At 48.2% G+C, this 57671-nt stretch carries 55 protein-coding genes, 1 pseudogene and 1 other annotated feature (1 of these 57 running past the window's edge); of the genes and pseudogenes, 42 read left to right on the top strand and 14 right to left on the bottom strand.

Annotation, left to right across the window (positions count from 1 at the left end; translation table 11 throughout):
- Positions 1 to 951: the 3' portion of a TRM11 family SAM-dependent methyltransferase gene (locus ACOZB4_RS24845; RefSeq protein ID WP_379407249.1), read on the top strand. Its footprint begins 30 nt before the window's first position; the window shows 951 of its 981 coding nt (coding positions 31-981); its start codon lies off the left edge, out of view; the stop codon is at positions 949 to 951.
- A gap of 13 nt (positions 952 to 964) precedes the next feature.
- Here ACOZB4_RS24845 and ACOZB4_RS24840 read toward each other — a convergent pair whose 3' ends face one another.
- Complete coding sequence (locus ACOZB4_RS24840) at positions 965 to 1276, bottom strand: MGMT family protein (RefSeq protein ID WP_379407248.1); 312 nt, start codon at positions 1274 to 1276, stop codon at positions 965 to 967.
- A gap of 181 nt (positions 1277 to 1457) precedes the next feature.
- Positions 1458 to 2411 carry a D-2-hydroxyacid dehydrogenase gene (locus ACOZB4_RS24835; RefSeq protein WP_379407247.1) on the bottom strand — a complete coding sequence of 318 codons (954 nt, stop codon included), beginning with the start codon at positions 2409 to 2411 and terminating at the stop codon, positions 1458 to 1460.
- 301 nt (positions 2412 to 2712) lie between these two features.
- Here ACOZB4_RS24835 and thpR point away from each other — a divergent pair, with 301 nt between their 5' ends.
- From thpR to ACOZB4_RS24820, 3 genes are all read left to right on the top strand, one after another.
- On the top strand, positions 2713 to 3294 hold the full coding sequence (thpR, locus tag ACOZB4_RS24830) for an RNA 2',3'-cyclic phosphodiesterase (RefSeq protein ID WP_379407246.1): 582 nt from the start codon (positions 2713 to 2715) through the stop codon (positions 3292 to 3294).
- A 97-nt stretch (positions 3295 to 3391) separates the two neighbouring features.
- Positions 3392 to 4291, top strand: a complete 900-nt coding sequence (locus ACOZB4_RS24825) for a cell wall hydrolase (protein ID WP_379407245.1) — start codon at positions 3392 to 3394, stop codon at positions 4289 to 4291.
- A 42-nt stretch (positions 4292 to 4333) separates the two neighbouring features.
- Positions 4334 to 5017, top strand: a complete 684-nt coding sequence (locus ACOZB4_RS24820; protein ID WP_379407244.1) for a metal-dependent hydrolase — start codon at positions 4334 to 4336, stop codon at positions 5015 to 5017.
- A gap of 100 nt (positions 5018 to 5117) precedes the next feature.
- Here the strand turns inward: ACOZB4_RS24820 and ACOZB4_RS24815 are convergent, their stop codons facing one another.
- Positions 5118 to 6293: an MGDG synthase family glycosyltransferase gene (locus tag ACOZB4_RS24815; protein ID WP_379407243.1), complete on the bottom strand. Its 1176-nt coding sequence runs from the start codon at positions 6291 to 6293 to the stop codon at positions 5118 to 5120.
- Positions 6294 to 6624: 331 nt separating this feature from the next.
- Here ACOZB4_RS24815 and ACOZB4_RS24810 point away from each other — a divergent pair, with 331 nt between their 5' ends.
- The 4 genes from ACOZB4_RS24810 (at position 6625) to ACOZB4_RS24795 (ending at position 15541) form a co-directional block, all read left to right on the top strand.
- Entirely contained in the window at positions 6625 to 7206 is a 582-nt protein-coding gene (locus ACOZB4_RS24810) for a TetR/AcrR family transcriptional regulator (protein ID WP_076324739.1), read from the top strand.
- 196 nt (positions 7207 to 7402) lie between these two features.
- Positions 7403 to 9670, top strand: a complete 2268-nt coding sequence (locus ACOZB4_RS24805; protein ID WP_379407242.1) for a YhgE/Pip family protein — start codon at positions 7403 to 7405, stop codon at positions 9668 to 9670.
- An 808-nt stretch (positions 9671 to 10478) separates the two neighbouring features.
- Positions 10479 to 15074, top strand: coding sequence for a glutamate synthase large subunit (gene gltB, locus ACOZB4_RS24800; protein ID WP_379407241.1), 4596 nt, complete (start codon positions 10479 to 10481; stop codon positions 15072 to 15074).
- Positions 15075 to 15394: 320 nt separating this feature from the next.
- The gene (locus ACOZB4_RS24795; RefSeq protein WP_179090689.1) at positions 15395 to 15541 is read left to right on the top strand and encodes a hypothetical protein; all 147 of its coding nucleotides are present in this window, start codon (positions 15395 to 15397) and stop codon (positions 15539 to 15541) included.
- 91 nt (positions 15542 to 15632) lie between these two features.
- Here the strand turns inward: ACOZB4_RS24795 and ACOZB4_RS24790 are convergent, their stop codons facing one another.
- Entirely contained in the window at positions 15633 to 16001 is a 369-nt protein-coding gene (locus ACOZB4_RS24790) for a helix-turn-helix domain-containing protein (RefSeq protein ID WP_076324736.1), read from the bottom strand.
- Positions 16002 to 16304: 303 nt separating this feature from the next.
- Between ACOZB4_RS24790 and ACOZB4_RS24785 the strand changes: the two genes are divergently transcribed.
- Both ACOZB4_RS24785 and ACOZB4_RS24780 read left to right on the top strand, forming a co-directional pair.
- Positions 16305 to 16622 (top strand): hypothetical protein, encoded by a 318-nt coding sequence (locus ACOZB4_RS24785; RefSeq protein WP_215157799.1) that lies wholly within the window; start codon positions 16305 to 16307, stop codon positions 16620 to 16622.
- Between the two features lie 387 nt (positions 16623 to 17009).
- Positions 17010 to 17936 (top strand): LCP family protein, encoded by a 927-nt coding sequence (locus tag ACOZB4_RS24780; protein WP_379407240.1) that lies wholly within the window; start codon positions 17010 to 17012, stop codon positions 17934 to 17936.
- Positions 17937 to 18047: 111 nt separating this feature from the next.
- Here ACOZB4_RS24780 and ACOZB4_RS24775 read toward each other — a convergent pair.
- Positions 18048 to 18239, bottom strand: a pseudogene (locus tag ACOZB4_RS24775) (helix-turn-helix domain-containing protein); the annotation flags it as partial.
- A 586-nt stretch (positions 18240 to 18825) separates the two neighbouring features.
- On the opposite strand from ACOZB4_RS24775, the gene ACOZB4_RS24770 reads away from it, so the two are divergent.
- Together ACOZB4_RS24770 and ACOZB4_RS24765 are read left to right on the top strand one after the other, a co-directional pair.
- A complete protein-coding gene (locus tag ACOZB4_RS24770) occupies positions 18826 to 19743 on the top strand; it encodes an ABC transporter ATP-binding protein (RefSeq protein ID WP_076324733.1) in 918 nt (305 codons plus the stop codon).
- Positions 19733 to 20509 (top strand): ABC transporter permease, encoded by a 777-nt coding sequence (locus tag ACOZB4_RS24765; protein ID WP_379407239.1) that lies wholly within the window; start codon positions 19733 to 19735, stop codon positions 20507 to 20509. Before ACOZB4_RS24770 ends, ACOZB4_RS24765 begins: the two co-directional genes overlap by 11 nt.
- 135 nt (positions 20510 to 20644) lie before the next feature.
- On the opposite strand, the gene ACOZB4_RS24760 is transcribed toward ACOZB4_RS24765, so the two are convergent.
- Both ACOZB4_RS24760 and ACOZB4_RS24755 read right to left on the bottom strand, forming a co-directional pair.
- Positions 20645 to 21064 carry a polymer-forming cytoskeletal protein gene (locus ACOZB4_RS24760; RefSeq protein WP_339267827.1) on the bottom strand — a complete coding sequence of 140 codons (420 nt, stop codon included), beginning with the start codon at positions 21062 to 21064 and terminating at the stop codon, positions 20645 to 20647.
- A gap of 33 nt (positions 21065 to 21097) precedes the next feature.
- Positions 21098 to 22069 (bottom strand): M23 family metallopeptidase, encoded by a 972-nt coding sequence (locus tag ACOZB4_RS24755; RefSeq protein WP_379407238.1) that lies wholly within the window; start codon positions 22067 to 22069, stop codon positions 21098 to 21100.
- Between the two features lie 238 nt (positions 22070 to 22307).
- Here ACOZB4_RS24755 and cls point away from each other — a divergent pair, with 238 nt between their 5' ends.
- On the top strand, positions 22308 to 23738 hold the full coding sequence (cls, locus tag ACOZB4_RS24750) for a cardiolipin synthase (RefSeq protein ID WP_379407237.1): 1431 nt from the start codon (positions 22308 to 22310) through the stop codon (positions 23736 to 23738).
- Positions 23739 to 23904: 166 nt separating this feature from the next.
- Positions 23905 to 24822 (top strand): YitT family protein, encoded by a 918-nt coding sequence (locus tag ACOZB4_RS24745; RefSeq protein WP_076324728.1) that lies wholly within the window; start codon positions 23905 to 23907, stop codon positions 24820 to 24822.
- 62 nt (positions 24823 to 24884) lie between these two features.
- On the opposite strand, the gene ACOZB4_RS24740 is transcribed toward ACOZB4_RS24745, so the two are convergent.
- Positions 24885 to 25955: a serine hydrolase domain-containing protein gene (locus ACOZB4_RS24740; protein ID WP_379407236.1), complete on the bottom strand. Its 1071-nt coding sequence runs from the start codon at positions 25953 to 25955 to the stop codon at positions 24885 to 24887.
- 49 nt (positions 25956 to 26004) lie between these two features.
- Entirely contained in the window at positions 26005 to 26580 is a 576-nt protein-coding gene (locus ACOZB4_RS24735; protein ID WP_379407235.1) for a TetR/AcrR family transcriptional regulator, read from the bottom strand.
- A 229-nt stretch (positions 26581 to 26809) separates the two neighbouring features.
- Here ACOZB4_RS24735 and ACOZB4_RS24730 point away from each other — a divergent pair, with 229 nt between their 5' ends.
- Positions 26810 to 27901, top strand: a complete 1092-nt coding sequence (locus ACOZB4_RS24730) for an SPL family radical SAM protein (protein ID WP_379407234.1) — start codon at positions 26810 to 26812, stop codon at positions 27899 to 27901.
- Here the strand turns inward: ACOZB4_RS24730 and ligD are convergent.
- From ligD to ACOZB4_RS24715, 3 genes are read right to left on the bottom strand one after another with little or no spacing between them, the layout of a single operon-like run.
- Complete coding sequence (gene ligD / locus ACOZB4_RS24725; protein WP_076324724.1) at positions 27884 to 28801, bottom strand: non-homologous end-joining DNA ligase; 918 nt, start codon at positions 28799 to 28801, stop codon at positions 27884 to 27886. The genes ACOZB4_RS24730 and ligD overlap by 18 nt on opposite strands.
- Before the next feature lie 5 nt (positions 28802 to 28806).
- Positions 28807 to 29712 (bottom strand): DNA ligase, encoded by a 906-nt coding sequence (locus ACOZB4_RS24720; RefSeq protein WP_379407233.1) that lies wholly within the window; start codon positions 29710 to 29712, stop codon positions 28807 to 28809.
- 5 nt (positions 29713 to 29717) lie between these two features.
- The gene (locus tag ACOZB4_RS24715) at positions 29718 to 30644 is read right to left on the bottom strand and encodes a Ku protein (protein ID WP_379407232.1); all 927 of its coding nucleotides are present in this window, start codon (positions 30642 to 30644) and stop codon (positions 29718 to 29720) included.
- A gap of 208 nt (positions 30645 to 30852) precedes the next feature.
- Here ACOZB4_RS24715 and ACOZB4_RS24710 point away from each other — a divergent pair, with 208 nt between their 5' ends.
- Both ACOZB4_RS24710 and ACOZB4_RS24705 read left to right on the top strand, forming a co-directional pair.
- A complete protein-coding gene (locus ACOZB4_RS24710; protein WP_215157765.1) occupies positions 30853 to 31140 on the top strand; it encodes a hypothetical protein in 288 nt (95 codons plus the stop codon).
- Positions 31141 to 31144: 4 nt separating this feature from the next.
- Complete coding sequence (locus ACOZB4_RS24705) at positions 31145 to 31327, top strand: H-type small acid-soluble spore protein (RefSeq protein WP_076324721.1); 183 nt, start codon at positions 31145 to 31147, stop codon at positions 31325 to 31327.
- Between the two features lie 116 nt (positions 31328 to 31443).
- On the opposite strand, the gene ACOZB4_RS24700 is transcribed toward ACOZB4_RS24705, so the two are convergent.
- Positions 31444 to 32625, bottom strand: a complete 1182-nt coding sequence (locus ACOZB4_RS24700) for an epoxide hydrolase family protein (RefSeq protein ID WP_379407231.1) — start codon at positions 32623 to 32625, stop codon at positions 31444 to 31446.
- Between the two features lie 260 nt (positions 32626 to 32885).
- On the opposite strand from ACOZB4_RS24700, the gene tsaE reads away from it, so the two are divergent.
- The 6 genes from tsaE (at position 32886) to ACOZB4_RS24670 (ending at position 38253) form a co-directional block, all read left to right on the top strand.
- Positions 32886 to 33356 (top strand): tRNA (adenosine(37)-N6)-threonylcarbamoyltransferase complex ATPase subunit type 1 TsaE, encoded by a 471-nt coding sequence (gene tsaE / locus ACOZB4_RS24695; RefSeq protein ID WP_379407230.1) that lies wholly within the window; start codon positions 32886 to 32888, stop codon positions 33354 to 33356.
- Complete coding sequence (gene tsaB / locus ACOZB4_RS24690) at positions 33343 to 34134, top strand: tRNA (adenosine(37)-N6)-threonylcarbamoyltransferase complex dimerization subunit type 1 TsaB (protein WP_379407229.1); 792 nt, start codon at positions 33343 to 33345, stop codon at positions 34132 to 34134. Before tsaE ends, tsaB begins: the two co-directional genes overlap by 14 nt.
- Before the next feature lie 19 nt (positions 34135 to 34153).
- Positions 34154 to 34678 carry a ribosomal protein S18-alanine N-acetyltransferase gene (gene rimI / locus ACOZB4_RS24685; protein ID WP_379407228.1) on the top strand — a complete coding sequence of 175 codons (525 nt, stop codon included), beginning with the start codon at positions 34154 to 34156 and terminating at the stop codon, positions 34676 to 34678.
- Positions 34675 to 35724, top strand: coding sequence for a tRNA (adenosine(37)-N6)-threonylcarbamoyltransferase complex transferase subunit TsaD (tsaD, locus tag ACOZB4_RS24680; protein ID WP_076324716.1), 1050 nt, complete (start codon positions 34675 to 34677; stop codon positions 35722 to 35724). The genes rimI and tsaD overlap by 4 nt, the downstream gene beginning before the upstream one ends.
- Before the next feature lie 515 nt (positions 35725 to 36239).
- Positions 36240 to 36576, top strand: a binding site (T-box leader).
- Positions 36540 to 36710, top strand: a complete 171-nt coding sequence (locus ACOZB4_RS24675; RefSeq protein WP_379407227.1) for a hypothetical protein — start codon at positions 36540 to 36542, stop codon at positions 36708 to 36710. It overlaps the preceding feature by 37 nt.
- Before the next feature lie 19 nt (positions 36711 to 36729).
- A complete protein-coding gene (locus ACOZB4_RS24670) occupies positions 36730 to 38253 on the top strand; it encodes a 2-isopropylmalate synthase (RefSeq protein ID WP_379407226.1) in 1524 nt (507 codons plus the stop codon).
- 480 nt (positions 38254 to 38733) lie between these two features.
- Here the strand turns inward: ACOZB4_RS24670 and ACOZB4_RS24665 are convergent, their stop codons facing one another.
- Positions 38734 to 40686 carry an ABC-F family ATP-binding cassette domain-containing protein gene (locus ACOZB4_RS24665; protein ID WP_379407345.1) on the bottom strand — a complete coding sequence of 651 codons (1953 nt, stop codon included), beginning with the start codon at positions 40684 to 40686 and terminating at the stop codon, positions 38734 to 38736.
- Between the two features lie 545 nt (positions 40687 to 41231).
- Here ACOZB4_RS24665 and ACOZB4_RS24660 point away from each other — a divergent pair.
- The 19 genes from ACOZB4_RS24660 to ACOZB4_RS24570 all read left to right on the top strand — a co-directional run.
- Positions 41232 to 41882 carry a 5-formyltetrahydrofolate cyclo-ligase gene (locus ACOZB4_RS24660; protein ID WP_256720729.1) on the top strand — a complete coding sequence of 217 codons (651 nt, stop codon included), beginning with the start codon at positions 41232 to 41234 and terminating at the stop codon, positions 41880 to 41882.
- 3 nt (positions 41883 to 41885) lie between these two features.
- Positions 41886 to 42362, top strand: a complete 477-nt coding sequence (gene moaC / locus ACOZB4_RS24655; protein ID WP_076324713.1) for a cyclic pyranopterin monophosphate synthase MoaC — start codon at positions 41886 to 41888, stop codon at positions 42360 to 42362.
- 49 nt (positions 42363 to 42411) lie between these two features.
- Positions 42412 to 42903, top strand: a complete 492-nt coding sequence (locus ACOZB4_RS24650; RefSeq protein ID WP_076324712.1) for a MogA/MoaB family molybdenum cofactor biosynthesis protein — start codon at positions 42412 to 42414, stop codon at positions 42901 to 42903.
- Between the two features lie 217 nt (positions 42904 to 43120).
- Positions 43121 to 43357: a twin-arginine translocase TatA/TatE family subunit gene (locus tag ACOZB4_RS24645; protein WP_076324711.1), complete on the top strand. Its 237-nt coding sequence runs from the start codon at positions 43121 to 43123 to the stop codon at positions 43355 to 43357.
- Positions 43358 to 43429: 72 nt separating this feature from the next.
- Entirely contained in the window at positions 43430 to 44203 is a 774-nt protein-coding gene (tatC, locus tag ACOZB4_RS24640) for a twin-arginine translocase subunit TatC (RefSeq protein WP_379407225.1), read from the top strand.
- Between the two features lie 300 nt (positions 44204 to 44503).
- Positions 44504 to 45322, top strand: coding sequence for a nucleotidyltransferase domain-containing protein (locus tag ACOZB4_RS24635; protein WP_379407224.1), 819 nt, complete (start codon positions 44504 to 44506; stop codon positions 45320 to 45322).
- Positions 45323 to 45599: 277 nt separating this feature from the next.
- A complete protein-coding gene (gene groES, locus ACOZB4_RS24630; RefSeq protein WP_006212454.1) occupies positions 45600 to 45881 on the top strand; it encodes a co-chaperone GroES in 282 nt (93 codons plus the stop codon).
- Between the two features lie 62 nt (positions 45882 to 45943).
- Positions 45944 to 47572 carry a chaperonin GroEL gene (gene groL / locus ACOZB4_RS24625; RefSeq protein ID WP_076324708.1) on the top strand — a complete coding sequence of 543 codons (1629 nt, stop codon included), beginning with the start codon at positions 45944 to 45946 and terminating at the stop codon, positions 47570 to 47572.
- A 228-nt stretch (positions 47573 to 47800) separates the two neighbouring features.
- Entirely contained in the window at positions 47801 to 48241 is a 441-nt protein-coding gene (locus ACOZB4_RS24620) for a NucA/NucB deoxyribonuclease domain-containing protein (protein WP_379407223.1), read from the top strand.
- Positions 48242 to 48736: 495 nt separating this feature from the next.
- Positions 48737 to 48847: a sporulation protein YjcZ gene (gene yjcZ, locus ACOZB4_RS24615; RefSeq protein ID WP_083659774.1), complete on the top strand. Its 111-nt coding sequence runs from the start codon at positions 48737 to 48739 to the stop codon at positions 48845 to 48847.
- A gap of 406 nt (positions 48848 to 49253) precedes the next feature.
- The gene (locus tag ACOZB4_RS24610) at positions 49254 to 49733 is read left to right on the top strand and encodes a DedA family protein (protein ID WP_379407222.1); all 480 of its coding nucleotides are present in this window, start codon (positions 49254 to 49256) and stop codon (positions 49731 to 49733) included.
- Positions 49734 to 49777: 44 nt separating this feature from the next.
- A complete protein-coding gene (locus ACOZB4_RS24605) occupies positions 49778 to 50344 on the top strand; it encodes a class I SAM-dependent methyltransferase (RefSeq protein ID WP_379407221.1) in 567 nt (188 codons plus the stop codon).
- A gap of 104 nt (positions 50345 to 50448) precedes the next feature.
- Positions 50449 to 51129 carry a response regulator gene (locus ACOZB4_RS24600; RefSeq protein WP_379407220.1) on the top strand — a complete coding sequence of 227 codons (681 nt, stop codon included), beginning with the start codon at positions 50449 to 50451 and terminating at the stop codon, positions 51127 to 51129.
- Positions 51122 to 52258 carry a sensor histidine kinase gene (locus ACOZB4_RS24595; protein ID WP_379407219.1) on the top strand — a complete coding sequence of 379 codons (1137 nt, stop codon included), beginning with the start codon at positions 51122 to 51124 and terminating at the stop codon, positions 52256 to 52258. The genes ACOZB4_RS24600 and ACOZB4_RS24595 overlap by 8 nt, the downstream gene beginning before the upstream one ends.
- Before the next feature lie 473 nt (positions 52259 to 52731).
- Positions 52732 to 53694 carry an ABC transporter permease gene (locus ACOZB4_RS24590; RefSeq protein ID WP_076324701.1) on the top strand — a complete coding sequence of 321 codons (963 nt, stop codon included), beginning with the start codon at positions 52732 to 52734 and terminating at the stop codon, positions 53692 to 53694.
- A 14-nt stretch (positions 53695 to 53708) separates the two neighbouring features.
- Complete coding sequence (locus ACOZB4_RS24585) at positions 53709 to 54596, top strand: carbohydrate ABC transporter permease (RefSeq protein ID WP_098748752.1); 888 nt, start codon at positions 53709 to 53711, stop codon at positions 54594 to 54596.
- A gap of 56 nt (positions 54597 to 54652) precedes the next feature.
- Entirely contained in the window at positions 54653 to 56239 is a 1587-nt protein-coding gene (locus ACOZB4_RS24580; RefSeq protein WP_379407218.1) for a hypothetical protein, read from the top strand.
- Between the two features lie 71 nt (positions 56240 to 56310).
- The gene (locus tag ACOZB4_RS24575; RefSeq protein WP_379407217.1) at positions 56311 to 57453 is read left to right on the top strand and encodes an ROK family transcriptional regulator; all 1143 of its coding nucleotides are present in this window, start codon (positions 56311 to 56313) and stop codon (positions 57451 to 57453) included.
- 3 nt (positions 57454 to 57456) lie between these two features.
- The coding region (locus ACOZB4_RS24570) for a hypothetical protein (protein ID WP_422759681.1) at positions 57457 to 57671 on the top strand (215 nt) is incomplete at its 3' end.

Here is a 57671-nt window from a genome sequence, read left to right as displayed (position 1 = left end):
TTTGCTCCGTCTTCCACAAGCGGTGAGCCATCGTTTTTTTACACTTATGCCTGTCATGAAACGGAGCGGGAGCTGTGCTTGATAGAGCTGACGGAGCTATTCGGTCATGAGCCTGACGGTGAGGAGTGGCTGGAAAGCGAGTTATGGGTTGATCCGGATCGGAGCCCGTTCTTATCGGCCTGCATCGATGTCAGGATAACTGGAGAATCCATCGAACGAATCGCCGAGCAAGGAGACAGCATACGCCTTAACAACTTGACCTTCAAAGTCGTCTGTCTCAAAGCGGGAGATCGGTTCAGTTATGAGCAATCACGCGGGTACGAACGGATGGTAGGCCGCCAAATAACAGGAACCGCACAGATGAAAGCTCCGGATGTCACGCTTGGTATGGTGTCCACAGGCGGCATCTGGAGATTGGGAATCCTTCATGAACCTGAACGCGGATGGCTGAATCATAAACAGAAGCCGCAAAATTACTCTACAGGCCTCAGCTCGCGGATCGCGAGGGTACTGGTTAACCTGGCAGTTCCTCGATTAAGTGAAGTGACGCTCCTGGATCCCTGCTGCGGCATGGGGAATGTATTGATCGAGGCGTTGTCGATGGGCATCGCGGCCGAGGGTCGTGACATCAATCCGCTTGCCATTCGGGGAGCGAGGGTGAATCTGAGGCACTACGGTTATGATGATAACAAAGTTGCCATTCAGGATATGAATACATTGCAAGGTCATTATGATGCCGCGATCCTGGACCTGCCGTATAATCTGTGTTCCGTTTTTCCGGAGGAAGAGAAATTGCAGATGCTGCATAGCTTACGTCGGTTGTCAGATCGAGCTGTCATCGTCAGCACAGAGCCATTACGCGAGCAGCTGATGAATACGGGCTGGAAGGTCCTGCGTCACTGCACGACCCGCAAGGGGAGTTTTGTAAGAGATATTTGGTTGTGCGAATAAACGGCTATCCGATTTATTCGGCAGGATCAAATCGATACTTTTCCAAATCAATGATGCCTTTGGGATTGACGACAACGCCTTCGTCCTGGAGATACAACTCCTGCATGAGCCTGGATTCATCGTCCTTGATGGCGATTTCTCCTTTAGCGTTGACGACGCGGTGCCAAGGCAGCTTGTGAATGTGACTGAGGGTGTGAAGTATTCTGACGACCTGACGGGCGCCGCTTGGGCTGCCAGCCAGTCTGGCCACTTGTCCATACGTCATGACATATCCTTCCGGAATGCTTCGGATCACTTCAATTACACGTTCCGTATACGGTTGCATCGATTCTCTCTCCCATTGCGTATAAAAGTAGTAAAAAATAAAAAGGGGCGTCCCGGAAGGTGTGAAAATGAAAACCTCGGGACGTTCCTTTTGTAGTATAGATCTTGTGGTCTTTGTTGCAAGATCCTAGCTCCTTTTGAGAGCAGGATTAAAGCTGTATTTAAGAACTTGTTACCTGGTCTTAGTATGACTTGCTATAGTCTATTACATTTCGGGACAGCGGCTTACCGCTTACATAGCTCTGTAAATTTTCCAGGAAAATATCCACGGCACGCTCGCCGTAGCGATCCGTATCGCCCGCCATATGAGGGGTCATGATGACGTTGTCCATGGTCCACAGTGGATGGTCTGACGGAAGCGGTTCTTCCTCGAACACATCCAGTCCCGCACCTGCCAAGGCTCTGGATTGAAGTGCCTGAATCATGTCATTCGTTACCACGGTCTGGCCGCGGCCTACGTTAACGAAGAAGGCGGAGTCCTTCATCGCCGAGAATCTTGCTTTATTGAACAGTCCACGGGTATCATCGGTGAGGGGAAGGATGTTCACGATATAATCGCCTTCCGCCAGCGCTTCATCAAGCTGATCGACCTTATACATCGCTTCCACATAAGGATCGGACTTGCCGGAATGACGGACCCCGACGGTCCGCATACCGAACGCTTGGGCCACGCGCGCCGTATGACTGCCGATCTGACCGACGCCGACGATGACGATGGTTTTGCCTGCCAATTCCGTGAACGTGCCGGACGTATCCCATTTGTTGTTCGATTGCTGTCGAATGGCGAGATGAAGGTTGCGCGTGAAGGCCAGAATCATCGCAAAAACATGCTCCGTGATTGGAACGCTATGTACGCCGCTGGCATTGGTAAGCTGAATGCCCTTTTCTTCGAGCTCTTTGAGCGGCATTTTATCCACACCGGCTGACCATGCTTGAATCCATTTCAGTTTGCTGTCGGCAGACAATATATCCTCCTGTATGGAGCGTGACCAGCCGATCATGATTTCGGCATCCTGAACGATGCTTGGCGTAAGCTCTTTCGCTTTTGTGACCAGCAGCTCGTAGTCAGGGGCTATATCCTTGATTTTTTGCTGTTGTTCGGTGGTTAAGTCGTGTATGGCAACGATTTTCGGCATGGTGCTACCTCCTAAGGAATGTGATATAAACCAGAATAAAAGCGTAACGCTCTTTGGGAACATATTATCAGAAATCATAACTTTGCGCATGAACGAACTATCGAGATTGGTAAATTTGTACATGAATTATTGTCCGTTTTATGGTAAATTGAAGCTTCATCATATTTTTAGGCGAATTTGATGTACCCTCATACTATTTTCAGGTAATATTGCTCAAACTATAAACGAACCGTGAAAACATGGTGCTTATAGCAGCCGGTGGCTGCTTAGGATAAAAGAGGATTGGAAGGAAGTGTCTTAGTTGAGCCATTCGGCTGAGGGAGCTATGGATCGTTTATTTGTTGCCGTACATCTGCCTTCCGAGGTGTCTACCCGGATTCAGGATTGGACGGAAACATTGAGGGAGCAAGTGAATTTCAAAAAATGGGTTCATCCGCAGGATTACCACATTACCTTACAGTTTCTAGGCGATACGCCGTCAAATCGCATAGCGGAGCTTACAGCGGCGCTGCAGGAAGTTGCCAAGGAGCATAAGCCCTTCAGGCTTGGCCTTTATGATGCCGGCGTGTTCGGGGCAAGCGCCTCGCCAAGAATTTTATGGGCGGGAGTCGGCGGGGATTTGAATGCTCTGTCTCAGCTTCAGCAATCGGTGGTATCGAGGATGGAGGCTTTCGGATTTGTGCCGGAGGAGCGACCGTTTCGTCCGCATATTACGATTGGCCGAAAATTTCAAGGGAATCAAAAATTTTCATTGGATGTTATCGGAACAGGACCCAAACCCATCCAGTGGGAAGTGCAGCAACTCGTTCTTTTTCGAACCAATTTGCATGCAAGTCCGATGTACGAAACAGTAGGTGTGGCGCGGCTTTCGACATTTTTCTGAAATTGAAAATAGAATGTTCATAAAATTACCATGTTTTCAACGCCTAAAAATGTGGTTACATAGTGTAGGAATGTGCCGACATCATAGGAGGAAAAATATGGTTATGAAAGTGATACGGCAAAATCGCTGGGTTGCGCTGCTCATCGGAGCGCTCTTTGTGAGTTTGTCTCTTATAAGTTTACTTGGAATGCAGACCGAAGCAACGGAAGGGGAAGAACAGCAGCTGGATATGCCGAAGTTTGTGACGGCTGCCCCGGCTCCTGTAAATGACCCTGATCTCTTCGTAAAAGACGCGAGTACCAGGCAGGATAGGGAACCTGTCAATATTTTGTCTTCAATTGTTTTCCAAGAGTGGAATAAGCCGGGGAGCAAGAGTCATGCTTTTTCAAGCGCAAAAGGCATAGTTTTGGCTGAAAACGGATATTGGAACTCGCAACAAGTATTGAAGACTGCAGATGAGAAAAAGAAACCATCGAAATCTCAGACTGCGGACGGGAAACCGGCAAAACAAAAGGGGACGCATGTCGTCAAATCTCAGACTGAAAGCTTATCACCCCCCACAACTTTATTCTTCACAAGAACAAATACGTTAACCCAGGATCAGAAAGCCAAAGCGACCTGGACCTATGATTTGTCAGCTGAAGAACTGCTTCTGCTCCAGAAGATTGTCATGGCAGAGGCGGAAGGCGAACCGTACGAAGGCAAAGTAGCAGTTGCTAACGTTGTCTTAAACCGGCTGCGGTCAGCTAATTTTCCCGATACCATTACCGATGTCATCTATCAAAAACACCAATTTAGTCCTGTAGCGAACGGGCGTCTTAAACGTGTCAAGCCGAACAAAGAGACGATTAAATCCGTGAATGCGGCACTTCATGGCCAAAAAGAGGTAAAGGACGATACGTACTTTTTCCTGTCTTTGAAGCTGGCTCAGGATCTGACGGTACACCATTCAAGAACGTTCGTTAAAAAAATAGGGAATCACTCTTTTTACAAGTAGTGCCCGTATGGGTAAACTAGTATGTAGGAGGTGTGTTTAAGCATGAATATTACGTATTACGGCCATTCTAGCATTTTGGTGGAAGAAGGCGGAGTTCGTGTGATCATCGACCCGCTGCTATCAGGGAATCCAGGCTCCGGGATCGAGCCCAAAGATGTAAAGGTGGATGCGGTTGTGTTGACGCATGGGCACTCCGATCATTTTGGCGATTGCATCGAGATTGCGAAGCAGAATGATTGCCCGATTATCGCAGTCTATGAACTCGCTGTGTATTGCGGCAGCCTGGGTGCCAAATCCCATGGGATGAACATCGGCGGAAGCGCGCAATTCGATGGCTTTAAGGTGAAGTTTACCCCAGCCTTTCATTCTTCATCCATTTCGGTAGGGGACACCTGGATCTATGCAGGGCAGCCTGGTGGCGTCATCCTGACGATGGGCGGCAAAACATTCTATCATGCAGGCGATACGAGTTTGTTTGGCGATATGCGCTTAATCGGAGAGATGAACCAAATTGATGCAGCTGCGCTGCCGATTGGGGATTTATTGACGATGGGGCCACAGGACGCCCTGTTGGCCGCACAGTGGATTCGTGCGAAGCATGTCATCCCAGTCCATTATGACACGTTCCCAGGCATTAAACAGGACGCTGGGGCCTTTTGCGGCGAACTAGCCAAAACAGGCATTCAGGGTCATCCATTGAAGGCTGGAGAAACGTTGGGAATATAGATGGATTGTTCATGGAAAAAGCTTCCCTGTCGCGAAGACAGGGAAGCTTTTTTTGGGGTAAAAGTTCAAAAGCGGGAATCATAGAATCATGCTATAGATATTAGGGCTGGTCCGCAAACAGTTTGACGGGATCTTCACGATTACCGGGCATATGTCCTTCGGTCAGCAATCCCATCACCTGGCTGGCACAGTGGTCGGGCTCCAGATGCGGTGTGCGACGCCGGCCTGCTCCGTTACGTGTCTTACTTACCTGATCATAATGATCGGACAGCAGGTTCAGCCATTTGTCGATCACGGCAGGAGAGTCCAGAATTTCCGCATAGCCTTCGCTGACAAAGAAATGGGAATTCACTTCTTCCTGTCCCGGAATAGGCTCATAGAACAGCATAGGAATTCCCTTGGCAGCTCCCTCTGTACACGTCATCCCGCCTGGCTTTGTAATGAGCAAATCGGATACTTCCATAAGTTTATGTATATCGTCACGATAACCGAGAACATGAATGTTGGGATGCTGAAAGATCGGGTCTTCGCGCATGCTGGCAACCAGCTTCTCGTTCTGTCCCATACAGAAGACCAGCTGGATATCGTCGGCCCTGCTGGCTAGTTTGCTGAGCAGCTCCTTGTTGAATACGAGACCCCAACCGCCCCCCATAATCAGCACGGTTGGCATGTTCTTCAGTTGAAGCTCGGCTTGAAGCGCTTCTCGATTACCCCTTTCCCAGAACTTGGGATGCACCGGAATACCGGTCACATGAATGTATTCGGGCTGAATGTCCCGCAGCAGCAGCAGCTGTTTCACATGAGGTGTTGATACGAGATATTCATCCACTTCCGGATTGACCCAGGTGCCATGGGCATCATAGTCGGTAATCAGCGTATAGAGCGGAACCTCAAGCCCCTGACGCTTCAGGCGGGAGACCACAGCGTTAGGAAAGGGGTGGGTACATATGATGAGATCCGGTTTCAGCTGCTCGATCACCTGCTGGGCCTGCGCATAGAATATCCGGTGGAGCGCGAGCCGCGTCAATCGGTTTAACGATTTCTTATATTGCGAACGGTACAGCATGCCGACAAGGCGCGGGCGGGTGCTGACGGTTTTTCGATAAGCGGATAAAATTAACGGCCCCACGGTTGGATTTAAAAAATTGCCGAGCTCAATGACACGGCAGTGGATGCCGGGATTCATCCGTTGTATACCTTCAGCCAGCGCATACGCTGCTTGCGTATGTCCTGTGCCGAAACCCTCGGAAAAGAGGAGCACTCTTGTATATCGCATGGTTTCACCTACTTCTTTCTCCCTCTATCTTACAAAACAGGAATCATTTTTTGAAGAGCGGCGCGAAAAAAAAGAGTATGCATCATAAGTATACGCGCGAAAGGGAAAAGCATTTCAATTATTTTACGGCTAGGAGTCAGAGTGTACCCTTACCTTAGACGTCATGGTCAGATTTGAACCCTGCATATAAAATATTAAAAAATTTAACGAAAAGATATTGCAATGAATCCGATTATCTGGTAAAGTGATTTTTGACCGAATGACCGAAAAAGTATTTTGGTCAGTTTTGGAATGAAGGCCAAATTTAAAAGATCAAGAAGGAGGGGTAAGCATGTCAGCTGTGGACCGTCGGAAGCAGGTGCTAGATGCTGCCTCCAAGTCGTTTGCTTTGTTCGGATATAAAGCGACGACGATGGAACAGGTGGCGAAGATTGCGAATGTAGGGAAAGGTACGATTTACACGTTTTTCACGAATAAGGATGAACTGTTTGACGAGATTTTGCTGTCGGCCATTATGGAGATGAAACGTATTGCCGAGCGCGAGATCCAGAAGGACAGAGATTTCTTCGACAATCTGTATCGGGTGCTGGATGCGCTGCTTGAATTCCGAAGCGAGCATGAGCTGTTCATTAAGCTATCGCAAGAAGTCCGGGATATCGGCACGCCGAAGGCACATGAAGGGTTGACGAAGGTGGAGAACGGAATCGTCGGGTATCTCGAGGGGATTGTGGAGCAGGCCATCTCAATCGGTGAGCTCAAGCCCCTGGATGCTCAAGTGGTATCCTTCGTGATGCTGAAGCTGTATGTTGCACTCACGACGGACTTTAATCAGCTTCACAAGCCGCTGAGCAAGGAACAGATTAAGGAATATATGATGGTGTTCCTGGCTAACGGGTTGAAGGCCACTTCATAAGAAGGATGCAAGAACCTCCTTCGTGATGAGGAAGGCGGACTCTCTAGGCTTGAGGGATCGTCTTCCTTGCCAGGGATCGTTTTTTTTGGCCCGAATTGACTAGATGAGGATATTGGTCATTATGTACTGGAATGTGATCTGCGAGAATGCAGATTCATGTCGGCTGGTTATCTAGAGAAAAAAGGAGAGAGACTGGATGAAGTCATTATCTGTATTTGGAAAAGATCTTGGCGCTGCCGTTCGGAATAAAAAAATACTGATTCCGATCATCGCGGTGCTGTTCATACCGGTCATGTATAGCGGTATGTTTCTCGGGGCCTTTTGGGACCCGTACGGAAAGATGGAGGATTTGCCCGTTGCGGTCGTCAATAATGACCAGGGCGCTGTTTTTGAAGAAAAGACGCTTCACGCTGGCGAGGATTTGGTTGCCGAGCTGAAGAAGGGAAAAGATTTTAATTGGCAATTCGTTGATCGGCAAGAAGCTGAGCAGGGCATGAAGGATAACAAATACTACATGACCATCAGCATTCCCGAGAATTTCTCACAGCAGGCGACAACTTTAATGGATGAACATCCGCAGCCTGCGCAAATCGTGTTTGAGCCGAATGAAGGGTACAACTTCCTGGCAGCTCAGATCGGTGGATCTGCGGTGAAGCAGATTCAGGCCAAGGTGTCCGCGAAAGTGACGGAAGCCTATACGGAAACCCTGTTCGATCAAGTAGCCAAAGTATCCGATGGCTTGAGCGAAGCGGGAGACGGCGCGACCAAGATATCCGAAGGTGCCGTGAAACTCGATGATGGCGCCGTGAAGCTGAAGGAAAACCTGGCTAAACTTGTCAGTGGCACACAGGAGCTTCAGGATGGAATCGCACCTTTGACCAAAGGCGTGCAGGAACTGAATAACGGTGCAGGCAAGTTGAATACAGGAGCGGGCACCCTCGCTTCCGGCTTGGATCAGCTCAAAGCGGGTCACAACAAGCTGCAAGCAGGAGCTGAGGAAGCGAGCAAGGGTGGTGCGAAGCTGCAAGCGGGGATTGAATCTGCCGCAGCGGGCAGTACCACTCTGAATAACGGCTTGCAAGCCAACCAGGCAGGGGCTTCGCAGCTTGCAGCAGGCGCGAAAAGCGCTCATGATGGCAGCAGCAGTCTGAAAGCCGGACTGAATCAATCGCTGGAGGCTACGGCTTCCTTGGAGCAAGGTGCCAAAGCCGTTGCAGACGGATTGAAGAAGCTTGCTGAGAGCAATCCGGAGCTGGCGCAAAGTCCGGAGGTTCAGCAGCTGCTGGCTGTGAGCCAATCCGTTGCCACTGGCACAAGCGGGTTGAATGCCGGCCAGAAACAGTTGGCACAAGGCGCAGCCGAGCTGAATCAAGGCACGCTGCAGCTGCAGGAAGGCGCTGGCAAGCTGAGCGTAGGAGCGAACCAACTGGCTGAAGGCGGCAAACAGCTCGCAGCTGGCGGTCAAGAGCTGCTGGCTGGTGCCAAACAGCTGAACGCTGGCCAAAAGCAATTGGCTGACAGCATGAAGCTGTTCGGCACGAAGCTGAGCGAAGCGGCAGCCGGCGGTAAACAGCTCGCAAGCGGCGCAGCGACCCTTTCGCAAGGGACGCAGCAGCTAGCTGGAGGAGCAGGCAAGCTCGGAAGTGGTGTTACAACGCTTGCCGACGGCTCGAAGAAGCTGGATTCCGGAGCTGGTGAGCTGGTAAACGGAATGAATGAATTGAAGGAAGGCAGCGGGGAGCTTGCAGGCAAGCTGAACGAGGCTGCCGACAAGACAGGCGATATCAAAACAACCGATGAAACGGTCACCATGTTTGCCGGTCCGGTACAGGTTGAAGAGCACAAAGTGAACGAAGTGCCGAACTACGGTACGGGATTCGCACCATACTTCCTGTCGCTCGGTTTGTTTGTCGGAGCCCTGCTCTGTACAATTATTATGCCAATCCGCAGTGCGTCGGTACCGAATGCATCGGGCTGGAACCGGTTTGTCAGCCGTACGCTCTCCTTTGCCGGTATGGGATTGATTCAAGCGCTGCTGGCAGCGGTCGTCATGCTGTACGGATTGAAGCTTGAGGTACAGAGCGTTCCGCTCTTCTATCTCTTCTCCATCATTACAAGCTTGTCGTTCATGTTCCTGGTGCAAATGTTCGTAACATGGCTGGATCAGCCTGGACGCTTCGTCGTCATCGTTATCCTGATCCTCCAATTGACAACAAGCGCAGGCACGTTCCCGGTAGAGCTGATTCCGAACTGGATGAAAGCATTGAATCCGCTTCTGCCGATGACTTACAGCGTAAAAGGATACAAGGACGTCATTTCCACAGGAAGCTTCGACGGCATGTGGGCCAATGTTGGTGTACTGGCCGGATTCGGTCTCGTATTCCTGGCACTGACCGCTGTGTACTTCCTGGCTACTCGAAACAGCAAGAAAGCAGCAGACACCGATACAGCGTTGACTGCATAAGTAAGATAGCTATTATATGAAGGAAGAGGACTTCCCCGAAGATCGATCAGATCTCGGGGAAGTCTTTTTTTTGAAGAGATGTTGGGAGCGGGAGGGTGTTTTAAAAGAAGAAAAGGCCCCTTTCGAATATGAAGGTGAAGTGTAAATCTGAGCGGATGGTTGTGTGGAAATGAGGGAAGGTGAACAAAACCGCCTGTTCGGAATGTTTTATTTGCATGTTTTTTTGCACTATTATACATAAGTTTTAACAGTGTATTGTGATAACTCTCATAAAAACAATTCTTATCAAATTCATAAAAACTTTGAATTGCCTGCACTGTATGACGGTGATAAAATATATAGAACTAATAAATCTTACGTGTTAGGTAAATGTTACCCCTTGCCGCTTTTGCACAATACTGCATCGCCTCGTGACAGTGTATTCACTGCAGGAGAGGATTGATGTCCAACCTTTAAGAGGTTGTTCAAAAAGTCCGCTTTTGATAAGAAAACCAATCGAGGCAAATTCAAGGCTGAGCGACCGCGATTCAGAAGTAGGTTTTCTTGCGATATAGAATTTCATCAGCTCCGCTGATAATTTATAAATTCTATATCTAACACGAAGTGAATCAGGAAGCCACTCGGCATCGAATCTTGAATTCAGCCGGGCCTTCCGGTGCTCACGTACCAAAAACGTACGCTCCACTCCTCAGTCCCTAGCTTCATCCAATCTTCTCGGTGCTGAAAACCGACCTTTTTGAACACGCACTTTATGTTTTCTGTTATTGATCAGCAGCATTTTATTCTATACAAAGAAAGGTTGCATCTTATGAAACATACTGATTTTCCCCAGAAACAGGGCCTCTATGATCCGCAGTTTGAAAAAGATGCTTGCGGTATGGGTTTTGTTGCCCATATCAAGGGTAAGCCATCCCATGAAATCGTTAGCAGCGCGCTGACCATGCTTGCTAATATGGAGCATCGCGGCGGTCAGGGCAGCGAGCCGAACTCCGGTGACGGTGCTGGGATTATGCTGCAAATTCCTCACTCTTTCTTCTCCTCCGAAGCAGCGAAACTGGGCTTTGAGCTTCCGGAAGCCGGGCATTATGGTGCCGGCATGCTGTTCCTATCCCATGATCCTGCTGTCCGTTTGGCCCATGAAGACCAGTTGGCTTCGATTATTGCTGAAGAAGGTCAGACCCTGCTTGGATTCCGTGATGTCCCAACCCATGATGAAATGCTGGGTAAATCAGCAAAAGCGGCAAAGCCGTATGTTCGCCAAGTGTTCATAGGACGAAGCGCCGACATTCAGGATGATCTCTCATTCGAGCGCAAGCTGTATATCATCCGCCGTCGGGCCGAGCTGGCAATCCGTTACAGCGGCAAGCCCGAAGGCGATAGCTTCTATGTGTCCAGCCTTTCCTGTCGGAAAATCGTATACAAAGGCATGTTAACGACGGAGCAGGTGGGGGAATTTTACTTGGACCTGCAGGAAGAAGGATTGGAATCCGCTATCGCGCTGATTCACTCCCGCTTCAGTACGAACACTTTCCCAAGCTGGGAACGTGCGCATCCGTACCGCTTCATGATTCACAACGGCGAGATCAACACGCTGCGCGGGAATGTCAACTGGATGCACGCCCGTCAATCACTGTTTGAGCACGAACTGTTCGGAAGCGATCTGGAGAAGGTTAAACCTGTCATCAATCCGGACGGATCCGATACCGGTATGTTCGATAATACATTTGAATTCCTGTATCTCAGCGGTCGTTCCCTGCCGCATGTGGCCATGATGATGGTCCCTGAGCCGTGGAGCAACCATGAGAGTATGGATAAGACCAAAAAAGCATTCTACGAATACCACAGCACCCTGATGGAGCCATGGGACGGCCCGGCCGCAATGGCGTTCACGGACGGTGTTCAGATCGGGGCTACCCTGGATCGGAACGGACTGCGTCCATCCCGTTACTATGTAACGAAGGATGATCTGATCATTCTGTCCTCCGAAGCGGGCGTACTGGATATTCCGCCGGAAAATGTGCTGTATAAGGACCGCTTGCGTCCTGGCCGGATGCTGCTCGTTGACACGCAGGAAGGCCGGATCATCTCCGATGAAGAAGTCAAAGCAAGTATCGCCGCTGATCTTCCGTACTCTGAATGGCTGGATGAGCATCTGGTAGAGCTTCATGATCTTCCTGAACCACCGGAACTGCCGGATCCAAAGCATGAAAATGTACGTCAGCTGCAACAAGCCTTCGGTTATACGTATGAGGAGCTGCGCAAAGTAATCGAGCCGATGGCGATCACGGGTGCGGAAGCTGTTGCATCCATGGGATATGATGCACCGCTCGCGGTGTTGTCCGATCGTCCGCAGCGGCTGTTCAACTACTTCAAGCAGATGTTCGCCCAGGTGACGAACCCGCCGATTGATGCGATTCGTGAAGAACTGGTCACTTCAACCGCAACAACGATCGGTCCGGAGCGTAACCTGCTGAAGCCTGAGCCCGAAAGCTGCCGTCACATCCGTCTGGATTCGCCGGTGCTCTCAAATGAAGACTTTGCGAAGCTGCGCCACATTCGTCGTCCCGGCTTCAAATCCATGACCATTCCGATTTTCTTCCCGGCAGCGGAAGGTGCAGAAGGGCTTCGCCAAGCAATCGAAACCCTTTGCGAGGCAGCGGACCGGGTCATTGCCAAGGGCCATAACATCTTGATCTTGTCGGACCGCGGCGTGGATAAAGACAATGCTGCAATTCCATCGCTGCTTGCCGTTTCATCTCTCCATCATCACCTGATCCGTCAGGGAACCCGGACCAAGGTGGCGATCCTGCTTGAATCCGGTGAGCCTCGCGAAGTGCATCATTATGCCCTGCTGCTGGGTTACGGCGTGAGCGCGGTCAATCCGTATCTGGCCTTCGAAACACTGGATGACATGATTGCGGAAGGCATGCTTCGCGGGATCTCGCATGAGAAAGCCGTGAAGAATTACATTAAAGCGGCAAACAAGAGCGTTGTCAAAGTGTTGTCGAAAATGGGGATCTCCACGATCCAATCTTATCGCGGGGCCCAAATCTTTGAGGCTGTCGGCCTCAAAGAAGATTTCGTAGAAAGCTATTTCACGCGGACGCCATCCCGTATCGGGGGCATTGGGCTGGAAGAAGTGGCCAAGGAAACTCTGGCCCATCACGAGCGTGCCTTTACCGATAAGGATGGGAACGATAAAGCGCTGGATTCAGCCGGCGAATATCAATGGAGAGCTGACGGGGAAGAGCATTTGTTCAACCCGAGAACCATCCATTTGCTGCAGCAGGCTGTCCGAACTAATGACTATGCAACTTATAAAAAATATGCAGAGCTTGTGAAAGGGGAGAATGAGCAGCATCTTACGCTGCGCTCACTGCTTGAAATCAAGCCAGCCGGCGAACCGGTACCCCTGGATGAGGTTGAATCCGTAGAATCCATTATGCGCCGATTCAAAACGGGCGCGATGTCATTCGGCTCGATCAGCAAGGAAGCGCATGAGAGTATTGCGATCGGGATGAACCGCATCGGAGGCAAGAGCAACACGGGTGAAGGCGGAGAGGATCCGGCACGTTTCATCCCGGAGGCCAATGGCGACTCCCGCCGCAGCGCCATCAAGCAGGTGGCCTCGGGACGTTTCGGCGTAACCTCCAACTACCTGGTGAATGCGGACGAAATCCAGATTAAGATGGCGCAGGGCGCGAAGCCGGGTGAAGGTGGACAGTTGCCGGGCCGTAAAGTGTATCCTTGGGTAGCCGAGGTTCGTGGTTCGACGCCAGGTGTTGGCCTGATTTCGCCGCCGCCGCATCATGATATCTACTCCATTGAAGATTTGGCGGAGCTTATTTACGACCTGAAGAACTCCAACCCGCGTGCGGATATCAACGTGAAGCTTGTATCCGAGGTGGGTGTGGGGACGATCGCTGCAGGTGTTGCGAAGGGCCGCGCTGACATTATTCTGGTCAGTGGTTACGATGGTGGAACGGGGGCTTCGCCGCAAGGCTCGATCCGACATGCGGGTATGCCTTGGGAGCTTGGCCTTGCCGAGACCCATCAGACACTCATCATGAACAATCTGCGTGACCGCGTTGTGCTTGAGACGGATGGCAAAATGCTGAACGGACGCGACTTGGTGGTAGCGGCTCTGCTTGGGGCCGAAGAGTATGGCTTCTCTACGGCACCATTGGTTGCCGTCGGATGTATCATGATGCGTGTCTGCCAAATGGATACCTGTCCGGTTGGCGTAGCCACGCAGAATCCAGAGCTGCGTAAGCACTTTACAGGAGATCCGGAGCATGTTGCCAACTTCATGCGCTTTGTCGCTCAAGACATGCGCGAGTTGATGGCAGAGCTTGGTTTCCGCACCATTAATGAGATGATTGGACGTACCGATTGCCTGGATGCCGTCAAAGCGGATCATCACTGGAAGAAGAAAGGCGTGGATATCTCCGCATTGCTGTATACGCCGGAGCTTCTGGCAGGCAGCACTCGCTATCGCAGTCAAAGACAGAATCATGGTCTGGAAGAAACGCTGGATATGCGTTCACTGCTCAGCAGCGCTGCGCCTGCATTGGAATCGGGTGCAGCGGTGGAAGGAACGTTCCCAATCACAAACGTGGATCGTGCAGTGGGTACCATACTGGGCAGTGAAGTCACGCGCAAATACGGCGCTGCCGGACTACCTGAAGACACGATTCAATTTAACTTCGTGGGTTCCGCAGGCCAGAGCTTTGGTGCCTTTGTGCCGAAAGGGATGACGCTGACGGTGGAAGGGGATGCGAATGACTATATCGGTAAAGGCCTTTCCGGCGGCAAGCTGATCGTGAAGCCTTCGCCAAAAGCAACCTTCAAAGCCGAGGAGAACATTATTGCCGGTAATACCGCGTTCTATGGTGCTACAGGCGGTGAAGCCTACGTAAGAGGCATTGCCGGTGAGCGCTTTGCCGTTCGCAACTCGGGTGCGAACATTGTGGTTGAAGGCGTTGGCGATCATGGCTGTGAATACATGACCGGCGGCCGGGTAGTCGTGCTCGGCGAAACCGGACGCAACTTCGCGGCCGGGATGTCTGGCGGTGTAGCCTACGTCTATGATCCTGAAGGAACTTTTGTGGATCGCTGCAATCTGGAGATGGTACTCCTTGAGCGTGTGGAGGAAACAGTAGAAGCGGAAGCACTCCATCATCTTATCCAGCAGCATGAGCAGTACACCGGCAGTGTGCCGGCACAGCAAATTCTAGGAGATTGGGATCAGGCGCTCAGCCGCTTTGTCCGTATTATTCCGAAAGATTACAAGCGCATGCTGCTGCATATCGAGAAGGCTCAAGACCAAGGCCTGGCGGGTGAAGCTGCACTCCTCGCCGCTTTTGAGGCGAATATGAAAGAATTGGCTCGTACAGGGAACTAACATCTGATGTTATGATATTAGAAACCATATTGTGTTCTTTAATGAATGCAATGTGGTTTTTTTTCATATATAAATAAGTTACGATGAGTCTTATTAAGAAAGTTGTATTTTCAACAAAATATTTCAAAAGAAAATTCGACAAAATTAGAACCGGAAGCATAGGACAAAGGCTCCATAAGACGACAGCATCATGTGGATTCGTTGGTTATAATATTGGTAAGTAAGTTGTTTAATAGGTTGTTGCTGTATACATGTAATTTCAACAAGTATGAGCAGCTGGGATGGAGAGGAAATTATAGATAAGCGAGGTAGTTGTGGAAATGAGTGTGGACAAGGAGAGAGGCTCCGGAAGCACCGAGCAGCGGCTTGACCAACAGAAAACGAACATCGACATCAATAAGCTCATGACTCAATTGGGAATCCATCCTGATAAATGGCTGCAAATGGAGGAATTACGAAAAGATTAGATAGGGTCTCATGGTGACGAGAAAATCCCCGACATGTTGTGATAGTAGTATCCTACACGTCGGGGATTTGTAGTTCTTGGGCGTAAAGCCGTTATTTCATGGCCCGTTCCATGCGAACAAATGCAATAAATCGCTTGGCTTCATCTTCAGTGAGCTTGCGGCCGTCCACTGTAAGGTTAAAGCGTTCCAATAAATCCTCATCGGATAGTTCAAGTCCGTCCACAAACGATCGAACCTCCGCATCAAGCACCGTCTTTTCCTGTGTCGTTCTCCCGATCAGATAATCTATGGATACGTCAAACAGATCTGCCAGGCGGGTCAATGTTTCGAAATCGGGCTTGCGCCGATTTTTTTCATAATGGGATAGTGCAGCACGTGTAATACCGACAGAGGTAGCGAGCTCTTCCTGAGTCCACCCATGCTGTTCACGTAATTCAGATATTCGTTCTCCGTAGTTCACGCATTGATCCCCCTTTCGAATGGCTTGTATCTATAGAAGTTAATTGAATAGATCTATAAGTTGAAATTGCCGGTTTATTATATACATAAAAAGACTACTTTTTATTGACTAGATACAATATGTATCGTATTATAAACATTAATAAGATACATATTGTATCTGCAATGTAAAGGTTTGGGTACAGTTAGTATCATTTTATCCAGTGCAGAAATGTCCCATACCAAAAAATTATAATAAGGAGCGGATGAGTTACCTCCAATGTTACGAGAACGGCAACACCAAATTACAGTAAGGATTAGAGTCATGCAGATCGGGGAATTAACCATTCATGGGAAAAGTCATTCCGTTACACCGCTTGAGTTGCTGCCAAGTGGTCTTGTATTCCTATGCCCTTGGGAAATACCGATTCATTCTAATGTTATATTGGGTTACGAAATTGATGATAATGTGGATCATATTCTGCTTTCAGGCCACATTGAATCAAGGGGACTCTTTTATGGACGCCAATTGTATCATACGGAATTCTATACAGATGGCGATAAAAAGACCCGTATTGTGGGTATGTTGAACCGAATGATGTTCGGTCACAGCGAATCGAATAAAATGAGTCTCTATAACTGAAACGTAATTCATGGATAGCCTGCAGCGAACAGGTATTCACGATGAATCATTATCATGGTTTATTGATATTCTACTATATTTATGTTGCTTGGTCATTAGTTCTTTTACCTTAAATCCTTGTGCATGATGTGGGATGGGGTTAGATTATCGTTGTTTTTCTCCTACTATAAATGAACTTGTTTATATGATTTCATATGTAGATTTATATTCAATCTTGAATTGGAGTTGTATATTTAGGTCATTGTAATCATGAAACCTCCTCGATACATATTTCTGCGAGTTCTTTATCCCCTGACCCTTGTTCACTATGAATTCAATGTATTTAATGATTCAACGTTGACCTTTAACGGAACAGGATAAGGTCAATGCAATGGAGGGCATCACTGGATGAAAATGAGAAGGAAATGGGTCCTGTGGCTTCTAGCTATTCTTATACTGCTGCCTTCTGCGTATCTTCTGTATACGTATCAATCCATTAAATCGACAGCGAATCGGATTTACGAAGAACGGGAGCCTTCGCCTGTAGTCCCAACCTTCGTACAGGATCGGACGACAATTCAGGTCGGCGATAAAAATATGAGGGACGCTGATCCATTTACTGTTCTGGTTTTGGGCGTAGACCAAAGGCCCTATGATCGTGGGCGATCCGACGTCATGATATTAATGGCAGTAAACCCTGCAAAGGGGTCAGTACTGATTTTTAATATCCCACGTGATACGAGGACTGATATTGTAGGACATGGAACGGTGGATAAAATCAATCATGCCTATGCCTTTGGAGGCGTTGAGATGTCGGTCAGCAGCGTCGAGAATTTTTTGCAATACCCTATCGATTACTACATTAAAGTAGACATGGAGGGCTTCTCCAGCATTGTAGATTCATTGGGTGGAGTCACCGTAAATAACAATATGGGGTTCGCATATGCTGGCTATGACTTTGATGAGGGGAAGTTGAACTTAAACGGTGATGAAGCACTGGCATTCTCGCGTATGCGCTTTGAAGATCCTAAGGGAGACTTAGGTAGAAATACAAGGCAACGAGAAGTTCTGAAAGGGATCTTAAATAAGTTAATAAGGATTTCGACTGTGTTTAAACTGGAATCACTTCTGGATGACATTGGGAGCAGTGTCAAAACGGACATTTCGTTTGAAGAGATGAAGATGTTTGTAACAGAGTACCGTCAAAAACTGAAAAAGGTTGAACAGGTTGAAATTGCTGGCCATGGTCAAAAAATGAATGGAATTTGGTATTATATCGTCGGTGATCAAGAAAGAGACAAGATAACGTCTACTTTAAGAGCGTATATGGAATGACTCGTAACACAAAACCCCCTTTTTGAGTAGAGGGGGTTTTGTGTGTGAAGGAGAATAACGAAGTTTTAGGTTATTTTGATTGTTTTTTGAGTAGGGGGATTGAACAGACTATCTTCCAATGATTTGATCAATCGTGGTTTGAAATACGTCCGCTAATCTTGTTAGCGTTTCCAGATTTGGTTCTCGGCGATCCTTTTCATAATGTGATAAAGAAGCCCGACTGATTCCAATACGCTCGGATAGCTCTTCTTGGGTCCAACCTTTTTGCTCCCGCAATTTTGCAATGCGAGATCCATATGACATTCATACTCACCTCTCTACAAGTTCCATTAATTTAGAGCAAACATACATTCATATAAAAACATCTAATATGATACAAAATGTATCTTAATTTCGGTCTATCGTCAATACATATTGTAGCAATTATTTAAAATTTAGAAAAAAATGTATCTTTAACCTTCTAATATAATGGATATTTCAGGTCCTATAGTCTTAACATGATTTGATTTATTTACGTTTGACAAAGAGTAACAATTTATATAGAATTTTTATTGTGGATACATTATGTATCATTCTGTGCATAGAATAGATGCATCAATCCCGAAAGAGGAGATGACGGGATGAAAGAAGTGATGATGTATTGCGTCAGTTGCTGTCGGATGCTTCCCATCACCCAATGCCACAACTTGTATAAAACCGGCTTCTATAAGCATAATGTTCCGGCGGGAGTCTGCAAGGAGTGTCAATCGGCTTTGTTGGTGCATTACAAGTAGACGGCTCCATTCCTATGCAGTGTAGGGGTCATGCATTTCAACAATTTTGTCCTTTGCCCTAGTATTGTATAATTGTGGAGATTGACATGATACAAGGGCAAAGGAGAATAGATTACATGAAGCAGGAACCGCTGGTAAGACTGCTCGGGGTTACAAAGAAAATCTCGTCCAAGGTTTTGGTAGATCATGTGACTTTAGATATCCCCCCTGGACAAATTTTCGGATTTCTTGGGCCGAACGGAGCAGGCAAGACAACGACCATTCGCATGATGGTCGGGCTGATGTCCATTACCCAAGGGGATATTACCATCGGGGGTTACAGCATACGGAAGAATTATGAACAGGCAGCCGCTCAGATTGGGGCGATTGTCGAGAACCCTGAGATGTATAAATTTTTGTCTGGTTATAACAATCTGAAGCATTTTGCGCGTATGATGCAGGGCATTACCAAAGAACGTATCGATGAGGTCGTGGAACTTGTCGGTCTCGGGAATCGGATTCATGAGAAAGTGCAGACCTATTCGCTGGGGATGCGCCAACGGCTTGGCGTGGCACAGGCACTGCTGCACCGGCCGAAGCTTCTGATCCTGGACGAGCCTACGAATGGCTTGGACCCGCAGGGCATTCGGGAGCTGCGTGATTATTTGCGCAGATTGACGCAGGAGGAAGGGACGACCGTATTCGTCTCCAGTCATTTGCTGTCTGAAATGGAACTGATGTGTGATACCGTCGGCATTATACGTCACGGTAAGTTGATTGATATCCGTCAGCTGCGGACGGCTGAGGGAGAGCGGGTGTTTGAAGAGACCGCATTTACCGTCAATGATGCGGATGCAGCGGCAGCGCTGCTCCAGGAATATCAAGCGTCAGCCCGCGATCACCGAATCATTGTTCGCGGCGACGAGAATATGATTGCGGATATCAACGCGGCATTGGTTGGGGCAGGCATACGCGTATATGCCATTCAGCCGGTGACCCGTTCGCTAGAGGATCAATTTTTGGAAATGACGGGAGGGGGATCCGTTGTTGAATAACTTTACCCGTCTTGTTGCCAATGAGAATATGAAAATTTACTATCGCGTAAGGACATGGGTCATGCTGGCGATTCTCCTCTTGTTTAATGCGGCCATGCCTATCATGCTGTACTATACGAATGCCCCGATGGATGTCTGGACCGTATTTACATGGACGGAGAGTTTCACCATCTACCTAAGTACGATATTTACGGTAATTATCGCTGCGGATATCGTGGCCGGGGAGTTTGCTGGAGGCACCATCAAATTGCTGCTGATCCGGCCGTGGAGCCGAGGGAAGATTCTGTTGTCCAAATTCACATCCCTGATTCTATTCGGTCTGCTCTGTGCGGGAATTACGGCCGTGGCAGGGATCGCTATGTCGCTGCTGTTGTTTTCCGGCAACACCGGATTATCGGACGGATTCGCAGGATCATCGATGAACAACTCGCTGCTTCTCCTGTTGACCGATACGATCCAGGCGCTGGTCATCTCGTTAATTGCGTTTATGCTCTCTACGGTGTTTCGTTCTGGCGGTCTGGCGATTGGATTATCGCTGATGCTCTTGTTTACCAAGGATATTTTCGGTTTTATCTTTAATCCGGAGCGGTTTGAATGGGCGAAGTATTTACTCTTTCTCCACATCGACCTAAGCGGCTATATCCAATCGCCTGTCGGACCGGGAGGAGTGGGGCTGGGTTTCTCCATCACGATTCTGGTTGTTTATTGCTTGTTGTTCATGCTTATCTCTTGGTTGGCCTTTACGAAGAGAGACGTTGCAGCTTAATTTATGGTTAAGAAAAGAGCTCCTTCTACCCCTGTGAATCACATGGATGGGAAGGGGCTCTTTGATTATGTCGGCTGAAAGACCGGGCCGATCGATATAAAACTGCCGGGTTCGGGTGGTCGTCCATACGCCAGGTTAACCTGCTTCCGAGCGCTGAAGCGGCAGTGTGGTGTCCGTTGACTCCGCAGCTTCTTGAGTCGAGGTTTGATGCTCCATTCGGCTTGCTCCATTGAGGAGTCCGCCTTCCATAACGATCAGGGAAGCGGCGTAAACATCCCCGTACATCTGTCCCGTAGGTGTGATGGTCAGTTTGTTTTCCGCCGTCACATCGCCATACACCTTGCCGGCCACGATAACTTCCCGAGCGGAGATATTGGAGCGGGCAATCGCTTCTTCGCCGATAGTTACACAGCCTTGGCTTTCGATGGAGCCGTTAAAGCGCCCGTCAATCCGCAGATTATCCTCGCATTGCAGCACGCCCTCAACTTCACTACCTGGTCCAATCAGCGTATCTGTTCGCTGGGCAGCCCGCTTGTTCTTGTTTTTCTTTTTCATATTACATTCCTCCTCATCATGAATGGATGGTGCTTACTGCAGATAAGGCAAAGGGTTAATCGTCTGGTTGTTTTTGACGACCTGAAAATGAAGATGGGGGCCTGTGCTTCGCCCGGAGGATCCCAGCTTGCCAATGGTTTCACCTTGATCGACGTGATCGCCTACCGATACGGCAAGACTGTCCAGATGCATGTACCAGGTCTCCAGACCATTCGGATGTTTGACCACGATATAAAGCCCCCGGGCTCCGCCGCGTTCCGCTGCCGTTACCTCACCGGCACCGGCGGCATAGATCGGATCACCGGTTTTACCGGCAATATCGATGCCGGCATGATAGGCCGAACGCCCGGTAAAAGGGTCGCCCCGATAACCGAAATTTGATGTCAGCCGTTTAGATGTGGTCGGCCATAGAGAGGGTGTGCCTTCACGTTTCTCTTGGGTTTCCTGGGCTTGATCCAGCGTACGCGGAATATGTTGCTCCATGCTAGAAATCAACTGCTGAATCTCCTCGAAATCATCATGGGTCTCTCTTGCGAGACTTAACATTTCATTCTCATGAACGGCAATGAATTCCCCTCCGACATGCTGCTTATCCTCAGCTGTGATGGAGGAGGTCTGTCCTGACAAGCTGCCGTGCTTCTGAATAAACTGCTGAAGCTCCTGCTCCAGCTGCTGAACGCGCTCCATCTGGACCTTCGTTTGCTCTGCTTCACCCGACAGCTGAATGATGGCTTTGTTTAAGCGTTCTATGGCTTCCTCCTTGTCGGTGACCGTCACTTCCATCTTTAAGGCCTCCAGGCTTCTGAGCATCAGCTGCTGTTCCAGCCCTGAGATCGTTTGGGCCGACTGGATCTGCAGGGAAACGATCAGTCCGGCGATGGACAAAATAGCGGCCGCGGGCACCGCTATCATTAGAGGCTTGGACAGATGGATCTGTTTGACTGAATGCTGGGCATCCCGAAGCACCAGCAGGGTTAAGCGTTGTTTACGGTGTGTGGTTTTCATGGCATCTCCCTTCCATACATCATTTATGAATCATGGTACCCGCTAGACTTGGCCAGCTCCTTATCTAGTATGTATTCTATTCTCTCGAAGAACATGTCAAAAATTATTAGATAAGAGAACTTATTCAGTACGGTGCGTCATTGGGTAATTGAATAAATACATATGGAATTGGTCAATGATGTAGTGTAGTTATTCGGTTCAAAATACGACTATTATTCATGCTGAGGAGGCTGTCGATATGGTATGGCTTCTGGTTGCACTTATTACTTTTATTTTGCAGATGGTTGCAGTGCTGTTGCTGGAGTTTCGGAATCCGTCCAAGGCCGTGGCCTGGCTGTTTATTTTATTTTGCCTCCCATTGATCGGGTTTGTACTCTATTTCTTTGTGGCGAGGGACTATCAGAAGCGGTTGAAGATTCGCAAGCGGGGCTCCAGACTGTTTCAGGAACTCAGGGGGCACCTATGGGATCGGGCCGCCGTTGTTCGGCACAAGGAAGATATGAACAATGCCGGATTTCATCACAATGATCGTTTGTTCAATCTGCTTAATCACTTGTCGGAGAGTCCGATTACAGGGTGTAATCAGAGCCGAGTGTTGACGGATGGGAAAGAGACTTACGCTGCCATGCTGAGCGCGATGGAGCAGGCCAAAGATCATATTCATGTGGAGTTCTATATCTTTCGTCATGACCGGATCGGCACGAAGTTTCAGGATGTCATGATTCGAAAGGCCCGGGAAGGCGTCAAGGTACGTCTGGTTTGTGACGGGCTTGGCAGTTACAAACTCAAGAAAGCGTTCATTCAGCGGTTTAAGGAATCGGGAGTGGAGTTCTATTTCTTCCTGCCCGCCATGGTTTCGATGTTCAGCCGCAGAATCAATTACCGGAATCACCGTAAAATCGTTGTAGTGGATGGCACGATCGGTTTTCTTGGCGGGATTAACGTCGGGGACGACTATCTGGGCGAATATCCGAAAATGGGCTACTGGCGCGATACGCATCTGGAAGTAAAGGGGGATGCAGTCTATTTCCTGCAAAATGTGTTTCTGCACGACTGGAAGCTTGCTTCCGGGGAGCGTATTGCGGATTTCGGTCTGTTCCCGGAGCATCAATGCACCGGGGATGAACAAATACAAATTTTGAGCAGCGGACCGGATCTGAGCTGGAATGCCATTCAGGAGATGTGCTTCGGGGCGATTTCCGTAGCCAAGGAACGGATATGGATCACAACGCCGTATTTCATTCCCGATGAAGGGATATATGAGGCGCTGAAGACGGCAGCGGTGAGCGGTGTGGATGTACGGATCATTATTCCGGATCGTGCCGATTCCCGTTTTGTGAAGATGGCAAGCTTGTCCTACGTAGAAGAGTTACTGGCAGCTGGAGTTACCTTCTACGAGTATGAAAAAGGATTCATCCATGCCAAGGTGCTCATTGTGGACGAACTTCTCGGTTCGGTCGGTACGGCGAATATGGATATGCGGAGTTTCTTCTGTAATTTTGAGCTGACAGCCGTACTGTTTGATCAACTGCCGATAGAACAGTTGGTTGCGGATTTTAAGGAGGATCTCAAACAGAGCAGGCAGATTGATGCGGAGAGGTTTCGTCAGCGCGGAAGATGGCAGAAAGCAGCCGAAATTTTATGCAGGATGCTGTCACCCTTACTATAAGTGTAATATCTTACATCAGATGTAAGAGTGTTGAAAGGGCAAGTGAAATTCAGGAAGAAACCTGAAAGTTCTATGTCCAGCATTTATTATATGATAGAATATTTATAAGAGTTTCACTTATAAATATAAATTAGCTTATTTTTCATAAGTTGAACGGGGGAGATTTATGTCAAGTGATGTGAAGATTCTTGCGCAAGTGAAAGCGGAGCAGCAGAAGCCGGAGAATCCCAAGGCAGGCTCAACCACCTTGAAGCTTCTCCGTCGTCTGGTGTTCTTAACTTTCGGTGCGGTATTGATGGCAGTAGGGCTGGAGATCTTTCTGGTACCCAACAGAATTATTGACGGAGGCATTACCGGTGTATCCATTATGGTTTCCCATATCACCAATGTCCCGCTAGGTGTATTCCTGACCTTGTTCAACCTTCCATTTTTATTTATGGGATATAAACAAATCGGGAAAACTTTTGCATTATCCACGTTGTTCGCCGTCGTGATCATGTCCATTGGAACTTATTTTCTACATCCCGTTGATCCGATCACCATTGATCCGCTGCTTGCGGCCGTGTTCGGCGGCGTTCTACTTGGAATCGGGGTTGGTCTTGTTATCCGGTCCGGCGGCTCCCTGGACGGAACGGAAATCGTGGCTATTCTGATCAACAAAAAGACACCGTTCTCTGTCGGTGAAATCGTGATGTTCATTAACGTATTTATTCTTGGCAGCGCAGGATTTATTTTCGGTTGGGATCATGCCATGTACTCGCTGATTGCTTATTACCTGGCGTTTAAACTGATTGATATTACAATTGAAGGCATTGATCAATCCAAATCGGTTTGGATTATCAGTGATAAGCATAAGGAGATCGGTGATGCGCTGACCCAACGTCTTGGGCGCGGTGTAACCTATCTTGAGGGAGAGGGCGCTTATTCCGGCGACAGCAAGAAAGTTATCTTTGTTGTCATTACCCGTCTGGAAGAAGCGAAGCTCAAATCCATCGTAGAAGATTGGGATTCCCAGGCTTTTGTTGCCATCGGGAATATCCATGATGTGAAGGGCGGCCGCTTTAAGAAGAAGGCCATTCATTAATGCACCAATATTTCGATGTTCCACCCATGTTGAGAGTTAACACGGGTGGAACATTTTTTTGTTTAAGGGACATCTGCGTGCAAGCGAAGTGCCTTTTTTTCCCGTCCATATTGACGAATGATTCTTGCCATCGCCTGCACAGCCGCAGATTGACCGATGGCCTGGTTAACGGTTCCGGTGAAATAAAGTCCTGATTCAGGGTGATGGAAGGCAAAGGCGCCGGATTGACCCCAGTGACCGATGAGTCCTCGTCTCAAGCCAAATGGAGAAAGCGGCTGTCTTGAAATGCCGGTGCCATAGAAAAAGGGGCCAGGTGCCCAGAGAAAAATCCATTCCCTTTGGAGTTCCTCCAAATCACCTATCGGAAACAACTCCCCATTAAAAAAGGCCCGCAGGAAAATCATCGTTTCCCTTGCCGTTGAGACGATGCCGCCTTCCGCTCCGATTGACGCCATATACTGCGGAAGGTCCAAACGCTTCTTCTTATAATAGAATGGAACAGGAGTCGTATCCTCCGGGTTATGATAGAAATACGTCTGTGTCAGTTTCAGCTTGTCGAAGATGTATTCCTTGAATACGCTCTGAATGGAGTCACCCTTGATATTCTCGATGATCAGCCCAAGCAGCCGATAGTTGGTGTCGGAATATTGGGCTTTTTTCTGCTGTCCCGGTATGAATTTAGGCTTTCGCCGTCTCGCTGCATTCAATGTTTTGTCCAGACTCCAAGCCTGATCATGCCCGGCGATGAGCTCCGAGAAGACGTCTCCGGAAAAATAGTCCGGGATGCCTGACTTATTGGACATTAACTGTTTGACGGTAATTTCTTCGGTGTAATCCCTGTTCTCCATCATATGGAGTCCCGCGATGATCTCTTTTGAAAGGTACTCGCTGATGGGATCATCGAGCCCAAGCCGCTGCTCCGCTCGTAACTTCAAGATTACGGCTGTCACATACAATTTAGTCACGCTGGCAATGAAATAGCGGTCCTCAGTCTGCATCTCCCCGCCGCTGCTGACAAGGGAGAGTGATTGCTTCTGGTCCTCGACGCACAAAACCGTGCTAAACACATTTCTTTTATTAGCGATCTGAGCCAACCATTTATCCAGAAGCGACTGCTCCAGGGCTCTTCCCATTCTCCATATACCTCCCATGGATCCTAATTTATCGATACCTTATGCAGATTCATGTCTCTTGCTGTTTCCGCAAACGAGCGGCACGAATGAAATCCTCAGCGGCTTCGTCCATCATATGGATCATCCTGTCGTCATCCACGCTCTCGGTGAACAAATCATTGGCTAGCATGACACAGAGACCTGTCTGAAAGGTTTGCATTTTCAAAAAAATCGATTGCAGTTCCTGATCAGAAAATCCCGCAAGCTCCGGGTCCAACTTCATTAACCCGATAACCTCACGGATTTGTTCCGGGGTATTCTTCATATGGAGATTGTTCTTCATGATCAAATCCCGGTAGAGTACAGGGTATTCCTTCGCAAATCGCAGACTTGCCATGCCGATATCCCGGAACGGCTGACCGGATTGCTGCTCTGCAATCAACCCTCTGGCCACCTGAAAGGCCTTTTCGACGACCTGTTGAACCAGTTCTTCAGCATCGTTGAAATTGACATAGATTGGCGCGATGGAGCTGCCCAGTCGTTCGGCTACTTTTCGAATCGTAATGGACTCGATTCCATCCGTCTGAGCAATGTCAAATGCGGCTAGCACGATATCTTGTTTGGTGAACTTCGTTTTTGGTGCCATTGCTGTCTGCAACTCCTTAGATTATTTATATGTGAAACAGTCGATACATATCACATGATATATATTAATTATAAATAACAATTGGACCGGGTTCAACCTTTTCGTATAAGGGGTTGCTGGAGGTTTATTTGTAAATCCAGTAAAATCCACTTATAATAAGAACATATGTTTGTTAAAATATGAAATAGTTCAACATACAGCAGTAAAGGATCAGAGGGGAGGAAGAGGAGTGGCTCGTACGTTATATGAACGGATAACTACCAAACAGACTTTAAACAGAGTGAAGGAAGAGAGGATGCCCTTCGATTGGTCCATCAATCCGTACCGCGGATGCGGGCATGGCTGCAGCTTTTGTTATGCCCGTGCGTTCCAATCCTTTATCGGCATGGGGGCGGAGGATGAGTTTCAGCACCATATCTTTATGAAGTCGAATGCAGCCGAAGCGCTGGAGAAGCAGTTATCGAGTGCAGCGAGGAAGTTTGATCATGATATTGAAGCGATGCGCAGATTTATTGGACAGGTTACGATCGGTACGGCAACCGATCCATACCAGCCGATCGAGAGCAAGGAGGGCATTACGCGGGAGTGTTTGAAGCTGCTTGCTAAATACCGCATCTCCACAAGCATTACAACGCGCTCTCCGCTCGTGCTCAGAGATATGGACATATTGACCCGAATGGAGAATGTGTCCGTTAACATAAGTCTCAACACGCTGAATGGGGACATCATCCGGAAGCTCGAGCTGGCATCGCCTCATCCGGAGGGCAGGCTCGATACGATTCACCGATTATCGGCTGCAGGCATAAGAACGGGCTTGTTTGTGGCGCCTGTGCTGCCCTTTTTGACGGATAAGGAGTCGGAACTGAAGGATCTCCTGTCGCAGGCGAAGGTAAGGGGCGTTTCCTTTGCCATGATCTCGTTACTGAGACTCTCGCGCGACGTGAAGAAATGGTATATCGAAACACTTAAACACCAGTTTCCCAAAGTGGTTCAGCCTTACCGCGAGTTATATGGACAGGGCGCATATGCCGAAGAGCATTACGTGCGTTCCTTCAAATCGATGGCAGCCAGGCTGCTGAATGAATATGAGCTGAATGGACTGACCTCGGAGGCATCGGCTGCTGCCGTGAGCAAGGCTGGGGCGATCGAAAGCGTGACTTCTCAACAGAACGGGACGCAGGTGGAAGGCGCTCGCGATCACCTTCTTTCAGTGGGGGACTTGGTTGCTCCTGCACAGCCAAGGAAGCTGCCACAACCGGCAGCGCCGGTCTCCGGGGAGGAGCTAATGCCGGATATTGAACAGCTATCCTTTCCTTTTTGAGGCTCCCTTACCTTGGGGCTTCAGATGTCGGATGACGTTCTCGATCGGTTGCGGAGGCAAGGTCTGAAGTAGGTCTCCCTTCTCTCTTAGCCGTTCTTCAATGTTCAGCAGATGAAAATCCGTGGGAGAAACATCCTGACGGACCTCATCCCAAGTGAGCGGCGTGGAGACGGTCCCCAGCCGTCGGGCCCGTGGGGTATACGGAGCGGCGAGCGTCCTTCCGCTGTAGTGTTGAAGATAATCGAAGTAGATTTTATCGCCGCGATTCTTCTTAAGTCGTTCGATGGTGAACAGCTTGGGGAACTTCTCGGTTACATACTGCCCCACGAATTGGCCGACCGTGCGAAGTTCATCGAACGTAATGCCTTCCGGAATCGGCACGATGATCTGCACCCCGGTTGCTCCTGAGGTTTTCGGGACGGAGGACAGGCCCAAGGAGCTCAGGACGTCCCCTACAATCGCAGTCGCCTCCATGATCCGCGGCTCCTCCGGCAGCGTTGGATCCAGATCAATCATCCATTCGCAGGGTAGATTGCTGCCTGCAAGGTGTAGTGAAGGGTGAAACTCAAGCGCTGCTAGGTTCCCCAGCCAGAGCAGCTCCGGCAGTCCGTTGAGCAGCACGTAGTTAATATTTTCGTGCACATAGGTCTGCACAAAAGGCGGCAGCGGCTCCGGCGCATTTTTCTGATAGAAGGATTCGCCCTCGGCCCCGTGTGGATACCGGATGGTCGTGAGCAGTCTGCCCCGGCAGTACCGGAGCAGGAACGGGGAGATGGCCGCAAGCTTTTGCAGATACATCGCTTTAGTAATGCCGACTTCCGGCCATAGCGGTTTGTCGGGATTCGTAATTTGAATCTCCTGTCCCTCGATCATTAGGGTCCCTTTGACGGTACGAGCCATATGGTTTACACCCCCTCAATCGATACGAGTTTGGGATGGCGCATCATGCCATCCTGACTCCATTCAAGAAATGTGACCTGAACGGAAAGCGGCTGGCTAAGCCAGGCCAGCTGTTCTTTCTTCAGGTCGGTATGGAGCGTACTCCATATCGCATCAGCACGATGGCTTTCGGCATATTGCAGCAGCCGCTTCTTCGTCTGCTCATTAAGCCCCAGGGAAGCCCGGCCAATATAGTTACCGTCGTCATCGGCAATGACGAGGCTGGCGACACGGCCTTCCCTGATAATCATGGCGACGGCGGAGGCTGTCATGTTCACGGCGATCTTTTTCTTGTACCAATCCCGATGTTTCTTGCCTTCACGATAAGGAGAAGAGAGGCGCTTCATCACAATGCCCTCCCATCCCCGTTCTTCGGCCCAACTCCATAAATGCTCGCCTTCAAGAAACAGATCCGCGGCCAGCAGGCCCGGTGTGTCGGAAACGATCTCCTTCAGGCGGTGGTGACGTTCAAGATAGGGCAGCTTACGCAAGTCTTGGTCGCCGTCCACCAGAATGTCGAAGAGAACATAAGTAAACAGAGGAGCGTTCGTGCTGATCGCACGCGAACGCTCCCGCTGAAGAACCTTCTGAAACACGGGACGACCCAGCTCCGGATGAAAATAGACAACCTCGCCATCCAAGAGAAGACGCCGATCCTGCAGGCCGGATAATGCCTGAACGACTTCGGGATACAGAGACGTTTTATCGAGCAGCTTGCGGGAATATAACGATACGCGGTTCTGGTCAAGTCCGGCCAGAATGCGCACGCCGTCCCATTTCAGCTGATAACCCCAATCCTCGCCTGTCGTGATTTGATCCGTCGAGATCGGTGCCATCGGCTCTTTGGGCAGCAGATTCTGCATTTGTCCCATACGGATCAGGATGTGGAGTCGGATTTCTTGGATTTGGTTTTGCGCTTCGGCTTCGGTGCGTCAAGCTCGCCTTCCCCGCCGCTGACCTTGGCAGCCGGTTCTTTGGCAGCTGTCTTCCGGGTTGGTTTACGCGGCTTCGGTTTGGTGCCTGGATCCGTTCCGATTGGCTTTACGGCTTCGATGCTTGCCTGGAGGGCAGCCATCAGATCGACAACGTTGGTCTCCTGACGAGCAGGGGCAATCTTGATCTCTTCACCGGACACTTTGCTGTTGATCAGATCCAGCAGACGTTCGCGATAATCATCCGTATATTTCTCAGGATCAAAGGGAGTTGACAGCTGGTCAATCAGCAGTTTGGCCATATCAAGTTCCTTGGAGTTGACCTCGGTTCTTTCAGGCAAATTCGGGACCTGGGAGATCGGCCGGATCTCATCCGGGTAGAAAATCGTCTCGATCGACAAGCATTCATCGAGCACCCGGATCGCGGCCAGACTGCTCTTCGAGCGAATAGCGATTTTGGCGATGCCGATTTTGCCTGACTGCTTCATCGCTTCCAGCAGGAGCCGGTATGCGTTTGCACCTGCTTGATCCGGCGAGAGATAGTACGTCTTTTGAAAATAAATCGGGTCAATTTCGGTCAGATCCACAAAGTCCAGAATGGTAATGTTTTTGCTGTTCTGTTCCGCGAGCTGCTCCAACTCTTCTTTCTCGAACAGTACAAATTTCCCCTTCTCATATTCGTACCCCTTCGTAATTTCCTCCCAGGCCACTTCCTCTTCACATACCGGACATTTGCGGATGTAAGAGAGCGGGCTGCCGCACTCCTTGTGAATGTAGCGCATCGAAATATCCTTATCTTCCGTAGCCGAGAACATCTTGACAGGCACGTGCACCAGACCAAAGCTGATCGCGCCCTTCCATACTGTATGCATTCTATGAAACCTCCTATCAAATTTTAATATGTTTGGGTATGACCGTGTAGTAAACGCAATAAACGACTGCTATAAATTTTTGTACTACCTCTATTAGTGTGCCCAAAAAAAGACTCTAGTATGAGTTATAGCTCAGGATTGCATAATTAGAACCCGATTGTGGCATATTGACGATGAACTCTGCCTGTATAAGGAGGTAATTTTCGTTATGATGGAGCCTAGAGAAACCGAAACGTCTGAAGAGATACAGAAGGACAGAGCCTCGGATCATTCCGCTGCAGAACCGGTGAACGGGGAGATGGTGGATTGGAACAGCCTAACTTCGGAGGAGAGCGAGATCTCTCGGGAATCTACGATGTTCGATATTGACCGGATGATCAACGAAGGCCTTGGCGGAGGCAATGTCACCCTGGATAACGGGCTGATCGGCCCTTCCACAACCGATACGATGGACGTCGTGGACGAATCGCCAAGAAATATGGAGAAGGAGGACTAAACGTATGGAGATACAGAGAGCCGTGGAGATTTTTAACTCCAAGGATACTTACAAGGTCAACCTGGGAGGGGAGTCCGTGTGGATCGAGCATGTGGATCAGCAGAACGGGATGGCCACCGTTCAGGTTGGCTCCCGTCCGACCAATACACTGACTGTGAACGTAGACCGACTGAAAGAAGGCGAATAGCTTATTGTAGGGGCTCTTTAGCTCCGTCTAATCGGTTAATAAACACGAAAAACACACCTTGTACGGGTCCCATAACGTTGGAAACCGGATAAGGTGTGTTTGTGTTGATTACGTCGTTAACGAATCCCTCTGAAAAATAATCGGATATCATCAGCCAACAAATCAGGAGCTTCCAATGCGGCGAAATGGCCGCCTCGGTCGAATTCTGACCAATGCAGGATGTTGTACTGGCGCTGAGCCATGCTCCGAATGGAAAGGTCCTTGGGGAAGACCGCCACGCCCGTGGGGACCGAGGAATAGGGTGCTGGCGCTCCCCAATTACTGGAGCTTTCTTTATAGATTCTTGCAGATGAGCCTGCTGTAGCCGTGAGCCAATAGATTGAGACATTTGTAAGAAGCAGATCGAGATCAACCGCATCCTCAGGGAGATCTGCCGTTGGATCTGTCCATGCCTTAAACTTCTCCACAATCCATGCAAGCTGACCAACCGGGGAATCTGTTAAGCCATAGGATAGTGTCTGCGGTCTGGTTGCTTGAAGGACGGCATATCCGGACCCGTCAAATCCGCCACCGGCTAATTCACCATAGCGCAGCTGCTCTGCAGCCGTAAGGTTTTCGGTTTCAGCAGGATCTCCGGTTGGGAACACCGACAAACCATTACAGTGAACGCCAATGATACGCTCTGCAGCGATCCGGCCAAGTTCAGCCGAAACCAAACACCCGGTATCTCCACCTTGAGCTCCATAGCGTTCATAGCCCAAGCGACGCATTAATTCATCCCACGCTCTAGCTACACGCTCGATGTTCCATCCCCGTTCCGTTGTATGCCCGGAGAAGCCGAAACCTGGAAGGGAGGGGATCACGAGATGAAATGCATCGGACGGATTTCCACCGTACTTGCCTGGGTTGGTGAGCGGTTCAATCATATGTATAAACTCTACAATCGATCCTGGCCAGCCATGGGTAACGATTAGAGGCAGTGCATCAGGCTCAGGGGAGCGAACATGCAGGAAGTGGATATTTTGTCCATCGATGGTGGTCGTGAATTGAGGAAATTCATTCAGTATGGCTTCATATTTACGCCAGTCATATGAATTCTTCCAATAGGTTGATAGCTTCTTTAGGTAAGACAGCGGCGTGCCATAATCCCAGTGGTTATCCTCCAGATCATCAGGCCAGCGAGTACGGGCCAAACGTTCCTTAAGATCAATCAGGTCCGAATCCGGAATTTCAATGTGAAAGGGAGTTATAGTTGTTTCGGAAAAAGGGGCTGTGTTCGGTATGTTTGTTATATTCATTGTCATCCTCCTCAAGGTTTTTATCATGGTTTATCTTTGTTCTGGTTTAACTATAAGGCTTGATCTTTGACTACATCGTGTCAGTGTTTGATACCTGGGTTGACGTTTCTTTTCTCATCCCAAACTTAAAAGCGAAACCCATGTTCTTGCAGCGGCTTGGGAGGACCGATATAATGAAGATCAAGTATTTTAAGATATGGGCAAACTAAGTAAAGGGTGGGTTATCAGTGAACAATGGCCGTACGGAGGGCCGGTTTAGAATGAGTTCAAGCAGTCTGGAAGAGACGGAGCAGCTTGCTGCTTGGCTGGCCGCTAGGGCCGAGCCAGGGACTGTCATCGGCCTGGACGGAGATCTTGGAGCAGGAAAAACGGCATTTTCCCAACAATTTGCACGGCACCTTGGTGTGAACGGGGTTGTGAATAGCCCGACATTTACGATTATTAAAGAATATGAGGGGCGTCTGCCGCTCTACCATATGGATGTGTACCGTTTGTCGATCGATGAAGCGGATGAGCTCGGGCTGGATGAGTACTTTTTTGGAGAGGGGGTTTGTCTCGTGGAGTGGAGCAGCCTGATCACCGAGCTTTTGCCGGAGCGTTATCTGCATATCCAGCTTGAAACGAAAGGCGAAACTAACCGGATCATCACACTTTCAAGCCAGGGCGAGCCCTATGGCGAGTGGTGCCGGGATTTGAATGAAAAATGGGGTAGCTGGAATGAACAACAATGACACGAAGCCGCAGCAGCGGTTTTTGGCGCTGGATACGTCTACGGCATCGCTGACGGTATCCGTGATGGAGCAGGACAAGCTGCTGTCGGAAGTGAACACGAATGCGGACCGCAACCACTCGGTGCATCTGCACCCGGTGATGGCACAGGCGCTTGCGGAAGCAGGCCTCGGCATGGACCAGATGGACGGCATTGCCGTAGGAGTAGGTCCGGGTTCTTATACGGGGATCCGGATTGCGGTAACGGCTGCCAAAACATTGGCATGGGCTAATCACATCCCGGTTGTCGGGGTATCCAGCCTGCATGCCTTGGCATGGGGGGGCTTGAACTCCGGATGGCATCAAGCCGAGCCGAAGAAGGGAGTTCATTGGGTCATTCCGCTGCTGGATGCAAGACGGGGACAAGTGTACACGGCATTATTCGCTGTCGATTCACAGAGCCAAGACGATGCGCCGATACGTATGGAGGCAGACGGTATTCGCCTGATGCAATCCTGGGTGGAGGCCATACAAGAACGGATCAGCAAGCTGCCTGAAGAGGAGCGCCCGGTTTGCCTTTGGTTTACTGGGGAAGTGGAGCTTCATGCCGAAACCGCTCGCGGGCTTGAGCCTGGGTTTGGAGACGGGCTGCATATTCATCCGTATTCGCTTGAAGGCCGCTGGATGGGGTACTTGGGAGCAGCCGGGTTGCTCGCTGGGGAAGCGGATGATGTGCATACACTGGTGCCCAATTATACACAGCTTTCCGAAGCGGAAGCGAACCTGCTGCGTAAGCGGTGAAGGGAGCGTAGGATTCGTCATGGATCAGCAGAAGAAGCCGGTAAATGGTGAAGACGGTTTGTCCTTTCGGTTGATGACCCTGGAGGATATTCCGGAGGTTCTCGTGGTGGAGCGTGAAGCGTTCACCGTGCCTTGGACCGAGGAAGCTTTTCACAATGAGCTGAAACTGAATCATTTTGCACGTTATATGATTATGGAGTACGAAGGCAAGACGGTTGGATATGCGGGCATGTGGACGATCGTTGACGAAGCACACGTTACGAATATTGCGCTGCTGGAGCAGTACCGCGGACGCAAGTGGGGCGATCGACTGCTTACGGAACTGATGAAGACCGCTGCCTATATGGGAATGGAGAAAATGACGCTGGAAGTTCGGGTATCCAATCAAGTTGCCCAGCACTTATATACCAAAAAAGGGTTTAAACCAGCCGGTGTCCGGAAGGGGTATTATTCCGATAACCAGGAAGACGCACTCATCATGTGGGCAGATCTGCCCCCTTATCGGGAGGACGATGGCGAGGAAGGAAGTCAAAGGTTATCATGAATGAAGAAAGAGTGGACCGGCAGCACAGCTGCATATTGGCGATAGAAACGAGCTGCGATGAAACCTCGGTTGCCGTAGTAAAGGATGGCTACGAGGTTTTGTCCAGCGTCATTGCCAGCCAGATTGAAACACATAAAGCTTTTGGCGGGGTGGTCCCCGAGGTGGCTTCCCGCAAGCATGTGGAGAGCATCACGCTAATTATTGAACAAGCCGTAGCTGAGGCCGGCATTGAAATGAAGGATTTGTCGGCGATCGCCGTAACGCAGGGGCCTGGTCTGGTCGGAGCGCTACTCGTTGGCGTTATGGCTGCTAAAAGCCTGGCGTTTGCGCTTGACAAGCCGCTAATCGGTACGCATCATATTGCGGGTCATATTTATGCCAACCGCTTTGTGGGCGATATCGCTTACCCTTGTATGGCACTGGTTGTTTCCGGCGGTCACACCGAGCTGGTCTACATGAAAGACGAAGGCAGCTTTGAGTTGATCGGCAGGACGCGCGATGATGCAGTTGGCGAAGCGTACGACAAAGTGGCCAGAGCGCTTGGCTTCCCGTATCCTGGGGGCCCGCATGTCGACCGTATGGCATTGGAGGCCGAAGAGGTTGTGGAGCTTCCCCGTGTATGGCTGGAGCCGGATTCCTACGACTTCAGCTTCAGCGGTCTGAAATCGGCTGTATTAAATGTCGTCAATCAGAGCAAAATGCGTGGAGAGGAAGTCCGGACGGAAGCGATAGCCCGGGGTTTCCAGGAATCGGTGGTTGAAGTGCTCGTGGAAAAGGCGGTTCGCGCGGTCAGAGCATATGATGCCAAGCAGCTGCTGCTGTGCGGTGGAGTTGCCGCTAATCGCGGGCTCCGTAAAACATTGGCTGAACGTTGCGAGCAGGAAGGGATTATGCTGACGATCCCGCCATTTCAGTATTGTACCGATAACGGAGCGATGATTGCTGCCGCGGCGCATCTGAAATGGAAGCAGGGGAACTTTACACCGCTCGATATGAAGGCCGACCCCCAAATGTCGCTGGAACTTTGGGCGCAGTCACTAAGCTAAAGCGTCTTGACACGTCTCTATATAGGACGTATAATCTTGATCAAATTCCAGAATGTTGAAACGCAAAGAACAGGACCAGTAAGGTGAACCTTGGATAAAGAGAGCTGCGGGACGGTGCAACGCAGACGAGAGGGGCCTGAACTCACCTGGGAGCGGAGCAGGGGAACCTTGCGCAATGAAGTGCGATCAGGCATGGATTGATTGCGGAGTTTGACCTTGTTACGGGATGGCCTCCGTGAGAACGGCTGCGCACAAATCATTTGTGATTTGGCGATGGAGGGGGCTTTAAGGTCCGGGAACAGCTTGAACCCGGGAGCTTAGAGTCAACAAGAGTGGTACCGCGATAGGTAAGCCTGTCGTCTCTTGAATAAGAGATGGCAGGCTTTTTTGCATACTTGGACTGCTGGATGCTTTGATCAAGCAGCTAGGCATATGACAACGAAACAGTACAAAAGAGGCAGGATACCCGGTGAAGTGAGCCGGATATCATGAGGTTCTGCATAACAGCATATCGTGTAAACGCGATGAACGGGAGCAGTAGAAAGGAGCTGTCTACAGAGAGCTGCGGGTTTGGTGTAACGCAGCGGCAGCAAGCTTTGAATCTCGCCCGGGAGCGGAAGAGGGGAACAGCACGCATCGGTTGATGGAGCAAGACAGACCAACGACCATGAATGCAGCTATACTCTCTTACGGAGTTTCCTCCGTCATCAGGATGTCCATTCTCTTCATGTCCGGCCGGTATGAGGAGATAATGGACGTGAGTGGACGTGTATATGTCGCGGCAGAACGGCTGTGAACGAGGCGCGTCAATTAGAGTGGTACCACGGAGGGTGTTAGCCCGTCGTCTCTTATATGAAGAGATGGCGGGCTTTTTTGCTGCCGGCAGCAGCAGGGTGGGATGCGGACGCAAGTCGACGTGCGGACGTAAAGCGAACATATCGAGCAGATGGGACAACAAGCCCGTAGGAAATCGGGTCATACCATAACCAAGGAGAGTATACAAAAATGAGTGAATCCATGAGAACCATCCAAATATTCGATACCACGTTACGGGACGGGGAACAGGCACCAGGAGCAAGCCTGCAGCCTGAACAGAAAATTGTGCTGGCCGGAAAGCTGGCGGAGTTGGGCGTTGATGTGATGGAGCCTGGGTTTCCGGTGTCCAGTCCCGGGGAGTTTGCCGCTGTGCAGGCTATCTCGAGACAGCTGCAGCAGGTGGAGATATGCGGATTCGCGCGTGCCGTGAAAGGGGATATAGATGCTGCCGTCAAGGCCACCCAGGACGCGGCCAGAAGGCGAATCCATCTGTTTATTTCGTCTTCCGACATCCATCTTCGCCACCAGCTGCGCATGAGCCGTCCAGATGTGGTCGCAAGGGCACGTGAGATGACGGCTTATGCGAAGCAGTTCAGCGACGTGGTGGAATTTACGGCGATGGATGCCTCGCGCACCAGCATTGACGACCTGATTGAGATGGTGGAGGCCGTCATTGAAGAGGGCGCAACGATTATCAATCTGCCCGATACGGTTGGATATGCGCTTCCGAACGAATATGGTCAGATGTTCCGACGCGTGCGGGAAGGCGCCCGTGGCGGAAAGACAGTCGCTTACAGCGCCCACTGCCACAATGATCTCGGTCTGGCTGTGGCCAACAGCCTAGCTGCGATCGAGAACGGCGCCAGCCAAATCGAGGTCACCGTGAATGGGGTGGGCGAACGTACAGGCAACTGCGCACTGGAGGAGCTCGTCATGGCTCTATCTACCCGGGGTGACATGCTGCGGGCGGAGACGGGCATTACGGCCGAGAAGCTGTATGAAGTATCCCGTCTCGTTAGCGGTGCTATGCATTTTCCAATTGCCTTCAATAAGCCTGTGGTCGGCCGGAACGCCTTCCAGCATGAATCCGGCATCCACCAGGACGGTCTGCTGAAGGATCGAAGCACCTACGAGATTATGGACCCGGAAAAGCTGGGGATTCCGCGGAGCATGATCGTGCTGGGCAAGCATTCCGGTCGTCATGCATTGAAGGATCGTCTTGCCAGGTACGGTGTCCAGCTCGAAGCATCCGAGATGGAGTCCTTGTACGATACCTTCAAGGAGACGGCTGACCGTCAGAAGGTGGTCAGCGATGATCAGCTGCTGCAGATGGTGAGCAGCACACTAGGCAAACCGGCCCAAGTATATGAGCTGACCGAGGCGCAGGTCATTTCAGGAACGGGCACCAGTCGGGTTGCGGCCGTCACGCTGCGCCATCTGGGCGAGCAAACGGAGGCCGCCTATTCCAGCGTGGCGGACGGTCCGGTGCAAGCCGTTATTTCGGCGATCAGTCAAGGAATTAGCAGCGCCATCCGCTTTGGCGATTTGGAACTTCATTCGTTAAGCAGCGGCGAAGATGCGCATGCCGAAGCGGCGGTCACGGTTGAGAAGGCCGGCAAGATCTTCCGCGGCACGGCCGTGCATCAGGATATCGTTATGTCCGCAGGTCTGGCATACGTTGCTGCATGCAACTCGGCGTTGATGTCGGTCTAGAGGCGAGGAAGCTGAACAGGGAACCTTAGCGTCTCCACTTCGATAATTGTTGGCACAAGCGACCTTCCGAACTGCACTGAGGAAGGTCGCTTTTTTCAAAATCTAGCTTAATATAACTGGCTAATAACAAGTGGTAAGTCTATATAGAAGGCTATTATATAAGACATGTAATTCTGTCAAGTTGTGAACAACGTTATCCACATATTCGCCGAAAAATGTGCATAAGCGAGAAAAATGTCGATAAATCGGTCTTTTGCAAGACGCTGAAAAGAGGGGACAGGATTTTCAATTTCTTCGGTGGAAACTGTGGATAATGTGAATAACTTAGTGGATAAAGTTGGATATAGGACCGAAGATGCGCGAATAACAACAAAAAAATGGCCATTTCGGCCATTTCCATGGTAAACTTATGCACCATTATTGGGGATAAGTTTGTGTATAAATGCAAAACTCCATTTGAAACACTTTTGTGAATTTTTTTTAAGTTTCCAGCAATGACTCCCATTCAGCAAAAATATGCTCAAGCCGACTCTTTTTCTCCTCTAACGACTGCTGGCGTTCTTGGAGTGCCATATAATCCTGATAGATCTCCGGCAGCGTCATCTCGGTCTCTAGCTCGGAGATGTCCGATTCCAAAGCATGAATTTGCTCTTCCAGACTTATGAGCTTGCGCTGACGGTTTCGTTCCTCCCGCTTTGCTTGCTTCTCGGCTTCAAAGGAAACGGCTCCCTGTTTCTCGACGGTAGCTTCGGCTTTCCCTTCCTGCTTCAGGGTGTGACGAGCAAACGGTTCGGAAGGTTCATCATTCATATCGAGAATTTCCTGCTTTTTCTCCGTATAGTCGTCATAATTACCCAGGAAATGTTGAATGCCGTCCGGATGAAGCTCGATGATGCGCTCGGCCATTTTGTTAAGGAAGTAACGGTCATGGGATATGAACAATAAAGTGCCTTCGTAATCCATTAGTGCCGATTCCAGAACCTCTTTTGCAAATAAGTCGAGATGGTTCGTCGGCTCGTCCAAGATGAGCATGTTGGCTTCCAGGAGCATCAGCTTGGCAAGCGAGACGCGTGCTTTTTCCCCGCCGCTTAAGGAACTGATCTTCTTGAGCACATCTTCGCCGCTGAAGAGGAAGTTGCCCAGAACGGTGCGGATACGGGCTTCCTCCATATGCGGATAGGTGCCCCATAGCTCTTCCAGAACGGTATTGCTCGGATTCAGCTCGGATTGCTCTTGATCGTAGTAGCCGATTTTTACTTTTGTTCCCCATTGCAGCGATCCCGCCGTTGGTTTCAATGTACCGATCAGGCATTTAAGGAGCGTCGATTTGCCAACCCCGTTGGGACCGATCAAAGCTACGGTTTCTCCGCGGCTGAGATCAAAGGAAACCTGCCGGAACAGTGGCTTGTCCTGCTCGAACGCAAGCGCCAGATCCCGCACATGAAGCACATCCTTGCCTGACATATACTCGGCTTCAAAAGAAAAATGTGCTTTCTTCAGATCCCCCAGCGGTTTGTCCATCCGTTCCATTTTATCCAGCGCTTTGCGACGGCTCTGCGCCCGCTTGGTCGTAGAGGCCCGGACCAGATTTCGCTGAATGAAGGTCTCCATGCGGGAGATCTCATCCTGCTGCTTCTCGTATTGCTTCAGCTGGGATTCGTATTCCGCTGCCTTCAGCTCAATATACCGGCTGTAGTTGCCCGTATATTTTTTGGAGTGACGGCGTTCGATTTCAACGATGGTCGTCACGAGACGATCCAGGAAATAGCGGTCGTGGGAAACGACAAGCAATGAACCGGAATAGCCTCGCAGATAATCCTCCAGCCAGGTGAGGGTCGCGATATCCAGATGGTTCGTCGGTTCATCCAGCATGAGCAGGTCGGGTGCCTGCAGCAATATTTTTGCAAGGGCCAGCCTTGTCTTCTGCCCGCCGCTTAATGTGGCAATGGAGGTATCCGGCGCAAAGCTGCCAAATCCCATGCCGTGGAGGACGCTGCGGATACGTGTTTCGATCTCATAACCGCCCTGATCCTTGAACCAGTCTGAACGGATCGCATAACGATCCAGAAGCTCCTGGTATTTCTTCGGATCCTCGCTCGACTTCGGGTCGGCAATTTGTTCCTCCATCTGACGCAGCTCACGCTCCATCTCCAGAAGGGGAGTGAATACATCCAGCATCTCGTTCCATATCGACGAATCGGACTGAAGCCCGCTGTTCTGGGCAAGATAACCGACGGTGGTTTCCTTAGCCTTGAAGATTTGTCCGCCATCATAAGACATCTCGCCTGCCAAAATTTTGAGCAGGGTCGATTTCCCGGCTCCATTGACTCCGACAAGGCCGATTCTTTCGCGTTCAAGCACCTGTAGACTGATCCCGTCCAGCACGGGCGTAACCCCATATAATTTCGTAATGCCATTGGCTTGCAGCAGCATGTTATGTGAAACCTCCATCATTCTATATGTTTGTTCGATTAATTCTTCATTATAAGAAAAACGTCTCCTGACGTACACTCTCAAAAGACAGACCGTTTTTAGATGCTATTTTTCTTGCGATATCAGGATGGTCATGCTTTGAAGTCTATACGTTCTGATATCTTAAAGTTAGTGTTCAAAAAGGTCGATTTTCAGTACCGAAGCTTATGCTTCCGATGTGCGTTTTTTCAAAACGCTTCAGTTGGATGAAGCTAGGGACGTCAGGAGCGGAGCGTACGTTTTGGGTACGTGAGCACCTGAAATGTTTCCGCAGGAAACATACTTCGGAAGCTTCTACTTAGGCCCGGCTGAATACAAGATTCGATGCCGAACTGCTTCCTGATTCGCTTCGAGATCAAAAGCGGACTTTTTGAACAACCTCTTAAAGTAAGTGTACATGAAAATGACCGAACAATCGACCATGATTGGCGACTTCCTGCATTCTTGGCTAAAGGAAGGAACAGTGGTAAACTAAACTTAATTATAAGCGTGAGAGGAAAGATCACGTGTTGAACCCTGAGGAAGAATTGAAGCGGGTATCCGCAAAAGATGCCCTGCGCAAATTGATGCTATCACGCAGGGATGAATTATCTGAGGAGGAGCGGGCGAAGCGATCACAGCAAGCCTGCGAGTTTGCTTCGGAGGTCATGAAGCGGCTCCGACTTCAGAGCATGATGATTTATGTCCCCTTTCGCTCCGAACTGGATTCCCGGCCGCTGGTTGAATGGGCATGGAAGCAAGGGATTCAGGTTATCGTTCCCCGGAGTTTGCCCCAAGACCGTTCGCTGGAATTGTATAAGCTTCAGGGATGGAATGAGCTGATTCCCGGAGCTTATGGTATTCTGGAGCCTGATCCGCAGCGATCACAGAAATGGATGGACCATAGGCCTGATATCATCTGGGTGCCTGGGCTTGCGTTTGACAGAAAGGGCGGAAGACTTGGATACGGAGGCGGTTATTATGACCGGCTGTCGGACAGGCTTAGTCAAGGAGCACAAGACACCTCTCGTCAGATCGGTGAGCCTTTGTGGGTGGGAATCGGCTACGAGGTTCAGGTCTTGGAGCATGTTCCCATGGAAGAGCATGATAAGGTATTGGACGGTTTGGTTACGGAACGGGGACATACTGTGAAGGCCAGACCTGCAGCGGAGGGATAAGAGATGGAATTGAGTCATTTTAATGGCCAAGGCAGAGCACGAATGGTGGATGTCAGCGATAAGGATGTAACGGCCCGGACAGCGGTAGCAAAGACTACGGTTCGTATGCACCCAGATACGCTGATTCGCATCCATGAGGGGAAGATCGGCAAGGGAGATGTGCTTGCTGTAGCACAGGTTGCGGCTATTATGGCGGCCAAGAACACGTCAAACTGGATTCCGATGTGTCATCCGCTGCCGTTGACCGGCGTGAATGTGGAGTTCAGCGATAATGCTAGAGATGAGTTATATATAGAAACGACCGTGAAGACCACAGGCAAAACCGGTGTTGAAATGGAAGCTTTAACAGCAGCTTCAGCGGCTGCGCTGACGGTCTATGACATGTGCAAAGCCTTGCAAAAAGACATGGTCATCGGCCCGACCTACCTGGTAAGCAAAACCGGTGGGAAGAGCGGGGATTACATACAAGAAACAACATAGCATTGCATAGAGACAGGAGATTCGAACGAGTGGAAGGGAGAGAGGGCAGATGGTGTGGAAAACGGCGATCCTAACGGCGAGCGATAAAGGTTCGCGGGGGGAACGCGAGGATACGAGCGCTCAAGTGATCCGGGAATTGGTGGAGGAAGAGCTGAGCGGAGAAATTATTGAATACCGGATCGTACCGGACGAGCCGGATGAAATTATCGCGGCATTGATCGAACTGACGGATTATTATCAAGTGGATCTCGTGCTCACGACAGGCGGAACGGAGCTGGCGGTCCGCGATGTTACCCCGGAGGCAACCAAGCGGGTCATCGAACGGGAAGTGCCAGGCATCGTAGAAGCGATGCGTGCTACCGTCATGCAGAAGAATCGGAGCGCGATGCTGTTCCGGGGCGTATGCGGCGTCCGCGGCCGTACCTTGATTGTCAATCTGCCGGGCTCGCCCAAAGGCGTGCACGAGAATCTGGCGGCGGTCATGGATCAGCTTCCGGAGGCACTGCTAATGGTAACGGGCCAGTATCGGGAGCAGCTCTAAAGGCCATCCTATTAGATAATTATGTAAATAATCTGTCACGATTCTAGACTGTATATGTGATTTACATTATGGTATGATGACGGTATATGAGCTTGTTTCAACTGCTGTAGTCGGATTATGGTCTTTAGTTAACACCTGTTGTAGTGCAAGGCGTGACGGATTTAGATCATCCTGAGGTCCTTTAAAGGCATTAAGCAGGACAAGGAGGAGAATAGATATGAGTACAATTGGAGTGCCGGGTATTATTTTGCTCGTCATTTTGGCGCTACTCTTGTTCGGACCGAACAAGCTTCCTGAACTGGGACGTGCGGTCGGAAGAACATTCCGTGAGTTTAAGGATGGTGCGCGCGAGATTATTGCTGACGATGCACCGGCGAAGAAGAAAGAAGAGGCTCCCCAGCAAGCCGTTGCCGCTGAGCCAACCAAGGTTGAGGATAAGCGTCTTCCGGAATAATGCAAGGTTTGAAGTCCCTTCCTTCGGGAGGGACTTTGTTTTGTCAGGGTCACATATAGGGTGGTGGTTAACATGTCGGAGCAAGTGAAAGATATGGCGCTTGTAGAGCATTTGGGCGAGCTTCGCAAACGAATTATAGTCGTGCTCGTGGTATTCGTAGCGGGGCTGATCGGTGGGCTTTTTGTTGCGGAGCCGATCTATCATTATTTGACGGCAGCGGAAGAAGCGAAGAACTTTGAACTGCACGCCTTCTCCTTCTGGGATGGCATCGGGATTTACATGAAAATCGCTGCCATTTTCTCGCTTGTCATTTCCGTTCCGCTGATCTTCTATCAGCTGTGGGCGTTTGTCAAGCCGGGACTTCGCAAAGAAGAGCAGAAAGCGGCCATTCGTTACGTACCGTATGCGTTTCTTCTGTTCATCGTGGGGATAACGTTCGGATATTACATCGTGTTTCCGATGACGTTGTCGTTCACTACAACGATTACACAGAGCATGGGGCTCCAGGAAACCTACGGAATTACCAATTACTTAAATTTCATGTTTAATCTCGTATTGCCGCTGGCCTTGCTGTTTGAGCTGCCGCTTGTGGTGATGTTCTTAACGAAAATCCGCATTCTGAATCCGCTGCGGCTTAAGAAAATGCGCAAAGTGTCTTATTTCGTGCTTGCATTCATTGCGGCTTTCATTACGCCGCCCGACTTCATATCGGATATCCTGGTTACGATTCCGCTGCTGTTGCTGTACGAATTCAGCTTATTTCTGTCTTCCGTAGTCTACCGCAAGCAATTAGAGGCGGACATGGAACAGGACAAGCGGTACTTACAGGTAGATGAAGAGGATTGATAGTGATGACAATTGTTTTGCAACATAGGAGCGCATGAGAATAAGAACAACCCGCCTAACCTCACTCAACGGGAGTATGGTTTGCGGGTTGTTTTTTTGTTCAAGAATCGAATGGTTAGGAATCAATTTCATAAGTGTATTAGCTCCCGGTCTCATGGGAATCAATTTCATAACATCCTAACTTTCATCTTGAGCATATCTCGCCAGCGCCTTACTTTCGCCCTGTTGAAATAGGAACGCTTGGAAGACAATAAGGATATTGGACATCACACGGCCAATACAGAAGGAGAGATTCCGGATATGAATATAACGGAAGAAATGAAATTGATGATACAGCAAGAACTTGAGCGGATTGAGCGGGAGGAAGGGATTCTTATCCTGTATGCATGCGAATCAGGCAGCAGGGCCTGGGGCTTCCCGTCGACAGACAGCGATTATGACGTAAGGTTTATCTATATCAGACCCGTGGAGTGGTATTTGTCCATCTTCGACAAGCGAGATGTGATTGAGCGGCCGATCAGCGACAGGCTGGATATGAGCGGTTGGGATTTGAAAAAAGCACTGGGGCTTTTTCGCAAGTCGAATCCACCCCTGCTCGAGTGGTTGGAGTCCCCTATCAAGTATAAGGAGACGCTTGGCATCGCCCAGCAAATCCGCAGCATATCTCCGCTAGCCTTCTCGCCTAAATCTTGCATGCACCACTACCTGAACATGGCCAAAGGCAATTACCGGATGTATTTGCAAGGGGGAGACGTAAAGATCAAAAAGTATTTCTATGTACTGCGTCCGATCCTGGCATGCGACTGGATTCAGACCTACAACGAGATGCCTCCCATGGAATTCGAGCTGCTTACGGATCGCCTATTAGATCAGGGAAGTGCACTGAAACAGGAGATCAATCAGCTGCTTCTCCGCAAACGTTCGGGTGAAGAGATGGATGTTGAACCGAAGCTTCCCGTCATCAATGCATTTATAGAAGAGAAATTGAACGAATATGAACAGCTAGCCAAGGATAAGAAGCACCAAGACACGGATCTGGATCAAAGGCTGGATGCTTTGTTTCGGAACGCGCTGGTTGAAGGATGGGGAACCGGCGGACCGCAGTCATTCACAGTTTGACGAAAGGGGAGCGTCATTTGGTATTCAGCCGTACAGTGTTCCTTAAGACTCAGGCATATTTTGGCTGGTCATGGATACAATGGAGTAGGGGGTTTAGGGACAACCCCGATCAGAGTCTCAATTGCAAAAAAATGATCAAAAAATCATGCAAAGGACTTGAAATTTTAAGACAACTTGAGTATCATAAAATTGGTTGTTAGCACTGAGGGTTGTCGAGTGCTAATACATAAAGCTTTGAAAAAAGCATCACAACATATTTAAAGGAGGCTATTTTTTCATGATCAGACCTTTAGGTGAACGCGTATTGGTAGAACCGATCGAACAAGAAGAAACTACGGCATTCGGGATTGTACTTCCTGACTCTGCTAAAGAAAAGCCGCAAGAAGGTAAAGTTATTGCTGTAGGCAGTGGCTCCCTGAAAGACGGCGCACGTGTACCTTTGGAAGTTAAAGAAGGCGACCGCGTCATTTTCTCCAAATACGCTGGAACAGAAATCAAATACGAAGGTAAAGAATATTTGATTATGAAAGAAAGCGACATCCACGCGATTTTAGGCTAATGAACGCCTGAATATATCTTTGTTTCACGATTTCATAATCCACTAGGGAGGTATGTAATACCATGGCAAAAGACATTAAGTTCAGTGAAGACGCCCGTCGCGCAATGCTTCGCGGTGTAGACGCTTTGGCAAATGCAGTTAAAGTAACACTCGGACCGAAAGGCCGTAACGTGGTTCTTGAGAAGAAATTCGGAAGCCCGCTCATCACGAATGACGGTGTAACCATCGCTAAAGAAATCGAGCTGGAAGATGCATTCGAGAACATGGGTGCTCAGCTTGTTAAAGAAGTAGCTACCAAAACCAACGATGTTGCCGGTGACGGTACAACAACGGCAACGGTTCTGGCTCAAGCTATGATCCGTGAAGGTCTGAAGAACGTAACAGCTGGTGCAAACCCAATGATCATCCGTAAGGGTATCGACAAAGCGGTTAGAGCAGCTGTGGCTGAACTTCAAAACATCGCGAAAGAAGTTAAAAACCACCAGGAAATCGCTCAAGTCGCTTCCGTATCTGCAGCTGACGAAGAAGTAGGTCAACTAATTGCAGAAGCTATGGATAAAGTGGGCAAAGACGGCGTCATCACCGTTGAAGAATCCCGCGGCTTCCTGACGGAGCTGGAAGTTGTAGAAGGTATGCAATTCGACCGCGGCTACATCTCTCCATACATGATTACTGATACGGATAAAATGGAAGCTGTTCTTGAGAATCCATACATCCTGATCACCGATAAAAAAGTAACCAACACGCAAGAGATCCTGCCGATCCTTGAAAAAATCGTGCAGCAAGGCAAACCGCTCGTTCTGATCGCGGAAGACATCGAAGGCGAAGCGCAAGCGATGCTGATCGTGAACAAACTGCGCGGTACGTTTAACGCTGTTGCTGTTAAAGCTCCTGGCTTCGGTGACCGTCGTAAAGCCATGCTGCAAGATATCGCTGCATTGACTGGCGGCCAAGTGATTACGGAAGAGCTCGGTCTTGACCTGAAAACAGCTTCCATCGATCAATTGGGTACTGCTCGTCAAGTGCGAGTAACCAAAGAGAACACCATTATCGTGGATGGCGCTGGCAACAAAGAAGACATCGATGCTCGCGTGAAGCAAATCCGCAACCAATTGGAAGAAACCACTTCCGATTTCGACAAAGAAAAATTGCAAGAGCGTCTGGCTAAATTGGCTGGTGGCGTAGCTGTGGTCAAAGTCGGTGCGGCTACTGAAACAGAACTGAAAGAACGCAAACTGCGCATCGAAGATGCCCTCAACGCAACCCGCGCTGCGGTTGAAGAAGGTATGGTATCCGGTGGTGGTACAGCGCTCGTTAACGTATACAACGCTGTTGCTGCTGTTCAAGTAGAAGGCGACGAGAAAACAGGCGTGAACATCGTTCTGCGCGCTCTGGAAGAGCCAATCCGCACGATTGCAGCAAACGCTGGTAAAGAAGGTTCTGTTATCGTTGAGCGTCTGAAAAAAGAAGAGATCGGTATCGGCTACAACGCTGCTACAGACACTTGGGTGAACATGTTCGAAGCAGGTATCGTTGACCCTGCAAAAGTAACGCGTTCCGCTCTTCAAAACGCAGCTTCCGTTGCGGCTATGTTCCTGACAACCGAAGCAGTTATCGCTGACAAGCCAGAACCAGAAAAACCAGCTATGCCTGATATGGGCGGCATGGGTGGAATGGGCGGCATGATGTAACAAAAGGCCCCAAAAGCCTGTCATATCAATGAAAAAGAGACCTCTCGGGGTCTCTTTTCTTGTATAAGCTTCACAAATGTATGACAGCGACAATTACAGAGAAGTGATTTACAAATATATGCCAACTTGATTATACTTAAAAAAGTAAACTGAAGGCATCGGTAAGAAAATCCCTGCCAGCCCAGGCCAGCAGGGATTTTTTTGTTTGTATTGAGGGGAGCAATTCGCATGAAAAAGTTATTCTTGAAGTTTGGAACAGCGGTCTTATCCTTGTTAGTGGTTTGGTTGGTCCTTAATTATTTTCCGGAGCTAGATGACATTGATGTAAACCAACCAATACCGGGTACCGTTGTCGAATTGGAGTTTCCAGCGGATAGATATCCTGAGACAGCAGATCACATACAAAAGGCCATTGAATCCGGCCATTCCGAAGTTTGTACCATTGATCGAACTGGTGCAGATGATAACAGAAGTTCTTCGCTAAAAGGAATCCCTACAAAAAAAGGATTTGATCGGGATGAGTGGCCGATGGCCATGTGTGCCGAAGGCGGGGACGGTGCAAGTGTCGAATACATAGATCCATCTGACAATCGAGGAGCGGGAAGCTGGGTAGGTAACTATTTGGAGGGATACCCGGACGGGACCCAAGTACATTTCATTTTTAGATAGCAAAAAGAACCTACTAGCTATATGCCAGTAGGTTCTTTTTTGCGTCTAGTCGTATCAATCGACTCACATGCTTTATTTCCTCTAATGGTACCCAGACTGGCCCATAAGCACTCCGCATCTCTAAGCGATCTGTACAAGCATCAGGTATGCCTTGGAGTACTGCGCCATCAATAAGGTATATCGTCACATTTTGCTTCTTTTGTATAGCCATTTTCAGTTCTTTATCCCACATTTGATTAATCACGCACCCATGACGAAAGTAATAATGTCAGTATATCAAAGGTGGGTAGAATTTACTATAAGTCATTTGAACAGAAGTAGATGTTGTCTGAAAAAATACTTCGCATTATAGATAATACTCCGATATCATCGGTAAGAGACCAGACCTCACTGGCTTAGGCTGGTGAGGTTCTTTTTTGTTAAAGCATATTGGCCCTGGCATTGTATGAGATTTTGAATACTTTGTATTGAGATCGTAGAAAAGGAGGAGACCTCATGGGTGAAGTTGGTTACGAAAGTGTTGGAGGATACGGCGGTAAAAACTCAGTCGCGGCGATTCTTGTTCTCTTTATATTGTTGGTAATCATTACTAGTGCCTTTGTATAATATTCCCTGCATGACAAAGACCCTACTGGCTAATGCTGGCAGGGTCTATTTCTTACTAATTTCAGAATACATCAAGATCGTTATTTTACAAGAAGACCAATAATTCTCATTATGTGATTTATATTCGTATTCTGAAGGTAAATAATGCCAGCGAAATCCTAGCCAATCTTTACATAAAGAAAATAATATGTCATATCGAAAAGCACCGATTAGGGTGCTTTTTGTTTTGAATTCGAATAACCGGAGGGGAGTAATGTGGCAACGAATTTCTGCTCGTGAGATGGAAAAGTCGAAGGCAAATTTGCATTCAGCGAAATCTTCAGATTTTCTTTAGATATTTCCTCGTAAAATCCTTAGATTTTTTCGTTATTATTTTCATGTCGAAAACATAATGAGGAGCTAATTTATGATTAGTAATATCATCATACAACTGGTTGAGCAATACGGCTATCTGGCGTTTTTCTTAGCCTTCTCCCTAGGTCCATTTGGAATTCCAGTTCCAAATGAAGTAACGATATTAACTGGCGGGATACTAAGCAACACGGGTGTGTTAGATCCCTGGATAACATATTTCTACATCTCCGTTGGCCTGTTAACAGCATACACAATAGCTTATTTTGCTGGCAGAATTTTAGGCGGAAACATAAGCATAAGATTTCAAAATAATCGCTACTTTCAGAATGCAGATAAGCTTTTTAAGCAACGAGGAGATCTGGCAATGTGTTTTGGAGTATTCATTCCTCTTATTCGGTATATTCTACCTTTCATTGTTGGATTAAGCGGGGTTACATTCAAAAAATTCGCCTTGGTATCATATGTTAGTGTTTTGTTTTGGACGGTGACGTTTTTTACTGCTGGCAGATATTTGGGCGGGATTGTATTTTAGATTCACCAAGTTGACTCGGGGAATTATATAATGGGGGAGAACAGATGAATATCAATGAATCATTACTTTTTTTGCAAGGATTTTTCAAAAATCCACAACGAGTAGGAAGCATCATACCAAGTTCTCGATTTCTAGCAGCTAAAATGATTCAGTCTGTACCATGGAATGAGGTAAAGGCAGTCGCTGAGCTCGGGTCAGGTACAGGTGCTATCACACGTTTGATGAAGGCGCAGCTAAACGAATCAACCAAAGTACTATTATTTGAAAGGGATAAGAAAATGAGAAATAATTTAAAAACAGAATACCCGGATTTCGTCTGTCATGCCAATGCATGCCAATTAGTTAAAAAAATGAGTCAAGATGGGATAGGTCAGCTTGACTGTATTATAAGCGGACTACCATTTTTTAATTTCACGAGTGAAATGCGGGAAACTTTATTAAATCAGATTATTGAGGCATTAAAACCAGGAGGGATCTTTGTCGCTTTTCAATATTCCCTTCAAATGAGAAAAAAATTTGCTGAAGAATTGATAATTGAAAAAATAGAGTTCGTGCCATTCAATTTCCCTCCAGCCTTCGTATATACCTGTCGTAAAAGGGAGACGATTTGAACATGAAACTACAATTCACTTGATAGGTTGACTGAATCTACATCCGGGCTGCATTTATTTAGCGATCGTAGTAGTTTCAATCTCTGAAAAAGGAGGAACATTTAATGAATACAGTACTTGTCGTTGATGACGATTCCGAAATTAGAGATGTCATTCACGTATATTTGCGAAATGAAGGATACCGTGTAATTGAAGCTGCAGATGGTCTGGAAGCGCTGGATATAATAAAAACAACCTCGGTCCAGTTGGTCATCCTGGATGTTATGATGCCTCGAATGGATGGTATTAGTGCCTGCATTAAAATTAGGGGAATATCGGACGCTCCTATTATCATGTTATCAGCTAAAGAAGAAGATATTGATAAAATTACAGGTCTCACTACCGGAGCGGACGATTATATGACAAAGCCCTTTAATCCCTTGGAATTGGTCGCCCGAGTAAAAGCTCAATTGCGGCGACAATCATTAATAGGAAAAGAAGAGCTTAATTCACTAATCCTCATCAAAGATCTTGTTATTGATAAGGCTAAACATACCGTTACATTGAAAGGAAGCAACATTTCGCTAACCCCGCTGGAGTTTTCAATTTTAGAATTGCTTGCAAGCCGTCCAGGGCAAGTATTTAGCTCTAACAAGATTTATGAAAGCGTATGGAGAGAGCCGTACGGAAATTCAGATAATACGGTAATGGTTCATATTCGGAATTTACGAGAAAAAATAGAAGCATCTCCAAGAGAGCCCCAATATATTAAAACGGTTTGGGGAGTGGGCTATAAAATTGACTGAACATGGACAAAAGCCAAAAAGAAAAAAAATCCAGGTCAACATCTTAATCAGAATGGTGCTAAGTTTAATAATCGCAATGGCTATAAATGATTTGCTCATTTTATTTTTCTCAAAGGTCGGTAATGAAATGGAATGGAAGTGGCTTCTCAATTTCCTTCCCTATCTTGTTACACCTATGTATATGGCTATCTTTATTATTACTTTTTTAGTTTTAACACGAAGAATTGTTAAAGATCTTATTCATTTGGAACGTGGACTTCAAATTATTTCTGAGGGTGATTTAAATTATCGGGTATCTGTTGATCGACAAGATGAACTCGGGCGGGTCGCATTTAACATTAATCGAATGACTGAACGGCTGCAACGGCAGATTGTTAAGGAGCGTGAAACGGAGAAATCCAAGATGGATATGATCACAGGCATTTCACATGACTTGCGCACACCTCTTACAAGTATTATCGGCTATATTGAGCTTTTAAGAACAGACTCATTTCAAGATAAAGAAGAATATACACGATTTGTTCAAAACACCTATAACAAAGCGATTCACTTGAAGAAATTGCTTGATGATTTGTTTGAATATACCAGACTCACCTCGGCCGACATCCACTTGGATATAAAGGAAATTGATTTATTTCAACTGCTGGATCAATTACTATTTGAATTTGAACCGATTGCCCAAGAGAAGGGGATTGCTATCGTGAAAGAGATAGGGAACTCTCCGATTGTAACCTTCATTGACAGCGAGAAAATTGCGAGAGCGATGGATAATCTATTAATGAATGCTCTTAAGTACTCTGTAAAGCCAGGAACCGTTCGTGTTTTAATGAAATCGGATCATCAGCAAATTAAAATTGAGGTTGAAAATAAAGGGAACCCCCTTACGCAAGAACAAGAGAATAAACTCTTCGAACGTTTTTATAAAGTCGATCATTCACGTAGTAGCGAAGGCATTCAAACAGGAGCCGGTCTTGGTCTTTCAATTGCAAGAAACATTATTGAATTGCACGGAGGAATCTTAACTCTCAATCATATAAATAACATATTTAAATTTACGCTTACTTTACCTTCCGAAGGCAGTTTGGCTAACCGTAAGGAGTCTGGAGTAGTGAACAACCATGATATTTAAATTAATAAAAGTTGCATAGGAACAACACATGGTTTCTGAATTAATGAAAATTAGCATGTCATTGCGAGTATGAAAAGGCTCCCGAGAGGGAGCTTTTTTATATAACATTCACATTCTCGCAAAAATTCTTGCATCATTCTTCATTGATAGATGAACAACCCCAATCTATTAAAGGAGTAGCTTTTAGTCGAATTATTTTTTAATAAATAATTAATAAAGACACTGTACAAATTAATCGAATCAGTTATAATGTGATAAAAGCTTGATAAAAAATGGCTGATAAATGGGGTTGAAATATCATTTTATCGATGGATTTGAAAGCGCTTAATGAATGCGATTTCAAATCAGGAAGTGATATAAAACTCGTGGAAGGGGTTGTTTAATAAGCGATTCATGGAATTTGGAGTACATGGATGGATCCAACAAAGGGGCCTTTGGCAGCAAAGAATGAGTGCGTTGAAAGGAGTTTAAACATGGCTGGTTTAGAACCGATAATTCAGATCGATATGAAAAAGAAGAAGGGCTCCAAACTTCAGTTAATGGCTAAGGAGCTTGTATACAACAAATGGCTTTACATTATGTTTCTACCTGTTTTTATATGGTATTTCATATTTGCCTATTGGCCGATGCATGGCTTGTTAATGGCATTTCAGAAGTACAACGTGGTCAAAGGGATATCCGGAAGCAGCTGGGTCGGGTTCAAATATTTCCAACAATTTTTGGATGACCCCCATTTTTTTAGACTGATCAAAAACACGCTGCTCCTTAATATTTACAGCTTGATTTTCGGATTCCCTGTGCCGATTGTTTTAGCTCTTTGCTTCAATGAAATACGGAATCTCCTGTTCAAAAAAATTGCACAGACGATTAGCTATTTACCGTATTTTATTTCTACGGTTGTTGTATGCGGGATGGCTCTTACCTTCCTTTCGCCGAGTACGGGGATCGTCAATATCCTTTTAAATAAATTTGGGATTGAGAGTATTTTCTTCTTTCAAGATCCGGATTACTTCAGAACGATTTATGTGCTGCTGGGAATTTGGCAGGGAGCTGGGTTTTCCGCCATTATTTATATCGCCGCTCTTTCGGGCATTAGTCCAGATCTGTACGAAGCAGCCAAGATCGATGGGGCGGGCCGGTGGAGTCAGCTCCGCTACATTACATTCCCAAGTCTGGTCCCGACCATTATTATTATGCTGCTGTTAAACCTGGGCACGATTTTAACGGCCGATTTTGGCAAAATCCTGCTGTTGTACAATCCAACGATTTATGACACCGCGGATGTCCTGAATACTTACGTGTACAGAAAAGGACTCATCGACAATAACTACAGCTATGCCACAGCGGTTGGCCTATTCCAGGCTGTAATTGGTTTCATTCTGGTATACGGGGCCAATTACTTGAGCAAAAAAGCAAACCAGACTTCGCTTTGGTAAAAGGGGGAGAGAACATGTTTAAGACCAAAAAAAGAGTGGACGCCAGTGACGCCATTTATTTTGTATTCATCTATCTGTTTATTATCGTCACTTGTATCGTGATGCTCTACCCATTCATTTATATTCTATCCGTTTCTATCAGCGATACGGACAGTGTGATGCGAAATGAAGTGCTTCTCTGGCCAAAAGGAATCAATTTGTCGGCTTATGAGACAGTTTTGAATTACAAGGGAATGATCGTGGCCTATGGAAATACGATTTACTACACGGTGGTAGGAACATTTCTCAGTTTACTGCTGACGACGCTGGCGGCCTATCCACTGTCACGGAAAAATTGGAAGCTGCGCAATTTTGCCGCCATTTTTTTGGCGATTCCATTATGGTTCGGTGGCGGAATGATTCCCTTTTATATGGTCATGAGAGATCTTCATTTACTTAATTCCCGAATGGGTATCTTGCTTTACGCAGCTATTTCTACGTTCTATATCATCATTGTACGCACCTATTTTGAGAGTCTTCCCAAAGAGATCGAGGAATCGGCCAAAATCGACGGTGCCAGCGATATCAGAATATTCCTACAAATGGCGCTACCTCTGTCCAAACCGGTTCTTGCAGCCATCGGCTTGTATTATGCGGTCGGCAAATGGAACTCCTTTTTCTGGGAATTGATATTACTCAGCAAGGAGCAATTTATGCCGGTTCAGGTGTTATTGGTCCGAATAATCCGCGACAGCTCATTCGATAAGGAAATGGAGAAGGCGCTGGTGCAAAGTTCCGGAGTTCTGCCGATCACCATTCAATATGCGGCTATCGTGATTACGGCTCTGCCGATTATTATGGCCTATCCGTTTCTGCAAAAGTATTTTGTGAAAGGGGTGATGATCGGCGCCGTTAAGAGTTAGTAGATTTGAAATAGAGATGTGATTAAAATAAATAATCCAAAGTGGAGGTCGTAAGAATGAACAGACAATGGAGAAAGAATGGGATATCCTTATTGATCATTGTAATCATTATGGCTCTTCTGACATCGGCATGCGGAGGCGGAGCGTCAAAGGGAGAATCGTCGTCGTCAGATAATACGAGCGGTGATGATCAACCGGTGAAATTATCGATCTTTATTGCGAGCCGGGCAACGGATGAAATGTACACCAACGAAACACTGGTATGGAAGGAAATCGGCAAAAAATTCAACGTGGAATTTGACTTTATTACAGGTGATGCCAAAACGATGCGTGACAAATTTCCGCTTATGATTTCTTCCAATGAGTATCCGGATATCGTCGCGGATGCACCTAGCAACTTTAACAAGTACGGTCCACAGGGCGTGTTCATCCCGCTGAACGATCTGATTAAAGATAAGCCCAATCTGCAAAAATATTTAGTAGACGACAAAATTGCCAAATCCCAGATTGTTAATGCAGATGGCAATATTTACGGAGTTCCGATGTTGTCTGCGGTTCGTACATCCGAAGGCCCCTTGATTCGTCAAGACTGGTTGGATCGCTTGAACCTGCCAGTACCGGAAACGATGGATGATTGGTATAATACTTTGAAAGCGTTCAAAGAGAAGGATGCCAACGGAAACGGTGATCCGAAGGATGAAGTACCGTTTTCTACTGCCGGCACTTTTTATTTGAACTTTGCCGATGCTTGGGGCATTGACCTGAACGAGGATGGCCGCTGGATGGAGGAAAACGGCAAGATGATCTATACGCCAATCGATCCGCGCGCCAAGGAATTTCTAACTACGATGAACCAATGGTACAGTGAAGGATTGTTTGATCAAGAGATCCTGTCCAGACAAGATAAAGACTATACTTCGATGGTTTTCAATGATAAAGTCGGTGCAACCAATCATTGGGTTGGATATGTGGCAAGTTTCAATGCAAGACCTGAGGTTGAGAATATCAAAGGATTTAATTTTCAGGTTACGCCACCTCCAGTCATGAACAAAGGCGACAAACCGCTTACGAGCAGGCAGCAGCAAATCGTGGTGCCTGTTGCTTGGGCCATCAGCGGCCAGAACGAGCACGTCGATAAAACGATGGAAATTTTCGAGTATGCTTACAGTGACGAAGGTCAACTGCTATTTAACTTCGGGGTTGAGGGCGACACATATACGAAGGAAGCCGATGGAACGCTCAAATATACCGACAAGATTATGAAAAACCCGGACGGGGCCGCGAAGGCATTAAGTAGAATCGGAGCGCAGCCATGGATCGGTTTCCGTCAAGATGCCCGTTATGAGAAAGCGGCTGCGGTGAGCGAGGATGCGGCCAAGCAACTGTTCTATTACGTCGAACAAAACTATTTCCGGGATCCGGTGCCTGCCTTGAAGTATACTGAAGATGATTTTGAGACGAGCACGGAGATCAAAACGCAGATCGATACCTATGCGAATGAGATGATCAGCAAGTTTATTATCGGGCAGGAGCCGTTATCCCAATTTGATGCATTCGTTGAGAAAGTGAGATCCATGCGTTTTGATGAATTGGAAGCGATCCAGAACAAAGCGTATGAGGCGAATAAAGAATTAATGAAGTAATGGATAAGAACAATGGAAACTAGGGGGTTTCTTTTTCTAGAGAACACATTACCCTGGAGAAAGGTACATACATGAAACATATTAGAGGTAACGTATATCTAATGAAAGAAATCAACCGAGCGACCATCTTAAGCTTGCTTCATAGGGAAAAAGCGATGTCGCGTGCGGATATGGCAAAGGTTACGCAACTGAGCGCTACGACCGTGTCCTCTCTGGTGGATGAGCTGATTGCCGAAGGATTCATTGTCGAATCGGGCGAAAAGTCATCGGTCGGTGCTGGGCGCAAGGCCATATCGCTGGAGATTAGCAAAGATAAAGGGTTTGTCATTTCGGTCGGTTTGGGAAACAACACCTTTTACTGCACGCTATCCAATTTCCACAGTGAAATCGTCGCTGAACTTACAGTTCCGGCTGTAAAAGGAAATGACCAGGTTCTGCAGGCGATATTTCACTGTATCAGCGAGATTGTCCGAATTGCGGGAATCAGTGACTTCTCCCAAATCAAAGGAATCGGCATTGCTTCTCCGGGTATTGTTGACGAGGGTAGCGGGACAATATCGTACGCACGTTATCTGAATCTGAAGGATTTTGAGATCATCAGCCTGCTTCAGTCCCGTTATTATAATCTGCCTATTTACGTCATGAACGACACCAATGCCGCTGCATTTGCGGAATATTATCTGGAGACGAGTCCTAGCGTTAAGAACGTGTTATATGTATGGATATATGAAGGTGTCGGAGCCCGGTTTATCGTGAATGGCCAGGTCTATTCTGGGTACAAAGGAAGAGCAGGAGAGGTCGCCCTGCTGCATGATAATTGGTTTAACAGTACCTATGTGCTGGAGCAGGCGCGGAAAAGGGCAGCCAAGCATGGCTGCCCTGTACCTCAAACCATTGAAGAAGTTGTACAAGCGTATGAACGCGGGGAAATTTGGATCGAGACGATGATGAATCGAAGCCTGCTGTTTTTGAGCAGGGCGGTTGCGGTCATGATGAATCTGTTTGGCCCGCAAAAGACCATTTTGGACGGGTGGTTCATGACATCACCGAAATGCATTCAGAAGATTCACGATCATCTAGCCAAATTTGCGGTGGATGGTTTGTATGACTCGAATTGGGTTTCCCCTGCGAGTTTAGGCAAAAGAAATTATGTAATCGGCGTAACCACGATGGTTTTGCATCAGCTGTTCAAAGGTAAGATTTCGTTAACTTGACCATTGACTTTACAAGTAAACTGTCCTGAAAGTACCGGTTATCAAATCCGGAACATGATATTTCCAAGGCGGTTCAGTTTATTCGCAAGTTTAATAAATGAAAAAGAGACCCTGAGGGGTCTCCAGATTGTCGAGAAACCCTGTACTTTTTCAAAGTACAGGGTTTCTCACATTTCAAATGGTCACTTCAAAAGGGGAAATGGGGGATTACCCCCTGT

Source organism: Paenibacillus sp. NPDC058898 (assembly GCF_049316025.1).
Classification (GTDB): Bacteria; Bacillota; Bacilli; order Paenibacillales; family Paenibacillaceae; genus Paenibacillus_AQ.
The sequence above is the reverse complement of the archived record's forward strand: the minus strand, read 5'-3'. Positions and strand labels throughout refer to the sequence as shown.

Bases quoted from the DNA above. Each gene is read 5' to 3' on its own strand.
- ACOZB4_RS24840 (WP_379407248.1), bottom strand. From the start codon at position 1,276: ATGCAACCGTATACGGAACGTGTAATTGAAGTGATCCGAAGCATTCCG.
- ACOZB4_RS24835 (WP_379407247.1), bottom strand. From the start codon at position 2,411: ATGCCGAAAATCGTTGCCATACACGACTTAACCACCGAACAACAGCAA.
- ACOZB4_RS24825 (WP_379407245.1), top strand. From the start codon at position 3,392: ATGGTTATGAAAGTGATACGGCAAAATCGCTGGGTTGCGCTGCTCATC.
- ACOZB4_RS24820 (WP_379407244.1), top strand. From the start codon at position 4,334: ATGAATATTACGTATTACGGCCATTCTAGCATTTTGGTGGAAGAAGGC.
- ACOZB4_RS24815 (WP_379407243.1), bottom strand. From the start codon at position 6,293: ATGCGATATACAAGAGTGCTCCTCTTTTCCGAGGGTTTCGGCACAGGA.
- ACOZB4_RS24810 (WP_076324739.1), top strand. From the start codon at position 6,625: ATGTCAGCTGTGGACCGTCGGAAGCAGGTGCTAGATGCTGCCTCCAAG.
- ACOZB4_RS24805 (WP_379407242.1), top strand. From the start codon at position 7,403: ATGAAGTCATTATCTGTATTTGGAAAAGATCTTGGCGCTGCCGTTCGG.
- gltB (WP_379407241.1), top strand. From the start codon at position 10,479: ATGAAACATACTGATTTTCCCCAGAAACAGGGCCTCTATGATCCGCAG.
- ACOZB4_RS24795 (WP_179090689.1), top strand. From the start codon at position 15,395: ATGAGTGTGGACAAGGAGAGAGGCTCCGGAAGCACCGAGCAGCGGCTT.
- ACOZB4_RS24785 (WP_215157799.1), top strand. From the start codon at position 16,305: ATGCAGATCGGGGAATTAACCATTCATGGGAAAAGTCATTCCGTTACA.
- ACOZB4_RS24780 (WP_379407240.1), top strand. From the start codon at position 17,010: ATGAAAATGAGAAGGAAATGGGTCCTGTGGCTTCTAGCTATTCTTATA.
- ACOZB4_RS24770 (WP_076324733.1), top strand. From the start codon at position 18,826: ATGAAGCAGGAACCGCTGGTAAGACTGCTCGGGGTTACAAAGAAAATC.
- ACOZB4_RS24760 (WP_339267827.1), bottom strand. From the start codon at position 21,064: ATGAAAAAGAAAAACAAGAACAAGCGGGCTGCCCAGCGAACAGATACG.
- ACOZB4_RS24755 (WP_379407238.1), bottom strand. From the start codon at position 22,069: ATGAAAACCACACACCGTAAACAACGCTTAACCCTGCTGGTGCTTCGG.
- cls (WP_379407237.1), top strand. From the start codon at position 22,308: ATGGTATGGCTTCTGGTTGCACTTATTACTTTTATTTTGCAGATGGTT.
- ACOZB4_RS24745 (WP_076324728.1), top strand. From the start codon at position 23,905: ATGTCAAGTGATGTGAAGATTCTTGCGCAAGTGAAAGCGGAGCAGCAG.
- ACOZB4_RS24740 (WP_379407236.1), bottom strand. From the start codon at position 25,955: ATGGGAAGAGCCCTGGAGCAGTCGCTTCTGGATAAATGGTTGGCTCAG.
- ACOZB4_RS24735 (WP_379407235.1), bottom strand. From the start codon at position 26,580: ATGGCACCAAAAACGAAGTTCACCAAACAAGATATCGTGCTAGCCGCA.
- ligD (WP_076324724.1), bottom strand. From the start codon at position 28,801: ATGGCTCGTACCGTCAAAGGGACCCTAATGATCGAGGGACAGGAGATT.
- ACOZB4_RS24720 (WP_379407233.1), bottom strand. From the start codon at position 29,712: ATGGGACAAATGCAGAATCTGCTGCCCAAAGAGCCGATGGCACCGATC.
- ACOZB4_RS24715 (WP_379407232.1), bottom strand. From the start codon at position 30,644: ATGCATACAGTATGGAAGGGCGCGATCAGCTTTGGTCTGGTGCACGTG.
- ACOZB4_RS24710 (WP_215157765.1), top strand. From the start codon at position 30,853: ATGATGGAGCCTAGAGAAACCGAAACGTCTGAAGAGATACAGAAGGAC.
- ACOZB4_RS24705 (WP_076324721.1), top strand. From the start codon at position 31,145: ATGGAGATACAGAGAGCCGTGGAGATTTTTAACTCCAAGGATACTTAC.
- ACOZB4_RS24700 (WP_379407231.1), bottom strand. From the start codon at position 32,625: ATGAATATAACAAACATACCGAACACAGCCCCTTTTTCCGAAACAACT.
- tsaE (WP_379407230.1), top strand. From the start codon at position 32,886: ATGAGTTCAAGCAGTCTGGAAGAGACGGAGCAGCTTGCTGCTTGGCTG.
- tsaB (WP_379407229.1), top strand. From the start codon at position 33,343: ATGAACAACAATGACACGAAGCCGCAGCAGCGGTTTTTGGCGCTGGAT.
- rimI (WP_379407228.1), top strand. From the start codon at position 34,154: ATGGATCAGCAGAAGAAGCCGGTAAATGGTGAAGACGGTTTGTCCTTT.
- tsaD (WP_076324716.1), top strand. From the start codon at position 34,675: ATGAATGAAGAAAGAGTGGACCGGCAGCACAGCTGCATATTGGCGATA.
- ACOZB4_RS24670 (WP_379407226.1), top strand. From the start codon at position 36,730: ATGAGTGAATCCATGAGAACCATCCAAATATTCGATACCACGTTACGG.
- ACOZB4_RS24665 (WP_379407345.1), bottom strand. From the start codon at position 40,686: ATGCTGCTGCAAGCCAATGGCATTACGAAATTATATGGGGTTACGCCC.
- moaC (WP_076324713.1), top strand. From the start codon at position 41,886: ATGGAATTGAGTCATTTTAATGGCCAAGGCAGAGCACGAATGGTGGAT.
- ACOZB4_RS24650 (WP_076324712.1), top strand. From the start codon at position 42,412: ATGGTGTGGAAAACGGCGATCCTAACGGCGAGCGATAAAGGTTCGCGG.
- ACOZB4_RS24645 (WP_076324711.1), top strand. From the start codon at position 43,121: ATGAGTACAATTGGAGTGCCGGGTATTATTTTGCTCGTCATTTTGGCG.
- tatC (WP_379407225.1), top strand. From the start codon at position 43,430: ATGTCGGAGCAAGTGAAAGATATGGCGCTTGTAGAGCATTTGGGCGAG.
- ACOZB4_RS24635 (WP_379407224.1), top strand. From the start codon at position 44,504: ATGAATATAACGGAAGAAATGAAATTGATGATACAGCAAGAACTTGAG.
- groES (WP_006212454.1), top strand. From the start codon at position 45,600: ATGATCAGACCTTTAGGTGAACGCGTATTGGTAGAACCGATCGAACAA.
- groL (WP_076324708.1), top strand. From the start codon at position 45,944: ATGGCAAAAGACATTAAGTTCAGTGAAGACGCCCGTCGCGCAATGCTT.
- ACOZB4_RS24620 (WP_379407223.1), top strand. From the start codon at position 47,801: ATGAAAAAGTTATTCTTGAAGTTTGGAACAGCGGTCTTATCCTTGTTA.
- yjcZ (WP_083659774.1), top strand. From the start codon at position 48,737: ATGGGTGAAGTTGGTTACGAAAGTGTTGGAGGATACGGCGGTAAAAAC.
- ACOZB4_RS24610 (WP_379407222.1), top strand. From the start codon at position 49,254: ATGATTAGTAATATCATCATACAACTGGTTGAGCAATACGGCTATCTG.
- ACOZB4_RS24605 (WP_379407221.1), top strand. From the start codon at position 49,778: ATGAATATCAATGAATCATTACTTTTTTTGCAAGGATTTTTCAAAAAT.
- ACOZB4_RS24600 (WP_379407220.1), top strand. From the start codon at position 50,449: ATGAATACAGTACTTGTCGTTGATGACGATTCCGAAATTAGAGATGTC.
- ACOZB4_RS24590 (WP_076324701.1), top strand. From the start codon at position 52,732: ATGGCTGGTTTAGAACCGATAATTCAGATCGATATGAAAAAGAAGAAG.
- ACOZB4_RS24585 (WP_098748752.1), top strand. From the start codon at position 53,709: ATGTTTAAGACCAAAAAAAGAGTGGACGCCAGTGACGCCATTTATTTT.
- ACOZB4_RS24580 (WP_379407218.1), top strand. From the start codon at position 54,653: ATGAACAGACAATGGAGAAAGAATGGGATATCCTTATTGATCATTGTA.
- ACOZB4_RS24575 (WP_379407217.1), top strand. From the start codon at position 56,311: ATGAAACATATTAGAGGTAACGTATATCTAATGAAAGAAATCAACCGA.